Raw genomic sequence first — 56,515 nt, 5'->3', positions numbered from 1 at the left:
CGCCGATCCGGATGGCGATCTGGAGCTGGGCGGGTCGGGTTTCTGAAGCAGAGCGTCGGGCTTAAGGTGCTGACTCAGCGCCCTTTCTTTTTACGCCCCGGCTGAACGAAGCGCTTACGTGCAGCGGCGTTGGCCGCCGGTTTTTCCGGACTTTTTGCACCACTGCTGGCCGGTTTTTTCGCGGCCGCAGGCTTCGGCTTTGGCTTCGATTTCGCTTTCTTCTCCGCCGCATCTTCAGAGGAGGAGTTCTCAATCAGCCTGAAGAGTTCAATCAGTTCCTCGTCAGTGAAATCGCGCCATTCACCGATCGGCAACCCTTTCAGACTGACGTTCATGATGCGCGTGCGTTCAAGCCGGGTCACTTCATAGCCAAAGTGCTTACACATGCGGCGGATCTGGCGGTTCAGACCCTGCACCAGCGTGATGCGGAAAACAAAGGGTGCCTCTTTCTTTACTTTGCATTTTTTGGTCACAGTGCCCAGCATCGGCACACCCGCGCCCATACCCGCAATAAACTCGTCGGTGACCAGCTTATTCACTGTCACCACATACTCTTTCTCGTGGTCGTTCCCGGCACGCAGGATCTTGTTGACCAGATCGCCGTGGTTGGTCAGAAAAATCAGACCCTGCGACTCTTTATCCAGGCGACCAATGGGGAAGACGCGTTTACTGTGGTTCACATAATTGACGATGTTATCGCGCTCGCCCTCCTCGGTGGTGCTGATAATACCCACCGGCTTGTTCAGGGCGATCAGCACTAAATCTTCTTCATTACGGGGTTCAATAAGCTGACCGTTAACTTTCACCACATCCCCGGCAAATACCTGATCGCCCACCGCAGCCCGCTTGCCGTTGATAAAAACGTTTCCCTGTTCGATGTAGCGATCGGCATCACGACGGGAGCAGATACCGCTCTCGCCAATGTATTTGTTAAGACGAATGGATGAGTTATTCAGCATGGTTCCTCCGTAAAAAAACGGACTATACCTTACCTGAAGATGGTTGCGAACAGCCGGGGCGCACATAGCCCCATTTTCTGGGGCTGTCTCGCATAAGGCTAAGCGTCAGGCCAGGAGACGACTGACCAGAGTTGTGCGTGGATAAGCAAAAAAGATCACTGTGCGACCTGACCCGCCTGCATCGTCTGCTGAACGTTTTTATCGCCCGCAGTGGCGGAGAGCGTACCCTTTACCGTGGGTTTTAACGGCGCACCGGCAGCCAGGTTTCCCTGAATATTCAGCTGAAGCTCGCCTTCACCCTCCAGCGGCAGCGTTGGCCATCCCCATTCATGCAGGAGGTTAACCGGAACCTGCCGCCCGTTCATCGTCAACGAGAGCGCGCGCTGCGGCTGTTGAGACAGCGTTGCCAGGCTCTCTACCATACCGTTTTTCGTAAAGGCGCTCATTTCAGTGACGTTGATCCTGCTGCTGTCAGCGTTCAGCGCAATCGACGGATGGCGCAGATCAACACGGTTGAAGGTTGCCTCTGCGGCATTGAGGTTCAGGCTGCCAGACCAGATACCCCACTGATGATCCCGCGCCATCAACAGATTGCTGCCGTTACCATCCAGGGAGGTCATCTGGAAGGGGAAGGAGGGGTTAATATCAATAATCAGGTTACGGTTAGCGGCAAATTTGGTGATTTCCACGCTCTCCAGCCAGCCTGGCAGCTTTGCCATCCAGTGTTCGCGCCAGTTTTGCGGCAGGGTATATTCCAGGCCAGCCACCGCCAGTTCATCAAGCGTCAGCTTTTTATCACTGCGCGTCCAGTGACCGGCTGTACGGATCAGGCCATTGACCCAACGGGAACTGAACTGCGAGAGCGCCACACCCTCAGGGGAAAAGGTCATATTGACGATAGGATCGTTCAGCTCCAGGCTGCCGTTAACAAAAGTGGTGGCATTCATGGACAGCGAGCCGTCTTCACTCTGCCACCCCCCGTCGCGCAGGGTAATATTCTTCAGCGCCATATCGAGATCGGTCACTGCCCAGTCTGTGCCCTCCAGACGGGCATCCGTTATGTCGATACGATCAAAATGCACAGAGGGCAGCGCGAACAGCGGATTAAGAAAATCGCTAAGCGTTTTGTCCGTTTGCAGGCGAATGCTGTTCAGCCGCAAGCTGGGAACCTGCCAGTTCCCCTGCGCATCGCGCTGGGCGCTGGCCGTGATGGAACCCAGTGCGGCATCGGCACCGATATTATTCATCACCAGTTGATGTTGGCTGATGCGGCCCTGGATCAGGACGTTGGTGGCGGGGATGCCGTTAATTTCCAGCGAACCTGCACTCATCTGGAAGCTGGCATCGCTGCCGATGAGATCGCCAGCCTGCGGTTTCCACGGCACAATCCCGCCATCCACCCGCTTTGCAGAGACCGCTATGCCGCTGTCAGGGCTGTTTACCGCCATCTGATTAAGCTGCAAACGATCTGCCTGAACCGGCAGTGAAGCCCCCTGGTTTGCGAGATCCAGCCTACCTTTCTCCACCGTAATGCTGGCGAAATGAAGCGGCTGGGTAAACTGGGCGCTACTCAGGTTCAGACCCACTCGCTGCGCTGTCAGCAGGGCAGGCTGCGTTTTCCGGCCAAAGGAGACATTGTCCAGAAGCAGAAGATCGGGGTTGGAAAAATTATGCTCAAGTTTGCTTAACGTCAGCTGGTAACCGGTGTTCTCACTGACGGTGCGGCTTATCCAGCCGGCTCCCCACTGGGTTTGCAACACCACATACAGCGCCACTACGGCCAGCAGCAGTATAAGCAAAATGGTCAGCAGAATTTTTCCGATTACTTTCATGGCATCTGTCCCTGTGAACATCGGGTAAAAGGTTGTTATGCCTGATTTATCATCGAAGCTCAACTTTCACAACAGCAGAGGGCCAGAAGACCCTCTGCGAATCACCACAGGATGACACAAGAGGGGATTACTTTTCCTGAGGAAAGAGCAGATTCAGAATGATGGCAGTGATCCCGCCCGCGGCAATACCGGAAGAGAGTAAGGTTTTCAGCCAGTCAGGAGCGAATTGCAGGATCAAAGGCTGTTGCGAAACGCCCAGACCCACCGCGAGCGACAGCGCCATAATCATGATGGCACGGCGATTCAGCGGTTCACGAGAAACAATACGAACGCCCGATGCGGCTATTGTACCAAACATCACCAGGGTGGCACCGCCCAGCACTGGCTCTGGAATATGCTGCACAAAGCCGCTTACCGCCGGGAACAAGCCCAGCACTATCAGCATCAGGGCCACGACAAAGCCTACGTAGCGACTGGCGACACCCGTCAGCTGGATCACGCCGTTGTTCTGGCCAAAGCAGGAGTTAGGGAAGGTGTTAAAGAGGGCAGAGACAAAGGAATTCAGCCCGTTTGCCAGCACGCCGCCTTTCAGTCGCTTCATATACAACGGCCCGCTGACAGGCTGCTCTGAGACATCTGAGGTCGCCGTGATATCCCCAATGGTTTCCAGAGAGGTCACCATAAAGACCAGCATCAGCGGGATCAGCAGGTTCCAGTCAATACCCAGCCCGTAATAGAAGGGCGTTGGCAGCGTAATCATCGCCTGATTAACCGGCGTGGTATTCTCCGGCAGCATGCCCAGCGCCCAGGCCAGCAGATAACCCACCGCCATTGCAATCACCAGTGAGGCGACGCGCAGATAGGGGTTACGCTGACGATTTAACAGCACAATCACCAGCAGCACCGCGCCCGCCAGCATCAGGTTTTTGGGGGCGCCAAAGGTGTGGTTGCTCATCGCCGCGAAGCCGCCGCCAATAGAGGTTAATCCAACCTGAATCAGCGACAGCCCGATAATCATTACCACAATGCCAGAGACCAGCGGGGTAATGACCCGGCGAGCCAGATGCAGGAAGCGGGAGAGGATCATCTCGGTGCAGGAGGCCAGCATCAGCGTGCCAAACAGCGTTGCCATCATCACCGGCACATCCGCTCCGCCATTTTTCAGTGCCATGCCGCCCATAATCAGCGGTGTTACAAAGTTAAAACTGGTTCCCTGAATTGACAGCAAGCCGGATCCGACCGGCCCCCAGGTTTTGATCTGTAGCAGTGAAGCCACACCTGAAGCAAACAGCGACATACTGATGATGTGCTGCGTATCCTGAGCGGGAAGGCCCAGAGCTTGCGAAATGAGTAAGGCAGGGGTGATCACCGCCACAAACATCGCCAGCAGATGCTGACAGGCGGCAAAAAGCGTCTGGGGGAGCGGCGGGCGGTCCTCCAGTCGGTAAATCAGCTCACTGTTGGCTGCATGGGAAGTGCTACGGCTGGCTTCAGGGATATTGGCAGACATCTTCTGGGTTCTCTGACGAACAAAGTGGCGATTTTAATCGTAAGCGGGTCAAAAGCAAACGTTTGCTGGCGAGAAAATAGAAGGATCAACGGCGTAAGCCAGCGAAACGCTGAGCTTTTCACTAAGCTATACCCTCACAGGAATATTTGGTGGGAGAGAGTGAGATGCAGGTATTTATTATTGGTGCAACGGGAGGCGTGGGCAGCCATTTAAGAAAGCGTCTGGTTCAGGCGGGCCATCAGGTAAAGGGAAGCTGTCGACGTGACGCGCAGGCTGATGAACTCAGGGCAGATGGCGTAACGCCCGTTAATCTTGACCTGATGACCACCAGCAGCGAAAAGCTGGCCGAGGCGATGAGGGGCTGCGACACCGTCGTGTTCACCGCAGGCGCTGCCGGAGCAGGCATCGAATTAACCGACGGCATTGATGGGCGGGGCTGCAAATTTGCTGCTGAAGCGGCCAGGCTGGCAGGCATCAAACGCTTCCTGTTGGTCTCTGCGTTTCCGGAAGCGGGGCGCGCTAAAAAGATCTCCCCCACCTTTGAGCACTATATGCAGGTGAAAAAGCAGGCCGATGTGATGTTGGCGGCTACCGCGCTGGAGTGGGTTATCCTGCGTCCGGGCACGCTGGTGAACGAGCCGGGCACCGGTAAAGTGCGGATCGGGCTGGCTATTCCTTATGGCACAGTGCCAAGAGAGGACGTTGCTGCTGTATTACACAGCCTGGTGGAGCAGCCTGAAGTAAAACGGGTCATTCTTGAGCTGACTACGGGCGAGCAGCCGGTGAATGACGCTGTTGGTGAGATAAAGAGATATAGCGGTCAGTAAATAAAGCGGCGCAGCGGCTGTAATGGCCGCTCTACCCGGAGATAATAACAAATGCCCGGAGCGGCAGATAACGCGCTATCAGGCGTTAGTGTAGCGCTGAGTCTCTGGTAGCCAGCGCTCGATCAGGGCCTGAGCCTGTTCGGGGTAATGCTGGTGGATATGCCGCGCCACCCGCTGTACTTCCGGGATCATCGCGCCATCACGCAGCAGATCCGCCACTTTGAACTCCGCATTACCGGTCTGTCGGGTGCCCAACAGTTCGCCCGGCCCGCGGATCTCCAAATCACATTGCGCAATGACAAAACCGTCGTTGCTGTCGCGCAAAACCTGCAACCGCTTTTGCGCCGTTTTGCTCAGCGGCGCCTTATACAACAGCACACAGTGAGAAGCCACCGACCCACGGCCCACGCGTCCGCGAAGCTGGTGCAGCTGCGCCAGACCCAGCCGTTCCGGATTTTCGATAATCATCAGGCTGGCATTGGGGACATCTACCCCGACTTCAATCACCGTGGTGGCAATCAGCAGATGAATATCGCCCTGCTTAAACGCCTGCATTACCGCCTGCTTCTCTGAAGGCTTCATCCGGCCATGCACCAGACCCACCTGTAGCTCCGGCAGTGCCAGCTTCAGCTCTTCCCACGTTGCTTCTGCCGCCTGCGCTTCCAGCTGCTCAGACTCCTCAATCAGGGTACAAACCCAGTAAGCCTGGCGTCCTTCATCGCTGCAAGCGCTTTTCACCCTGGCAATAATATCCGGCCTGCGGGTATCTGGAATCGCTACGGTGGTCACCGGCGTTCGGCCTGGCGGCAACTCGTCAATAGTCGACGTATCAAGATCGGCATAGGCGGTCATCGCCAGCGTTCGGGGGATTGGCGTTGCCGTCATAATCAGCTGATGCGGATGGAAGCCCTGCTCTTCGCCCTTTTCCCAGAGTGCCAGACGCTGATGAACGCCAAACCGGTGCTGTTCATCGATAATCACCAGCGCTAAGCCGTTGAACTGCACCTGCTCCTGGAAAATAGCGTGGGTCCCTACGATCATCGAGACCTGGCCGCTGGCAATCGCCTCCTGTTGCGCCAGGCGTGCCTTCCCCTTCTGCTTACCGGCCAGCCAGCCTACCTCAATGTCGAGCGGCGCAAACCACTGGCGGAAGTTGTTGGCATGCTGCTCAGCAAGCAGCTCGGTAGGGGCCATCAGGGCAACCTGTTTGCCATACGCAATGACATTCAACGCGGTGAGCGCGGCCACCAGCGTTTTTCCTGACCCGACGTCACCCTGTACCAGACGCATCATCGGGTAGTCATGGGCCAGATCCTCTTCAATTTCCCGCACCACCCGCACCTGCGCAGCCGTGGGTTTGAAGGGCAGAGCAGCCAACAGTTTGTCGCTCAGCGCATGTCTGGCAGGCATTGGCAGGGCATGGTAACGCTGAGCGCCAGCGCGAACGGCCAGCATGCTGAGGTTATGCGCCAGCAGCTCTTCCATAATCAGACGCCGCTGTGCCGGATGTCTGCCGCTCTCCAGATCGGCCAGCGCCATATCCGGCGGCGGACGATGCAGCGTGCGCAGTGCCTCTTTCAGCGTAATCATGCCCTGACTCAGTTCAGGGGGCAGTAACTCGGCAATGGCGCAGGTATCCAGCAGCGTCAGCGCCTGATCGGTGAGGTTACGCAGCGTGGCCTGGCGAATACCTTCGGTGGTGGAGTAAACTGGCGTCAGCGTCTCCTGTAGCTCTACGCCGCCGCTTTCGCCCTGTACGCGGTATTCCGGATGAATAATTTCGGCCCCGCGCTGGCCGCGTTTTATCTCGCCATAAGCGGTCACGCGGCGGCCTGGTGCCAGGCTGTTTTTCATACCGGCAGTGAAATTAAAGAAGCGCAGGGTAAGGATGCCGGTGCCATCGCTGATCTGACAGGTGAGCATACGACGCCGGCCAAAGCTGATGTCGCTATGCAGCACTTCACCTTCTACAGTGGCATAAATGGCGGGAAGCAGATCGTTAATGGCGTAGAGCTGGGTACGGTCTTCATAGCGTAGCGGCAGATGAAGGAGTAAATCCTGCACGGTGACCAGCCCCAGCTTCGCCAGCTTACCTGCCTGGCTGGCGCCAACGCCGGTAAGCGAGTTTAGCGGGACGGCATCCAGCAGTCGGCCGCTCATTTTTTGCGTACCGAAGCTTGCATGGTTGCCCACCAGTCGGGATCGGCAACTACTTCGCCCACCTCATTAATTTCCGGATAGGGCAGGCCTTTGTGCTTTGCCACTCTTGCCAGCACCGGATAACCCCCCTCAAACAGTAGACGCTGCTGTTCGTGGTACGCCAGCGTGCTCTGCTGCCGTTGATACATTCCGGCGTTTTGCCGTTGCCGTTGTGCTTCATAAAGGATCAGGGCGGAGGCAACCGAAACGTTGAGCGACTGCACCATACCGATCATCGGAATAATAATATCCCGATCGGCAAGAGCCAGCGCTTCCTGAGTGATGCCTGTCTTTTCCTGGCCCATCAGAATGCAGGTGGGGCGGGTGTAATCAACTTCGCGAAAATCGACGGCTTTATCTGAAAGGTGTGTGGCAAGGATCTGCATGCCCTGGCCTTTGAGGTGGCCAACGGCTTCAGCGATGGTGCGGTGAGTTTTCACCTGCACCCAGCTGTTACTGCCCGCAGCGGAGGAGACCATGGTACGCATGCGGCTGCCAGGCCAGACGGCATGGACTTCATGCACGCCAACCGCGTCCGCCGTGCGGATCACGGCAGAAACGTTATGGGGCTTATGGACCTGCTCCATACAGACGGTCAGGTCGTGCTGACGGGCGGCCAGCATCTCCAGGATGCGGGCATAGCGTTGAGCATTCATGCATTAATTTCGGTTACGATGAACTTTAATCACGTCCGGCATTACGCGAATTTTACGCATAATATTCGCCAGGTGGACGCGATCGCGTGCCGTCAGACGGATAAAGGCGCTGTAGACGCGGCCATCTTTTTCTTCCGTATTCAGGCTCTGAATATTGGAGCCGGCGGTGTTAATTGCCGCCGTCAGGTTCGCCAGCGCACCCTGATGGTTAAACATATCCACCTTGATTTCCGCCACAAACTCATGCTCGGTAACCGTATCCCACTCCACGGCCATATATTTCTCTGGCTCTTTCTGATAGCCACGAATATTACGGCAGGATTCATGGTGCACGACCAGACCTTTGCCAGGGCTGACGTGGGCGACAATCGGGTCACCTGGGATCGGACGGCAGCATTTGGCAAAGGTAATCAGGACGCCATCGGCACCTTTGATTGGCAGCTTGCTGCGCGAAGGCGTGGTCGGCGTCTGCGAAGCCGCAGCAGAGTGTTCGCTATGTTGCAGGTTTTTCGCTACCACCACGCTCATGGCATTGCCCAGGCCAATTTCAGCCAGCAGGTCATCCAGCGTGGCCAGCTTCATTCTTTCCAGCTCGTGCTGAATATTCTCTGGCGGGATTTCGGCCAGCTTACGGCTTCCCCCCAGCGCGTGGTTCAGCAGACGGCGCCCAAGGCTGACAGAGTCGTCGCGCTTGAGGTTTTTCAGCAGCTGGCGAATCTTCGCACGGGCTTTGGAACTCACCACAAAGTTAAGCCAGGCTGCGTTCGGACGCGCGCCAGGTGCAGTGATGATCTCCACGGTTTGCCCGCTGGTCAGCGGCTGAGAAAGGGGATAAGGCTGGCGATCGACGCGCGCGCCCACGCAGGCATGACCGATATCGGTGTGCACGGCATAGGCGAAGTCGACAGGTGTCGCGCCGGCAGGAAGTTCGACGATGCGTCCTTCCGGGGTAAAAACGTAAATCTCATCCGGGAACAGATCGGATTTGACGCTTTCGATAAATTCAAAGGAGCTACCGGCACTCTGCTGCAACTCAAGCAGGCTCTGTAGCCAGCGCTGGGCGCGAATTTGTGCGGTCGTGCCGCTTTCGCCCTGCTCTTTATAAGCCCAGTGCGCGGCCACGCCCATCTCTGCCATCTGATCCATATCTTCGGTACGGATCTGCACTTCAACCGGCACACCGTGCGGGCCGATCATTGAGGTATGCAGGGATTGATAGCCGTTAGCTTTGGGAATGGCGATATAGTCTTTCACCCGTCCCGGACGAGGTTTGTAGAGGCTGTGCATCTGCCCCAGAACCCGGTAACAGGTATCGAAGTCACTGACAATCACCCGGAAAGCGTAGATATCCATGATGGAATGGAAACGCTGCTCTTTCAGGTGCATTTTGCAGTAAATCGAATAGAGGTGCTTTTCCCGACCACTGACCCGGCAGGGGATGCCCGCTTCCTGCAAACGACCGTCAATTTCAGAGAGGATTTTCTGGATCATCTCTTTACGGTTGCCGCGGGCCGCCTTGACCACTTCTTTGATCACGCGGTAGCGGTTTGGGTAGAGCGCTTCAAACCCCAACTCTTCCAGTTCAGTTTTCAGGTGATGAATACCGAGCCGGTGGGCGAGAGGGCTGTAAATTTCCAGCGTTTCTAACGCAATACGTCGCTTTTTGTCCGGACGAAGTGCACCCAGCGTTCGCATGTTGTGTGTGCGGTCAGCCAGTTTGATCAGAATGACGCGGATATCCTGCACCATCGCCATGATCATTTTGCGGAAGTTTTCCGCCTGCGCTTCTTTTTTATCGCGGAACTTCAGCTTATCAAGCTTAGAAACCCCTTCTACCAGTTCAGCCACGGTCCGGCCAAAAAGCTGTTCCATGTCCTGGTAGGTGGCGGGGGTATCTTCGATTACGTCGTGCAAAAGCGCGGCCATGAGAGTTTCATGGTCGAGCTTCATTTCAGCCAGGATGCAGGCAACGGCAACGGGGTGGGTGATATAAGGCTCACCGCTGGAGCGCGTCTGTCCCTCGTGAGCATCACGTGCGACAAGGTAAGCTTGCTTGAGGCGTTTGATTTGCTCCTCAGGCAAGTATTTTTCAATCAGCTGATTGAGACTTTCGAACAGATACAAGGGCAACCTGCAGGCTGGTGATTAACGACGACCTTCAGCGATAGCGGTAACGGCCTGCAATTCAGCGGCTTCCTGCTCATGCTGTTCCTGGCGATCACGCACGTCCAGAATCTGGTTGGTGATCAAACCTTCTTCAATTTCGCGCAGGGCGATCACGGTAGATTTGTCGTTCTCTTCCGGAACCAGCGGATCTTTACCGCCTACCTGCATCTGACGAGCGCGACGAGCCGCGACCAGCACCAGGTCAAAACGGTTACCAATTTTTTCTACTGCGTCCTGTACGGTTACGCGTGCCATAAGTGTGATACTCCACGGGTGACGAAATGACTGGGCATCATACTGAGTTGTCCTCAGTCTGCCAATAGTTTGCTGATTAATGCATCATGACGGGATTTTTGACGCCCCATACGCAGACGCTCAGCGCGAATGATGGTTTTTAAATCTGACAGCGCCAGGTCAAAATCATCATTCACAATCAGGTAATCATACTCTGCAAAGTGGCTCATCTCGGCGACGGCCTGAGCCATACGTCGGGCAATCACCTCTTCGCTGTCCTGGCCGCGGCCACGCAGGCGGCGATCCAGTTCATCTTTCGATGGCGGCAGCACAAAAATACTGCGCGCGTGCGGCATCTTCTGCCGAATCTGTTGTGCGCCCTGCCAGTCAATATCCAGGAAGACATCTACGCCAGTCGACAGCACCTGCTCGATCGCTTTACGCGAGGTTCCATAATAGTTGCCAAATACCTCCGCGTGCTCAAGAAAAGCCTCTTCCTTAATCATGCTGCGGAATTCGTCATGAGAGACGAAAAAGTAATGTTCGCCATGGTTTTCGCCTGGGCGCATTCCCCTGGTGGTATGGGAAATGGAAACCTGAGTATCGTACAGCGGTTGCGTTTTCAGTAACGCGTGAATCAAGCTGGATTTTCCCGCCCCGCTGGGAGCAGAAACAATAAAAAGTGTGCCTTGAGCCATGATTATCTTGATATGCCAATAAAGCGGAGTCTACTTCCTGCACAGTATACACGGCTGACGCCCTCTATGCAGCGTTTCAGGCAGGAAGCGAGCTAATTTCTCAGATTTTGGAAAGTACGTCGCGGTACTTATGCATCGTTTCATGGTAGGGAAATTCATTTTTCCTTTTCTGTTCCATCTCTGATTGTTGCCTCTCGCCAGTTCTGGCGCTTCTTTTTACTCTCCCTGGCACCAGAATAAGGAGCGCAGAAATGAGGATCTTTAAAGCCATACTGATCTTGTATAGTTTCGCCGTGCAGGCTTCCTGCCCGGTCTGGACACCCGCCAGAGCGGCGCTGGAGATGGCTGCGCTGGGTAATCAGCTAAGTGACTGGGATAAGGCGTACTACGCACAGGGAGAGAGCCGGATTACGGACGAACGCTATGACGCCCTGTTAAAAAAGTACCAGGCCTGGCAGCGCTGTTTCAGACCTGAAAGCGCGCTTCGCCAGCCTGAACTGGCGCAAAGCGGCAAAGTGCTTCACCCCATTGCCCATGTCGGTGTGGCAAAAATGGCGAGCAAACAGGCCCTGGCAAACTGGATGGCGGGAAAAACCGATCTCTGGGTGCAGCCTAAAGTGGACGGCGTAGCCGTGACGCTGCATTACCAGCAGGGAAAACTACACAGCGTTATTAGCCGCGGCAATGGCGTGCAGGGTGAAGACTGGACGGAGAAAGCGCGTTCAATCCCTGCGATTCCGCAGTCGGTTCCCGATCGGTCCGGTTCACTTACTCTACAGGGAGAGCTTTATCTGAAGATGAACGATCATCAGCAGGCTGCTCAGGGAGGAATGAACGCCCGCGCTGTGGTGGCCGGTGCAATGCGCAAGCTTAAGGCCACCGCAACGTTGAAAAATTTCGGCATCTTCATCTGGGCCTGGCCGGATGGACCCCGCTCTTTCTCACAGCGATTAGCCTGGCTTGGCAAAGCGGGCTTTCCCGTTATGGCCAGGTGGAGTAAACAGGTTAACAATGCGGACGAGGTAGAGGGCTGGCGAGAGCGTTGGTTCACCCAGCCGTTACCTTTTGTCACGGATGGGGTGGTCATACACAGTAATCCCATTAAAGGCGAGTACTGGCAACCAGGGGATAATACCTGGTCTGTCGCCTGGAAGTATCCCCCAGCTACCGTGACCACCGAAGTCCGTTCTGTGGAATTCCCCATTGGACGAACAGGGAAAATAAGCGCTGTGCTTAATCTTGTTCCCGTAAGACTGGATGATAAGCAGGTCAGCCGCGTTAACGTCGGATCGTTAAGCCGCTGGCAGAAGGCGGATATAGTCGCCGGAGATCAGGTGGCAATCAGCCTGGCGGGCCAGGGCATCCCCCGGCTGGATGAGGTGATTTGGCGGGTAGCAGAGCGAACAACACCTGCCATCCCTGATACTACAGCTTTTCATACACTGAGCTGTCTGGCCTGGACGCCTGCGTGCCGTGAACAGTTTCTCGCACGCCTTGTCTGGCTAAGCGGTAAATCAGGGCTGAATATGAGCGGCGTAAACAGAAGCAGCTGGCTGCGGCTGATGCTGTCAGGCCAGCTTTCACACCTTTTCTCATGGCTGACGCTGACTCAGGAACAGCTTGCTCAGGTGGCGGGAATGACCCCACAGCGAGCCGCTCAGCTTTATCACCAGTTTTCACTCAGCCGCCAGCAACCTTTTAAGCGCTGGGTGAGGGCGTTGGGTCTCCCTCTGCCTGAAAAGGCGCTTAACACCATTCAGGATGATAACTGGCAAAAACTGCTTTCACGCAGCCTGACAGAGTGGCAGCAGTTACCGGATATGGGCATGCGGCGTGCCGATCGACTGGTAAAGTTTCTTCATCACCCTGACACAGAGGCTTTAATCGCCTTCTTGCGGGAGAGAGGAATTTGCCCTTAATGCTCTGCATGTGGGTAATTGAAAATGGGCAGCCCCAGCTTGAAGCGCAGCGCCAGCAGACGGGCAATAAACCCAAACAGCAGCGTGGCAGTGATGACGAATTCATGGGAAAGCGGGGTTTTTAACAGCAGGATATATATCCAGCCGGAGGCAAAAGCGATACCCGCATACAGCTCTTTCTGGAAAACCAGCGGGATGCGATTGCAGAACATATCCCGCAGCACACCGCCAAAAACGCCAGTGATCACGGCGCAGATAGCGGCAATGAGCGGGGCATGGCCCATATCCAGCGCTACTTTGGTCCCGATAATAGAAAATACCACCAGACCCAGGGCGTCCAGCACCAGAAAAACTTTACGCAGGTGCGGCATCAGGTGGGCCAGCTGGGTGGTAAGCACGGCGGCAGCGGCCACAATCATGATGTATTCGGGATGCTGAACCCAGCCAAGCGGATAGTGGCCCAGCAGCATGTCGCGCACCGAACCGCCGCCAATAGCAGTCACTGAGGCGATAATGATAACGCCAAACATATCCATTTTACGGCGTCCCGCCGCCAGGGCGCCGGTCATCGCTTCCGCCGTAATACCGATGATATAGAGAACAGTGAGTAACATAGCCAGCTCCAGAATAATCGGCGGCAAGCCTGAAGGATTAACGGCAAGTTGACGATTGAATTTTTTTAAGGTGCGCCTGTAGAATTAGTTTATTTAATCCGATTTAAAAGATGACAGCCAGTGTTCTGTTTCAACTACATGAATAATATGTTTTTAAAATTTATCTCAGCTGAGAATGGATTAGGGAGAAGAGTTCTTTAGCCGTAAAAATCATCATGCAGGTGCGGTGACTACTTTACGTCAGTTCTCCTGGTCCGGCGATGAAAAAGGAGAAAGGAAAATGATGGCAGGAGAGATTTTTAAACAGCTGGCAAGAGGGCTTCATCCTGAAACTGGTGAGCTGTTGCCGCCAGAGTCGGTAGTTCATGCCCCGGCAGCCATCAGGCTGCTCTATGAGCTGGCGGAGGAGTTCTCTCACGAGCGGTTTTCTGGGATAAAGCGAAAGGAAAAGGTCAAGTTGACGCCAGAACAACGGCGTGAGAAAAACCGCGCGGAAGGTAAGCCGGCCAATGCTTATCTGCCCTGGAGCGAAGAGGAGAAAATCCGCCTGGGCGAACTTTTTCAGCGTGGTGATGACATTACCGCTTTGAGTAAGCAGTTTGAGCGCTCAACCCGTTCTGTTGCGCTTATGCTTGAAAAAATGGCGTTGATTACTGCCGAAGAAGCAGCAGCCTACGATTGATGTTACCGGCCCGCCAGCTTTAGCGGCGGGCCGGGGAACTGCAAAAGGGGGGCAAAAGGGGATCAGTTCTTTTTCACAAACTCAGACTTCAGCTTCATTGGACCAAAGCCGTCAATTTTGCAGTCGATATTGTGATCACCTTCAACCAGGCGAATGCTCTTAACCTTTGTGCCAATTTTCAGCGGCGTTGAGCTGCCTTTCACTTTCAGGTCTTTGATGACGGTGACGCTGTCGCCATCGGCCAGCAGATTGCCGTTGGCATCTTTCACCACCAGCGAATCATCTGCCGTGGCATCAGCGCCTTCAGCCCAGACGTGACCACACTCAGGGCAATTGAAGAGCGCACCATCCTGCCAGGTATATTCAGAGTGGCACTTCGGGCACGGAGGAAGGGTTTGCATAGTAAGCCTCATTAAAACCATAAAAAAACAGGGGGCATTCTAGCCTGACACCTCCGGGATGCCTACAATAAAAAACCCGCCAGAGGGCGGGTTATGCATGCAGGAGCGAGAATGTCGTTGCCTGTGAAGTTACTCGATGTGGCGCTATTCATTGAGTGTTGGTAGCTAAGTCTTGTGGTTATTGAGTTTCTTATAATTCGAATTATGATTTTGTTCACGGGAAAACCGAAAGCTTACCGGTTTTGTGTATTTTTTATGCCTGCTAAACTCTCGCCATTTTTATGTACAGGTTATGTAACCCTGTCGCTTATGTCTTCTTGCGTGAGGAAAAGCTAAACGAATTTTTCCACTTTTCACTAAAGGAACGAGTTGTTTTTCTCGTAAATTTTGTGGGGTTCGCGACATAAGTTTAGAAATGATACTAAGGGGCATGTAATGACCGGTGCATAGAGTAAGGATAATTTCATCCATAGCGTCATTTGACAGGCGTTTTTTTTCCCTTGCTAAGGATGATGTAGCTTCAAGTTGCTGCCTTAATGCTGGGGAAAGGCAATCAAGGTTGTCGATGTAAGGATAAGGTAGTTTTGCAGTAATAAAGCGTCCTAATACGTCTCGTTCTTGTTCGTTATCGGTGGCCAGTTCGTCGTTATCCGTGATCAAATCGCCGTTATCCGTGATCAAATCGCTGTTATCCGTGATGATTTGGTTTTTATGAGGGGAAGGAACATCTGTTGATAACGGATTTACGCCAAAAACCTCTTCCGGAGATGGGAGTTCTTGTCCTGGTAATGTATATGATTTATTCCTTTTTTCTCCATGTGGAATCAAGAAACCACTACTGACAAGGCGAGGAAGTGCAAGAGTAACCTCACGTGAATGCAAGCTGGTTAATTGGCAGGCTCTTTCATGGTCTATCCATTTTTCTACGGCAGCGGTGATGACGATACTGCGTTCAAGTTCGCTGAGATGATCAACCTTATCTCCAAATTTAGAATGAAGAAGGTCGGCAATTTCTTCTGATACAAGATTACCAATCGAAAGTTCAAGTAGTGTTTGCTCCGGCTCCGTCTTTTCATACAGCCGAGGAATACGCCAGTTAGCCCACTGCCAACCGCTAAATATTTTTGGAATACCTGAACCTGAGCGTTCACCAGCGCCGATAATCAAAAACATTTGATGCATAAGACGATTACGGCAATCACTTTCATAACCTTTTATCGCTTGCTCTGGAGGGACTCGCATGAGTCCTGGGTTGCGAAAACCAAATAAATCAGGCCGTTTCACGACCATTATAGAAATGCGTCCCGTATAGTCCGCATGTACCAACGTGTTAACCAGTGCCTCACGTAAAGCTGTATGTATTTGAGTATCATCCTGCCTAATACCTTCTTTGAGTTCAAAAGGTACTTTTAGGTCAGCTATTAATTTTCGGTACGTTCGCCTGTAGAAATCAAATACGTTACCCGACCAGGTGCCATCGGGGCACAGGCGGTCGACCCAGCGTCTTTCTGTCCTGGCTTCGGGGCGTTCCTGATAGTCTACGAAATAGTTCGGAGCCACGTCTTGTATGGCTTCCCATGTTCCAAACATGAGAATGCCTGCCAAGGTCATACCTTCTATACCTGTTTGGCGATCTTTTCTATACCCGCCAACACTGCGTAAAAAAGCAAAATTATCTAGTTCTAAAGCTGGATGTACAGGGTTCGAGGCAAATAAGAGATTGCGGTAGGCCAGAAGGCTTTCCAGGTTGATATCGTTCATGTCGAAGTTCTGAACAATGCGGTTATCACGGCTCTCCTCAACCTGTTCTGCCATCATTCTGCGAACTTGTTCCTCCGAACAACGATGATCGCCATCATGTATTCTGAACCATGTCTCCGCCATTGGTTGGTTGTTTAAATAAACTGGCTTTTGTTCGCGCCTTGCAACCGGTATCTCAATGACAAGAATATCCTTGTTTTCTAACCTGATTGTTTGAACTGAACGCTCAGTAAGAAGGTTAACATTTACCTTTTTCTTACTGCTGACAAGGTCGAAAAGCTGTTTTTTGACAGTATTGATATCCGATATACCCGCAACAGTGAACTCACCTTTTTTCTCCCGAATGCCTAAAACAACATACCCACCACGACAATTTGCCATGGAACTATACGTTGGCCAGAAGTCATCAGGTAACTTACCCTTCCCATCTTTCCCTTGAGCTAACTTGAACTCTAACTCTGAGGTTTCAGATAGCGTACGTAGGTCTGTTAGATCAGAAATCTGGAACACTGTGCCTCCATGGGAATTCTGTGGGTATAAATATGCCATATCTTACCCTCATTTAAGTGATAAGAAAGCGCAAGGAAGAGCGTTAAGACTCTAACTAGCCATATAACTGTATGTTCAATCAGGTATTTAATGAGTTGATAAGCGAAAATATTGAGGGGGGTTAGTTGTAATCCGTTATGAAGTGAACCTTATCCGTTATCAACGATTTCTATCCGTTATGAAGCTGGTGTTTAGCACTGAAAAGCCAACTTCATAGCCGTAGTTTCTATTCAGACCTAACAGGAGAACACTGCGCTACCGGTCGCCAACTGATACGGCTGAACATTAAAATCTGCATACATTCAGGCTGCGTCAAAGATCGCAACTCCACCAGCAGCAAAATCTTATCAAACGTTAACATTTTTCAAATGGTTAGGGGAGGGGCACCTGAATCTTACTATCTGAGCGCCTGGTGGCTTCGTTCGCCCTGCTTCACTGCGTTCGTGTTGCCAGTGGGGCACGTCCAACCCCCTAACTGTTATAAAGCGTTAAAGTTCGTCAGGTTGACACTTTCTGCGCAAAAAGCGGATCATTTGGGATCTGGATTTGCGCGGCTTTTGTCCCGGATTTTTCCTCTCATGCTTTGCCGTGTCTGGCTTTTTGCGGCGTCAGGAGTAAATTGCGCAGTTTTTTTGCGAATTCACAGCGGGTAGTTCACAGATTATTGGCGTGTCCTGATGCGAACCTACTGGATGTCTGAAACTGCCGGCACGCACGCAGGGAGGCTGTGTTGCTGCATACTTCAATACGTACCCATTCAGCCAGGTTTTCAACAAACCTCAACAGGATGTCGGGTTTTTCTGTTGCTCATTCACTGTGCATATAATCGCCATCGCTTGATGCCGGTCAATTCTGACAGTCCACTGACGTGTACATTTAAAAGGTTTATTCACCGGAAAGGGAGTTCAGGTTATGGCGATACCCGTTTATCTGTGGCTTTACGATGAAGAAGATAAGTTGGTCAGGGGTGGCGTAGACGTTAAAGGGCGTGAGGGCAGCATTGAGCTGGTGGGCATGCAGCATGATGTGTTTATACCCACTGACGATTTGATGGGGGCAGCGACCGCAACGCGCCAGCATGAGGCATATACATTCGAAAAGGAGATTGACCGCTCATCGCCTCTGCTTTACCACGCACTGACAACCGGCAGAACACTGACAAAAGCCATCTTCAGGTATTACCGCATTAACCATAACGGTATGGAAGATGAATATTTCAATGCCGCGCTGGAGAACGTGAAAATATGCCACATTGTGCCAATCATGTTTGATATGAAGGATATGGACTTCGAAAAACACGGACATATTGAGCACGTTGGCATGCGCTACGAAAAAATTACATGGAGCTATGTTGACGGCAACATCCAGCACACCGACAGCTGGAAAGAGCGCAAAACTGCATAAGGAAATCACTATGGCACACTGGACATATAAGCAAAGCACTGGCGAACTTTTCAGAGACGGCAAATTTATCGAGAAGGGGTATTCCGGCATTTTAACCAACAAAAATAATCCCGATCGGGAACAGGTCAGAGGAATGGGTCCTATTCCTCGTGGAACGTGGAGAATTGGCAGCACCGGAACGAGCAAAGGGCCACTGACCATCACCCTGAACCATGTAAGCGGTAATGCCTACAAGCGTGATATGACCACATTTCGAATGCATGGGGAAAAAGTCCATGGTGTCCCGGGCTTCGCATCGGAAGGGTGCATAATCATGTACCCCCATACACGCCTGATGGTGAGTAAGGACCGCGGGGCGTTGCTGGAAGTCATCCGATGAGGAGATTACTTGCAGTTACGCTAATTATGCCTGCTGTCGTGTTTGCAGCAGTTACGCCTGAATCAGCGACCAGGGAACCTCTTTCCGCTTCTGATTGGAATTACATTGCCCAAAAAGTAGCATCTGGGCAAAAAGACTGGCTGTCTGTAGTACCCTCTCTGGCACCAAAGGCTGATCAAGAGCAAGCTGATCAACTTGAAGATGCTTTAGCGACTGCGCTCCCTACCAATACGAAAAACGTATTATCCGTATTGCATGAGATTGATCATACGAAGAATTCCAAAGTGGGTGGTACTGATATTGTTTGCGTGATGAAGGTGGTGAAATCCGGCAAGGAAGCTGATGTATATTATGCTGATACCCGACTCGCATTGCTGGATGATCCCAATGGGGCAAAATGTCTCTGGAATCTTGAAGGCGTATGGGAAGAGGCAAAACAATATCAAAATAAATCTAAATAGGTTGATGACCGTGGCGACTTAATTTGTTTTCCTACGGAGCCAATTGTGAAAGCCCGTTGCGACCAGCGGGCTATTTTCTTCGGCAGCTCATTTTCCCTTTTTAACGCCAAATTGCCTGAATGCGTCACCCTCTGGCCGGGCAATCCCCATTCTACGCTGAGCGGCTTCAGCGGCCTTTCTGACTTCGTGGATTTCAATGGAAGGTTATGCTCATTAGTGGAATTTTAAACCATTAAAAAAGCCCATTTAACATGGGCTTGTGGGTGTCATTGGCGAGGAGTGGAGATTACTCGATATTCTGGATCTGCTCGCGCATCTGCTCAATCAGCACTTTCAGCTCAATCGCAGAGGTGGTCACTTCGGCATTGATCGATTTTGAAGCCAGGGTGTTCGACTCGCGATTGAACTCCTGCATCATAAAGTCGAGACGGCGGCCAACGGCTTCCTTCTTCTTCAGGATGTTATAGGTCTCTTTCACGTGCGCTTCCAGACGGTCCAGCTCTTCGGCCACATCCACGCGCTGAGCCAGCATAATCAGCTCCTGCTCTACGCGGTTACTGTCCAGCTGCACCTGTGCATCTTCCAGCTTGCTTACCAGCCGCTCACGCTGCCATTTCAGCACGTCCGGCATTTGCGCCCGGACTTTCACCACTTCATTTGTCACGCCTTCCAGACGCTGCTCAATCAGCGCCTTCAGAGCGGTACCTTCCGTTTCACGGGAGGTGATAAAGTCATCCAGCGCCAGATCCAACGATTTCAGCAGCTCAGCAGAGATAGCATCCAGATCCTGTTCTTCTGCGGACATCACACCAGGCCAGCGCAGGATATCAACCGGATTGATCTCCCCTTCATCGCTCTGCATTTTGACCCAGTTCGCGGCCTGCACCAGCTGGACAGCCAGCTTCTCATTCAGCACCAGCGAGCTTTGCGCACGTGGGTCAGCGTCAAAGCGCAGGTTACATTCAATTTTGCCGCGCGTCAGACGATTACGAATACGCTCACGGATAACAGGCTCAAGGCCACGAAACTGCTCCGGCAGGCGGATATAGGTTTCTAAATAGCGCTGGTTGACGGAACGAAGCTCCCAGGCTGCGCTGCCCCATTCGCCTTTGGTTTCGCGCCGGGCGTAGGCGGTCATACTGCGGATCATGTTCTGTACCCATTTTCAGAGAAAGATGAACGGATTATAGCGGTGCAGAGAGAGGCTTAACAGGCATTCAGTCAAACTCCGTTAAATCAGCGGCTACCTCTGGCGTTTTGCCGACGTCAGCTTAAGATGCAGAACAACCCTGAAACCTGAAAGGAGCTTTATGAAGACGATTTCACTGGCCGCGCTGGCGCTGGCTGCTCTGCTAAGCGGGTGTTCGGCACCGGCCCCTCATTCCGCCTTCAGCCCTACTGCTTGTCCCTCAGGCGAGGCCATGACGCAAACCTCGCTCTATTTTGGTCTGAGCAGGCCTCAGGGAGCGGATATAACTTCTGTAGAGTGGCATTCATTCGTTGATAAAGAGGTTACGCCACGTTTTAAAGAGGGGCTGACGGTGTTTGATGCCAGAGGGCAATGGCTGGAAGGAAGTGGCAAGATAGCACGTGAGAACAGCAAAGTTTTAATGCTGATCCATCCAGGAGGAGAGCCAGCTGAGCAGAATATAGAAGCGTTACGTACGCGCTATAAACAGCAGTTTCAGCAGGAGTCGGTGATGCGGACAGACTCGACCGTTTGCGTCGCGTTCTGAATAAGCCCGGCGTTGCGCCGGGCTGTCAGGTTATAACACCAGTCCGGCAAACGCAGCGGAAAGCAGGCTGACCAGCGTGGAACCGTAGACCAGCTTCAGGCCATACCGTGAAACCACATTGCCCTGCTGTTCGTTCAGACCCTTGATCGCGCCCGCCACAATCCCGATTGAGGCGAAGTTGGCGAAGGAGACCAGGAACACAGAGAGGATCCCTAACCCACGGGGAGTCAGGTCGGCAGCGATTTTCTTCAGCTCAATCATGGCGACAAACTCATTAGCCACCAGTTTGGTTGCCATGATGCTGGCGGCGCGCAGCGCATCCGGGGCGGGAATACCAATCAGCCAGGCAAACGGCCAGAAGAGATAGCCAAGGATCTGCTGAAAACTGATGCCAAACAGGCTGGAGAAGATAGCGTTAACGGCGGCAATCAGGGCGATAAAGCCAATCAGCATCGCCATAATAATCATCGCAACCTTAAAGCCTGCCAGAATATATTCCCCCAGCATTTCAAAGAAGCTCTGATCTTCATGCAGCTTTTCCAGCCTGATCTCCGGTTCATCGCCCGGCACGGTGGGATTAATAATCGACAGGATAATAAAGGTGCTGAACATATTCAGCAGCAGCGCAGCGACAACATAGCGTGGCTCAATCATCGACATATAGGCACCCACAATCGACAGCGAAACCGTAGACATCGCCGCCGCAGCCATGGAGTAGAGGCGGCGCGGAGAGATATCAGCAAGGATACCTTTATAGGCGATAAAGTTTTCGGACTGGCCCAGGATAAGCGTGCTGACGGCATTAAAGGATTCAAGTTTCCCCATGCCGTTTACCTTAGAGAGAAGGGTGCCAACCAGGCGGATAAGCAGGGGCAAAATGCGCAAATGCTGCAAAATGCCGATCAGCGCCGAAATAAAGATGATCGGGCAAAGTACGCCCAGGAAGATAAACGCCAGCCCCTGGCCCGCCATGCCGCCAAACACAAATTCCGATCCCTGCCCGGCAAACTTCAACAGTGTTTCAAAGAAGCCAGACACCGCCGTAACCACGGAGAGGCCGCTGGTTGCATGCAGAAAGAAATAAGCCAGGAGCGCTTCAATCACTACCAGCTGAAAAATGACCCGAGGGCGGATTTTTTTACGATCGTTGCTAAACAGCAACGCCAGGCAAAAGATGACCACAAGGGCCAGAATAAAATGAAGTACGTCAGGCATATCAGCGATGTCCGGCAGAGCAGAGAAAGAAGGCTGCATTTAGCCACAACTCAGGGTTCATTTCATCCTGCCTTGCGCTATCTTGCTGATTTCCTCGCTACATTGCTGACAGCGGCATAAGAAACGCTGGCAGCCGCAGCCGGGCATAGGCATTCGGCGGTGAAATCCGTATAATGCGCAGCCAATCAAGTTTTGCAAGCCGGAGAGAAACCATGCGTCCAGCAGGCCGTAGCGCTCAACAAGTGCGTCCCGTCACCCTGACCCGTCACTACACCAAACATGCTGAAGGCTCAGTTCTGGTTGAATTCGGTGATACTAAGGTTCTTTGCACCGCCACCATTGAAGAGGGCGTACCGCGTTTTCTGAAGGGCCAGGGCCAGGGCTGGGTAACCGCTGAATATGGTATGTTGCCGCGTGCAACCCACAGCCGTAACGCCCGCGAAGCCGCGAAAGGCAAGCAGGGTGGCCGCACGCTGGAAATTCAGCGCCTGATTGCACGCTCGCTGCGTGCCGCGCTGGATTTAAAAGCGCTGGGTGAATTTACCATCACTCTGGACTGCGATGTGTTGCAGGCAGATGGCGGAACCCGTACCGCTTCTATCACCGGTGCCTGCGTGGCGCTGGCCGATGCGCTGAACCATCTGGTGGCGATTGGCAAACTGAAAGCAAACCCGATGAAGGGAATGGTCGCGGCGATTTCCGTTGGTATCGTCAACGGTGAAGCACTCTGCGATCTGGAGTATGTTGAAGACTCAGCTGCTGAGACCGACATGAATGTGGTAATGACCGAAGATGGACGCATGATTGAAGTGCAGGGCACGGCGGAAGGCGAGCCGTTCAGCCACGATGAACTGCTTCAACTGCTGGCGCTGGCACGGGGAGGGATAGACTCCCTGATCCTGGCGCAGAAAGCAGCGTTGAAAGAGTAAATATTTCCAGGCGACCGCAGAGTCGCCTTTTTTATGACAAGCAGAGGATCAAGAGATGAAAGCCTGGCAGCGCCAATTTATCGAATTCGCCATCAACAAGCAGGTGCTGAAGTTTGGTGAGTTCACGCTGAAATCAGGGCGCACCAGCCCTTATTTCTTCAATGCCGGCCTGTTTAATACCGGCCGCGATCTGGCGTTACTGGGGCGTTTTTATGCCCAGGCGCTGGTAGATTCAGGTATCGATTTCGATTTAATCTTCGGCCCGGCCTATAAAGGCATTCCCATTGCGACCACCACCGCCGTGGCGCTGGCCGATCATCATGACCGCGATGTGCCTTACTGTTTCAACCGCAAGGAAGCGAAAGAGCACGGTGAAGGCGGAACCCTGGTCGGCAGCCCGCTACAGGGGCGCATCATGCTGGTGGATGATGTGATCACCGCAGGCACGGCCATCCGCGAGTCGATGGAGATTATTTCTGCGAATAATGCCACGCTGGCTGGCGTGCTGATCTCACTTGACCGTCAGGAGCGTGGGCGTGGTCAGGAGTCTGCGATTCAGGAAGTTGAGCGTGATTATGGCTGTAAGGTGATTTCGATTATCACCCTGAACGATCTGGTAACCTGGCTGGAAGAGAAGCCTGAACTGGCCGATCGTCTGATCACCGTGCAGGCGTACCGCAAAGAGTATGGCATTTAAGCTTGCTGCGGGTCACTCTCTGACCCGCGTTTTACTACACCAGTTGTGAAGCCAGCAACGGCCAGCGAGTCTCAAAATCTACAGTGGGGCGGTAGCGGAATCCTGAGCGCACAAAGCGTGAGAGAAGGCCTTCACAAAAGGCGAGGAGCTGGCTCGCTAAAAGCGCCTCATCAATGCTGAACCCTTCACCTTCCCGCATTTTCTGTTCGCGCAATACCTGGCGAAGCTGCACCTCAATGCGCTCAAACAGCTGATTAATTCTGCCCTGTAAACGATCCTGCTCAAACATCAGGGCATGACCGGTCAGAATGCGCGTTAAACCCGGATTACGCTCACCAAAGCCCAGAATTAACTGGATGATCAGACGCAGACGCGGCAGCGTCTCTTTTTCGTCTTTCAAAATCAGATTGATGCGCGTAATCAGGCTATCTTCAATAAACTCAATCAGGCTGTCGAACATCCTGGTTTTGCTGGGAAAGTGCCGGTAAAGCGCGGCTTCTGATACCCCTACGTTTGCGGCCAGCTTAGCCGTGGTAATGCGCTGACTGCCATCGCTTGATTCCAGCATCTGCGCCAGAGCCTGCAATATTTCTTCGCGACGATTCCTTTTCGCACTCTTTTTCTCTGCCATGTCCTGAAAGACCCCTGAAATATCACCTTGAACGGGCAGATGCCCACGCAACGTCCGCGAACAATGCGTTCGCGGAGGAAAATAAGGATAGGTAAAACGCTATTTATCGGTAAGGTAGCCGTTACTGACGGCCCGAATGACCAAAGCCGCCTTCTCCGCGATCGCTGGTGTCAAACTCTTCAACAAGATTGAATTCAGCCTGAACGACCGGCACAAAGACCATCTGAGCAATACGCTCGCCTGGCTCAATATTGAAGGCTTGCTGGCTGCGGTTCCAGACAGAAACCATTAATTGACCCTGATAGTCAGAATCGATCAAACCCACCAGATTGCCCAGCACCACGCCATGCTTATGGCCAAGACCAGAGCGGGGAAGGAGCACGGCGGCCAGCTGCGGATCGCCAATATGGATGGCCAGGCCGGTAGGAACCAGCGTGGTAGCATTGGGTGCCAGAAGCAGGGCTTCATCCAGGCATGCACGCAGGTCAAGGCCCGCCGATCCTGAGGTGGCATAGGTCGGTAAGGGGAATGCTTTACCGACACGCGCATCCAGAATCTTAACGTCGATTTTTTTCATCATAACGGCTGACTATCTCGTCTAGTAACTGTTGGCCAAGGAGTGACTTATCGCTAAGCGGTAAGGCTTTTTCTCCTTCCTGCCAAAAAAGGTGCAGAGCATTGTTATCGCTGTTGAAACCCTGCCCGGCTTTCGAAACATCGTTAGCGCAGATTAAATCCAGGTTTTTACGTACCCGTTTTTGTTGTGCGTATTCTTCCACATTCTGGGTTTCTGCCGCAAATCCCACCACGTAGGGCCGATTTTCAACAAGGTGACCCACCCCGGCGACAATATCGGGGTTTTTTACCATTTTGAGGGTGACTTCATCACCCTGTTTTTTTATTTTTTCAACGGCAATGTCAGCAGAACGGTAATCCGCAACGGCTGCGGCTGCGATAAAAATATGTTGCTTAGCAATAGCGTTCATCACTGCCTGCTGCATCTCTAACCCGGTGGTCACGTCAATACGTTTCACCCAGGCAGGGGTTGCTAACGTTACCGGCCCGCTGACCAGCGTGACGTTAGCGCCTCGTTTTGCCGCCGCTGCGGCAATGGCGTAACCCATCTTACCTGAGCTGTGGTTGGTAATGAACCGCACGGGGTCAAGCGCCTCGCGGGTTGGGCCAGCCGTGATCATAATATTGAGATGTTTCAGATCGTTGATGGGTGAAGCCCAGGCGACTGCTGCATCTACAATTGCCAGCGGATCTAACATTCTGCCAGGGCCGATATCACCACACGCCTGACTACCGCTGTCGGGTCCCCACAGCATCACGCCTCGTTCCGAGAGCAGCCTTAAATTATGTTGAGTAGGCGCAGCCCGGTACATCTGCTGATTCATCGCGGGCACCACGGCGATGGGCGCAGGCGTTGCCAGACAAATCGTGGTGACCAGATCGTTTGCCATACCCGCCGTCACCCGCGCAATGAGATCGGCGGTAGCTGGCGCCAGGAGCACCAGATCGGCCCATTTTCCTAACTCGATATGGCCCATTGCGGCTTCGGCCGCCGGGTCAAGAAGGTCATCCGAGACGGGATAACCGGACACAGCTTGCAGGCTGAGAGGCGTTATAAAAGCTTTTGCCGCCTCGGTCATGACCACGCGGACTTCCGCCCCGCGGTCACGCAGCCGCCTGACCAGCTCCGGTGCTTTGTAAGCCGCAATGCCTCCGCTGACGCCCAGAACAATGTGTTTGCCGGTTAATCCCATCATGATATTCGCCTTCTCAAAGTCAGACTGGCTATTCGCCGCCACTATGGCGCTATTTTATCATACTCATCCGCTGGTACCTGTCAGCACCACCCTTTCTTTGTGAAACAACTCGCGGAGTCAGGTTGAAGGGGGAGATTAGTACTGTATATAATGCCATGCTTTTGGGGGCGGAGAAAGGAGAGATGCAAATGGAAGCGCATTGGAAAGATGCACCACCCAGAGAAAAATTACTGGCAAGGGGCGCTGCGGATTTGAGCGATGCTGAACTGCTGGCCCTTTTTTTACGCACCGGGTCGGGCGGGTTACATGTGATGGCGCTGGCCCAGCAGCTGCTGGACCATTTCGGTTCGCTCTATCAGTTAATGACGGCAGAAAGGGCAGCGTTTAACGACATCAAAGGCATTGGTCATGCCAAATATGCGCAGCTGAACGCCATAGTCGAGTTAGCCCGGCGCTTTTTTACCTGCACCCATGCGCAGGAAAACCCGGTAGCGGCAAGCACCACTGAGATGCTTTACTATTTTCACAGCCAGCTGGCGCACCGTGAGCGTGAAATTTTTATGGTGGTGTTTTTAAATAACCAGCACCGTATTATTCACTCCTGCGAGATGTTTGCCGGAACGGTGAACTGTGTAGAGGTCCATCCCAGAGAAATTGTGAAGGCAGCATTAAAGCATAACGCCGCCGCGCTTGTTCTGGCACACAACCATCCTTCCGGCAAGGCAAAGCCCAGCAAAGCCGACCATGCGGTAACGCAGCAAATCGTCGCCGCCTGCCAGTTAGTGAATGTTCAGGTGCTGGACCATATCGTTATCGGGCGCGGGGAATCGGTTTCTTTTGCCGAAAGAGGGTGGATATAGCCCACCAGGATTGGCTTTTTGCGACTTTTTACCCCCTCGGGAACGTAATAAATTGTTCAAATGAAGCAATTTTGCACGATCCAAAGGGATCTTTATCTGTTCGGGACTTGAGCACTGGCGGCTCAGGGCGTATACTACGCCACCTTTGAGAATCTCGGGTTTGGCGTATGGGCCTGCTCAGCGGGTTCACATAGAACTCGCCTGGATGGGCTAAGAGCCTGACGAGGCGGCCAAAACCTTATTTTTAAAGCTCGAGCTGATTTGATTTTTGGAGAATAGACATGTCACGAGTCTGCCAAGTAACTGGCAAGCGTCCGGTAACGGGTAACAACCGTTCCCACGCAATGAACGCGACGAAACGCCGTTTCCTGCCGAACCTGCACTCTCACCGTTTTTGGGTTGAGAGCGAAAAGCGCTTCGTTACACTGCGCGTCACTGCCAAAGGCATGCGCGTAATTGATAAAAAGGGTATTGAGACGGTTCTGGCCGATCTGCGTACCCGCGGTGAGAAGTACTAAGGTAAGGAACTGAAACATGGCTAAAGGTATTCGTGAGAAGATCAAGCTGGTTTCTTCTGCTGGTACAGGTCACTTCTATACCACCACGAAGAACAAACGTACTAAGCCGGAAAAACTGGAACTGAAGAAATTCGATCCAGTTGTCCGCCAGCACGTGATCTATAAAGAAGCTAAAATCAAGTAATTGATTTCAGTGGATGAAAAACCCGGCTCCGGCCGGGTTTTTTGTTTTTACAGGAAAAGGTTTTTTAACGGGAGACGAGAAGATGCCGGAATTACCTGAAGTTGAAACCAGCCGCCGTGGCATTGAGCCTCATCTGGTGGGCGCGACTATTCTTCATGCTATCGTCCGAAATGATCGCCTGCGTTGGCCGGTCTCCCATGAAATTCACAGCCTCAGCGATCAACCCGTGCTTAGCGTACAGCGCCGGGCAAAGTATCTGCTGATTGAACTGCCTCACGGCTGGATAATTATCCATCTCGGTATGTCAGGAAGCCTGCGGGTGCTGCCGGAAGAGCTGCCTCCAGCGAAACATGACCACGTTGATCTGGTGATGAGTAACGGCAAGATATTACGTTACACCGACCCCAGACGTTTCGGTGCCTGGCTGTGGAGCACGGATCTCGCGGCCAGTAATGTACTGGCGCATCTCGGGCCTGAACCGCTCAGCGAGGCCTTCTCGGCAGAGTATCTTTTTGAGAAGTCGCGCAACAAGCGGACACCGGTAAAGCCCTGGCTGATGGATAACAAACTGGTGGTTGGTGTTGGCAATATCTATGCCAGCGAATCCCTGTTTGCCGCCGGGATCCTGCCCGATCGTCCGGCCATGGCCTTAACGCAGGCGGAAGCGGAACTGCTGGTAAATACCATCAAGGCGGTATTGTTACGCTCTATTGAGCAGGGCGGGACAACGCTACGTGACTTCCTGCAAACCGACGGGAAACCCGGCTATTTTGCGCAAGAGCTACAGGTCTATGGACGAGCAGGCGAACCCTGCCGGGTCTGTTCAACGCCGGTTAAAAGCGCCAGACATGCCCAGCGCAGCACCTTTTACTGTCCGGTCTGCCAGAAATAGCTCTCTGCTGGCGTTAAAGCTTCGCCAGTAAGGCTGTATGTACCACCTGTGGCAGGAAGGCGCTGACATCACCCTGATGGCGCGCCACTTCCTTCACCAGTGAAGAGGAGATAAACGAATATTTTCCGGAAGGCATCAGGAAGACGCTTTCAAGCTCTGGCAGTAAATGGCGGTTCATCTGAGCCAGCTGCATCTCATATTCAAAGTCAGAGACGGCTCTTAGCCCCCGAATCAGCACGTTGGCCTGCCTGTCGCGGGCAAAATTGGCCATCAGATCGCTGAAACCCAGCACCTCAACATTGGGAATGTGGGCAACCACCTCTTTCGCCAGCGCTACGCGCTCTTCAAGGGAGAACATCGGTTTTTTGCTGGGGCTGGCAGCCACAGCCAGAACGATGTGATCGAACATCAATGCTGCACGCGTGACGATATCCAGATGGCCGTTAGTCATCGGGTCGAAGGTGCCGGGATAGATCGCTTTGGTGTTCATAGGCCGCCTTTACCGGAAGCATGAGAGTGGTTCAGCGCCCAGAGCGCTGCATACTTATTAAAGGTGTACTGCGCATTGACCACCGCCAGAAGCCAGCCCTGCTTACCGTCAAGAAAGCCTGCCCTCAGCACCAGCGTTTTGAAAAACGCGCCCAATGTATGCGCGAAAATAGAGAATATGCCACAACGTTTTCCCTGATGATGGCGCTGTTTAGCCCAGGCCTCAGCATAGGCAAACTGTTTCCACTGAAAAGCGGAAAAGTCGCGGCAGGTCAGATGAAGAAGGTCTCCTTTCAGCGGCGTAACCGTCGCGCCTCCGGTTTCCAGCGATTCATGAACCTGATGGTCGTTGTACTGATAGCTGGAGGGATAAAGGCGGGTGACGCGGTCAGGATACCAGCCGCTGTGGCGCATAAAACGGCCGAGGAAGAGATTGCGCCGCCCCAGGCTGTATACAGTGGCTGAAGCAGGACGCGCCAGAACGGCCTCAACAGAGGCACGCAGTTGGGGCGTCACACGCTCATCGGTATCGATCATCAAAATCATGGAATGAGTGGCGTAACTTTGCGCCAGCTGACGCTGTCTGCCGTAGCCATGCCACTCGGTAGAGTGGAAGACCTTAGCGCCGTGCCGTGCTGCGACCTGCGGCGTGCCGTCACTGCTGCCTGAGTCCAGCAGGATAATTTCATCGGCCCAGCTTACGGACTCCAGGCACTCTGGCAAAAGGTCGGCCGCGTTTTTGGCGATCAGCACCACCGATAAGGGCTGAGAAGACATTAGTGATTCCGCTGTGGCAGATGAGGTTCGAGTAACTGTAGCAGACGTTGCAGCGCCCCCTGATTCTGATGAAGCACTTCTACAGCATGACGGCCGTAATAGAGACGGTAATCTTCGTCAGTCAGCAGGGTGCCAATCTCTTTATCCAGCGAGTCGGCATCCGTAACGGTAATTAATCCGTCCGCCTGCGACAGCTTGGCACAGATATCTTTGAAGTTGAACGTATGCGGCCCCATCAGGACAGGGATGGCATGCGCGGCAGCTTCCAGAGGATTATGCCCCCCTCGCTCAACCAGGCTGCCTCCCACAAAGGCCAGATCGGCAATCCCGTACAGTAACATCAGTTCGCCCATCGTATCGCCAATCACCACCTGCGTGCTGCCGGAAGGGATCTCGCCGGTGCTGCGCAGGGTGTAACTCAACCCCGCTTTCTGCGTCATTTCACGGGCTGTAGAGAACCGTTCCGGGTGACGAGGTACCAGAATAAGCAGCAGACTTGGGAAGCGAGCCAGCAGTTTACGGTGCGCTTCCAGAATAATGCTCTCTTCACCCTCATGCGTGCTGGTGGCAATCCATACGGGACGGCGGGGCGCCCACTGACGGCGCAGCGTGATAGCGCGGGCGGCCAGCTCAGGTGTAACAGAGATATCGAACTTCAGGCTACCGGTTACGGTGAGCTGGGAACGCTTCAGGCCAAGGCTGATAAAGCGCTCACCATCTTCCTGATTTTGGGCTGCAATAAGCGTAATGCGTTGCAGCAACTGCTGCATAAACTTCCCAAGCTTTTTGTAGCCTTTGGCCGAACGCGCCGACAAACGGGCATTGGCAATCACCAGCGGGATTTTCCGCTGATGCAGCAGCGCAATCATATTCGGCCAAAGCTCGGTTTCCATAATGATCACCAGACGCGGGTTCACATTATCCAGAAAACGGTTCATTGAGCCTGGCAGATCGTAGGGCAGATAAACATGGTGCACATCTTTGCCAAAGGCCGAAGCGGCACGCTCTGATCCTGTCGGCGTCATGGTCGTGACGGTGATAGGCATAGCCGGATAACGATGGCGTAACGCTCTTACCAGCGGCACCGCAGCCAGCGTCTCGCCCACGGAAACAGAGTGCAGCAAAATACCGTCTGGTTTGACTTTGCCTGCACAATAGCCATAGCGCTCTGCCCAGCGTTTGCGGTAGGCGGGAGCCTTCCGGCCGCGGAGCCAGAGTCTGAGCCAAATCAGAGGCTGAATGAGATAGAGCAGAACGGTATAAAGTGTTGTCATCACAATGTTTATTAAGTGCGGAGACTTGCGCCAAAAATGCCGAAACAATAGGGCATGTTAGCAGATAAGTCCTCCGCGCTCACACTTCTTATCGGGGCTGCTGTAACACTTGTTGATACAGCGCATGAAGTTGGCTGGCAAGCTGCTGGGGCGTACAGGGCAGAACGCGTTGACGGGCAAGGTCGCCCATTCTGCTGTCCATGGTGCGGAGCGGAATGGCATCTGCCGCCGCCGTCAGCGCGGGAATATCCAGCGCGTCACAGACAAATCCCTGTTCCCCCTGCACAATGAATTCCGCGCCGCCACAGGTGAAGCTGGTGATCACCGGCAGGCCGCAGGCCATCGCTTCCAGAATCACGTTCGGGAAAGGATCGTACAACGTCGGCAACAGCAGGCCATCCGCCGCATGATAAAAGGGGATAACGTTGTTCTGTACGCCAACAAAGTGTATGCGGCTTTCGCATCCCAGGCTTCGCGCCAGCTCAGCATAGTGCGACTGTTGCTTATCCTGACCCACCACCAACAGGTGAGCATCGGTAGCGGCAACGGCAGTAATACTGGCTTTCAGCCCCTTACGTTCAAAACCAGAGCCGACATAAATCATTACCCTGGCGTTAGTGGGAAGATTGAGTTTTTCTCGGGATTGCTGACGCTCTGCGGCCGTTGCGGGCTGAAAGCGTTGTGCATCAATGGCGTTATAGATAACCGCGAATTTCTCTTCCGGTACCTGAAAGCAGCGCATGATGTCATTTTTCACCATCAGCGAATTACAGATAATTTTCTTCAGTGAGTCAGAGCGGAACATCTCCTCTTCTGCCGCCATCACATAGCGATGATAACCGCTGAAATGGGTAAGCAGGCGCTGAAAAGAAGGAACAATGCGTGCACGCTGCTCCAGCCAGACGCGATGAACACCATCGCCTGCCCGGAAAATATCGCATCCCGCAATGCGCTCATGGCTTTGAACAATATCAAAATTCTCGCGCTGCCAGCAGGCGCGAGCCGCCTCCGCGAAGCCACGTTCACGGGAAATTCGCCCCCATTTTTTGGGGTTACAGATGTGCAGATGCCAGTCTGGTTTTGGCTCACCCTGCCAGCTACGGGTGATGATGTTCAGTTCCAGCCGCTCATCATCCAGCGCTTCAAGCGCGCGTGAGATAAACCGCTCGGCGCCACCGTCGGGGCGATATTTCTGGCGCACAATAGCCAGTCGTATCTTACTCATCCAGATAGCTCCTTGCGGCTTTTACCACCTCTTCCAGTGGGATAGCGGAGAGATAACGCGTCGTTGTTTTGGTATCAATACTGTCCGGTGAAGGCAGCGGCGCATAGTCTCCGGCCCAGATCACCTTGTTATTTTCGCCCCAGGGACGCCACTGTTTGAGCTTGGTCGGGCCGAATAACGCAATACAGGGCGTATTCAGTGCCGCAGCCATATGCATCGGGGCCGAATCCACGCCGATAAACAGGCGGGCATGGTCTATCAGGGCAGCCAGCTGTGTCAGCGTCAGCTGACCCGCCAGAGAGATAACCCGACGGTTTTGGCATAATGAGAGAATGTGATCGATCATCGCCTGCTCTTTTTTATCGGGCGCGGCGGTCAGCACAATATCATGCTCATCTGAGGCGAGACGGTCTGTCAGCGCGGCCATTTTGTCATCTTCCCAACACTTGAAGATCCAGCGTGAGGTAGGTTGCACGACAATATAGGGTCTGGGTAAAGTTTGGCACTCTGCAAGCTTTGCCTGGGTGATATGCCAGTCATTCTCGCTGTAATGCATGGCAGCCGGAATACCCTCAATGGGGATATTCAGCGGCTTGAGCGCCGTAAGATTCTGCTCCGCCGTATGCAGGCTTCCATGCTGTGCCGTTGAGACGCGATGGGGATGCGCCAGCCGCCAGAGAATATTTTTGCGCTTGTTAAAATCAAACCCAATTCGCACGTTGGCACCGGAAAGCAGGGTAAGGATGGCGCTTCGCCATTGATCGGCAAGGTTAATGACCAGATCGTAATGGCAGCGGCGCACGGCTTTTACCAGCGCTACTTCATGCCGGATGTGTGGCCACACGCCCTCTTTTTTCCAGCCCCGGTCAATAAAATGAATATGACGAACGTCGGGGTGAGCCTCCAGCATTGGTCGGGTTTCTTTATACAAAAGAACATCGATGCTGGCCTGCGGATAGTGCTGACGAAGAGCATGTATCACCGGCGTGGTGAGCAGCATGTCGCCGTGATGGCGCAGCTTTATCAGCAGTATGTTCTTAGGCGTAAACACAGAAGGCGTTTGAAGAGTAGCCATACTCAGAAGGTCTCGAAGTAAAGTGGACCGATTGTAAGGGAAACCCTGGTAAGGGGAAAGTGAGTAAGCTCAACCATTAAGCTTTCCGCCAGCGATAAATACGACCCAGCCAAAGCAGTAGCTGATACCACTGACGGACGCCACGCGCGTTGCGCATCATTCTGCGCGGCGTTTTGCTGTTAATCAGATCGGCGATCATCGCCTGCCGCGCGTCAGCATCAGGTTCACGGCGGATGGAATGGCACACCGTCAGCGCTTCTTTCGTCACCTGCCGGTAGATGGAGGGAGCAATCTTCACTCTGTTTTTGTAGCGAAGGTTAATCTCGTCCAGCATCCGGGCAATTTTAAGGTAATGACGCTGATACTCAACGTTACGCATGCCGGTGCGTTTCTGATTGCTGATCGATTGATCGTGAACATAATAGCGGTACATCACCTCGTCGGTATAACGTACCCGCCGGGCGTTCAGCATCAGCTCAGTTGTCCAGGGGATATCCTGATGATGCAGGCCAGGCTCAAACAGTAGGTTGAGTTCTTCAATCAGTGCCCGCCGGTAGATGCCCAGCCAGACCACATGCAGATAACGATTTGTGGCCAGCGCTTTGCCCAGCCATTCGGCGCCGCTCAGCACCGGCGTGGATTGCAGACGGTCGGTAGGGATTAACGGTTTTGCATTATCACCGCCCCAGAATACGCGCTCGGCGTTGCACTGTGCCACATCCAGATCGTCCGTCCGGGCCATGGCCATCAGCTTGCTGTAGATCTCCGGATAGAGCTTGTCGTCGGCATCGGGGAAGGTGACATACTGGCCTTTAGCGACCGCCAGACCAGCATTACGGGCACGGGATACGCCGCCATTCTGCTGGTCGATGACCTGAATATGGGCATGCTCAGCGGCATAACGATGCGCCATCGCGGCAGACTCATCCGTTGAGCCATCATTAACAATGATGATTTCCAGAGATTGCAGCGTCTGTGACAGTAACGAGGCCATAAATGGCTCGAAGCTTGTCCCGGCGTTGTACATGGGAATAATCACGCTCAGCTCAGGGGCTGAGGCTTCAGGATGCTGCATCATACTCAGGGTAAAGTCTCTTGAACCAATTGAGGCTTACGCGTACAGATAAAATTATAAATATCATCCAGCTTGCGATCATCCAGCTCAAAAAGCTGTTCAGCGGAATGATGAAATTTGTACAGCGCATGAAAAACAAAAGAGGTGGGCGCAATATGATTAGGGCCGATCAGTAACACATCGCCCAGTGGACGCTGTTCTTCCACGCAGCAAGGGCCATAGATCAAAATAACCGGCACATTCTGCGAGTCGGCTATGTAAACATTGCCGGAATCTGACGCCACATAAAAATCCATCTGGCTGATGGCATAAGGTAATCCCTCCAGGGAGACCTTGCCGATCAGGTTGACCAGATTATCGCGCTCACCTGTCACCTTATTGAGCTCATTTAAGCGGGTAAGTTCATTCGGCGCGCCAAAAACATAGAACTGGCAAGGGAGTTCGCTCAGGCGGTCAAACAATCTTTTCCAGATAACAGGCGGAATGGTCTTGGCCTGATTGCCGGCGGAGATACTGATGCCGATTTTGATTTTATCGGTTATGAATAGCTCTTCCGGCGTATCAGCAGGCTTCAGCAGAGGCTGCGTGGCGTGCTTAGGGTAACTCTCCTTAGTCAGCGAACGGTCCGCCAGCTTCAGATAGTTCTCCAGCGTTAAGGTCGTTTTCTCATGTTCGACGATGCCGGTGGCAGTCAGATAAAACAGACCCTGATACCACTTGCGGCGATACATAGACAAAAACTGTTTATTGGTAGCATTACAGCAGGCGGCATAAAAAAGATTGGTATTGTTAGGGTGCAGCAGATAAACATTGTCATAGCGGTTCATTAATCTGAACGCTAATTTCAGTTTGTTCAATGTGCTGGTTTTGTGATCCTCGACGTAGAAGATCTCCTCAATAAAGGCGTCATTGCGGGCCAGCGGCGCTACAGCACGGCTTAGCAAAGCGTCACTCTGCTTAAGGTGATGAAGAAGCGGCGTGATATTGACGAAATCGCCAATTTTAGCTGTCTGAATAACTAAGTTACGCGTGCCTTTCCGGTGCATAAGCTTCATCAGAAGCTTGATGGGCAAGATCAGCAAAAATAACAACACATAATTCACGCTCTCTTCTCCCTGAGCTGGCGTTTCGCTGCGCGGTTTCCCGGCAGAAACAGCGGGATCGGGCATGATGATTCGTTTATCAAAGAGCTCAGATATCCGTTCCTGTAGGTGAGCGTTATCATGGGCTAAAAACCTTAGGCATTAAGTAAAAAAATGGGTTCGGGCTGTCAGTTTCACTGACAGACGGCTTATTCTACCCCTGTAATAGCTGGTTATGCAGACGACCTGTGTTAATTAACTTTAATTAAATCAAGGTACTGTTTGCATATTGCTTCAATACTGTAAGCGTTAACATCGGGTGTGCACATCTCTGGTGGATGCAGATACACCTCTTTCATTGCGGCTGCCAGCGAATCTTCATTCAGTTCTGCCAGCCCGCGGGAAAGCTCGCCGGTGAGAATAGTGACCGGGCCACCAGGGCACCTGGTGCTGACCACTGGCGTATGGCAAATCAGCGCTTCTACTAACACATTGCCAAACCCTTCACTGTCTGAGCTGACAACCAAAAGTTTGGCGTGCCGGATATAGGGGTAAGGGTTGTCAACGAAGCCTTTAAAGATCACCTTGTCGCTGATATTTAATTCCGTCGCCAGCCTCTTTATCGCTGTGGTTACCTCTGGTCTGCCCTGGCCTATCAGCACCAGGGGCACTTCCAGCCCGCTTTTAGCATAAGCGCGAAGCAGCCTGTCATGGCGTTTAGTTGGATGAAAACGGCCCACATGGATAACGTACTCCTGGCCCTCCAGGCTGCAAGGCTCCAGGGATAAAGATTCGATGGCTGCAAAATCGAAGGGATTATAAATGACCTTTTCACGCTTTGGCTTCACATTAAAGGCTTGCTTAAGATCCTTTATCACATAGTGCGAGACGCCAATAATGTTCCGCTGCTGATAAATATTGCGCGTTTTGACTTTTTTCAGCCAGAGCGAAAACCCTGTGCGTCGGGCCAGATAGGAGGCGGAGAAAACGCCGTGCAGACAGTACCAGGTCCGCTCCGGGTTAAGGTGAGGGCAGCGGCGGACAATTCTGTCGGTTTTGTGCAAATGTGAGACGATCAGGTCATAAGGCCCACCGCTCTGTTCGGCAAGGGTAATGTGCTTATCCAACTGGACAGCCCGACGGTGTAGTTCGGTCAGTTTCCGCCAGGGTTTTTTGCACTTATCCTGTATCACATGATAATCGAGACCGGCCGGAAGCGGGTATTCGCACACGGCCCGTAATGAGAATAACGAAACCCGATGTCCGCGCTCAATCAGCCCTTTGGCAAGCGTCAATACCACTTTCTCTGCTCCGCCACCAGGCAAGCCATCAATGATCATCAAAATGCGCTTGGACAATTTTTTACCCTTAAACAGAAAACGTGCGTCGGGCGCTATGCCGCCTCGGGTCGCGTAAAATCAACTCACCTGCGAAAATCAGGGCGCTGAAATGCGCTAACTTATTGTGCTGTTTCTATTAGCTGCGGTTATCTTAGAAAATTAACTGCAAGAGTGCCATAGCTGAATCAGCCTCTGCCCCCTGCGGTAAATCTCTTTGCGTCTCACAGGCCTGCTGCGTAACATAGCCCCGAGCCTATCAGGAGCCTGCACCCGGCATGAACAAACCAGCATTCTTAATCACCATTGATACGGAAGGTGACAACCTTTGGCGTAATCGTACCGGAAAGGTTACGACTAAAAATGCGGATTTTCTCGCGCGATTCCAGCAACTTTGCGAAAAATATGCCTTTAAGCCCACCTGGCTGACCAATTATGAGATGGCTGTTGATCCGGTCTATCAGGCATTTGCCCGCGACGTGATTGCTCGTCGTCAGGGAGAGGTGGGCATGCATCTTCATGCCTGGTACAGCCCGCCGGACTATCAACTCACCGACGATGACTGGCAGTTTCAACCCTATCTGATCGAATACCCGGTTGAGGAGATGCGCAGGAAGATTGCGTATATGACGCAGCTGCTGGAAGAGACGTTCCAGACCAAAATGGTGAGTCACCGCGCCGGCCGCTGGGCCTTTAATGAGCACTACGCTAAGTTGCTGATTGAATTCGGCTACAAAGTGGACTGCTCCGTCACGCCGCGCGTGAACTGGCAGTTTTCACCGGGCGCCCCTCAAGGCAAAGGCGGAACAAATTATACCCATTTCCCTGACCACGCCTATTTCCTTAATACGGAGGATATTTCCCGTGAAGGAGATTCGCCGCTGCTCGAAGTCCCTATGACCATCCAGTACAAGCACTCGGGCTTGATGAACAGCCTGAAACAGGGCTATGACCGGCTCAGGGGCAAGCAGCGGTCGCCTTCAGTTCACTGGCTTCGTCCGGTTGGAGGCAACGTGCAGCAAATGATCGGGGTGGCGGAAAAAACGCTGGCAGGCGGAGCGGACTATGTTGAATTTATGCTTCACTCTTCCGAATTTATGCCTGACGGCAGCCCGACGTTTAAAAATGAAGCGGATATCGATCGCCTCTACAGCGATCTTGAGCAGCTGTTTAGCTGGTTGCAGAGCCGCACGATCGGCATGACGCTGGCAGACTATGCGGCACACGTTAAGGGAGTACGATAAAAGTGCAATTTTTTAAGTTAGTGACCCGAAAAAAAAACGAAATGCTACGAGCATTAAAACTCAAAATTTTACTCTCAAGCTATATTTTAAAATCGGAGGAAAGGAATCTCATAAAAGAAAGGGTAAAGCACGTTCTTATTCTTAGATTAGATGATAAGGTCGGGGATATGATTGTAGCGACAGGTCTAATCAAGGCGTTCCATGAGAATAATATAAAGGTTTCTGTACTGACTGGTTCGGTCTGTCATGAGTTGCTATCTTCGTCTCCACTGATTCATAAATGTTATCTTTATAAACGTCGAGGTAAGTTAATTGAACTTGATGAGGAGGGAATTGATTTAGTTATCGATTTTGATGACGTTGTTACCTTTGAAAGATGTAAATTAATTAGTCGATTTAGTTATGCTCATGTCATTGGATTCAATAAAGATAATTTCCCAATGTATCATACCTCTTTGACTCAGCTTGATGAAAATAGCCATATTACTGAGAGGCATAAACTGGTTATCAGGACTCTCCAGTTGACATCAGAAAAATATACTTATTTTCTGCCTGAATGTCTTGATGCAAAAGAAAAGGTTTCCAATGTATTGCATGGTTCAACTTATTCTCGTTTTATTGCTATAAACCCTTTAACTGGTTCTGATGATAAAGATTTTTCAATTGAACAAACTCAGTTTATCGTAAATCATATAAAAAAATATGATGAGAAAATTTTATTAATATTGGTAGGTCAGCCCTCGAAATTATTTTCTATGGGGATAAAAAATGTAGTGATGATACCTGATAGTACCATAAGCGTCGCAGTAGAAATTATACGTCGTTGCGATGCTGTTATTTCTCCAGATACCTCAATAATTCATATGGCCAATGCTTTCAATAAACCACTATTGGCAATATACAATAAAAGAAAGCTGAAAGACACGGGCCTTGTCGGATATAATTTGTGGTCGCCAAATTACCCTAATGCAAATCAAGTTGTTTTCGAAGAGAGAAATATTAATGAGGTCCCAATATCTAGTATCATTTCTCTGATCGATAAAATTCTGGAACCTCATACTTCGGTCAAAAATGATATTGAACCAATTTTAACCTTATCTTAAATTGTTGCTTGCCGTTTCCCTACCAGGCCAAATGCTAAAGGAAACCAGAATAGATACCAATATTCCGTTGGGTTACTGATAACAAACAAGCCCTGGGATAGGTAAAATATCATCATGAAAAGGAATAAGCAAAGTTCAAGTCTCATTCCTTCTTTTGCTGCTCTCATCAAAGAGTTTAGGCCATGAGCTAACATCAATAGAAGTAATAATAATCCTACAGCACCTCCCTTGAGCAAAGCTCCAAAATATACGCTATGAGTCGTTCTTATATGTTCACCTGAATAGTTTGTAAACTCCAGATGATAATCAAAACCATGTCCGAAGATTGGCATATTATAAACTAACCCTAGAGTGTGAGACCAGATACTTAATCGCAAGAAAATTTGAGTTGAAAGTTCTCCAAACCGGTGAATAATTTTCCCCCCAAGTGCTGAGTATAATAATCCTGCAATTAGCATAATTATAATAGCGACTGATAAAAATGCATGCTTCCGGGTCATTTTCCTGAAAGGGATAGTTATAAGAAGGGGAACAAGCAAAGCAATAACAGGTCCACGACTTTGTGATATGATCAGAACCGTTAAAAATACCGGTATGGATAGCAATACTATTTTATTTGCCTTATCCCTAAAGGCTATTAAACTTAGCAAAATACCTATAGCTGCATAACCTGAAATGTCGATAACGTTTTCTGGCCCAGGAAAATTATGAGATACTCTTCTCATTTGAGAAATCGAGTGGTATTCAAAAACCAGGCAATAAAGGGAAAGGCAGAACAGACCAGCTAAGCATGCATAGATAAGTATCATGCGATTACCGCTTTCCAAAACTGACACCATCATTCCTAAAAACATAATAATATAAAAAGAATGTGTTAATGAAGATTCTATATTTATTGGGTTTGAGCCCCATAGATTGCTTACTGCGAAGTAAAGCAGAAATATAGCAACAAAAATAAAACCTCTTTTCCTGTTATTATTAATGTAAAAAATACGTCTGGTTTCAGGGGCTATAATAAGAGTTATAATAAAAAGTATTATAGATGCATGAAGTAAATTATTTACTTTGGTGTAGCCGCAAAATATAGCGCTAAAAAATAAAAATGAAGTAAATAAAACAAACCTGAGCTTTTCTACTTTATAAGTATTTTTAATGAATTTCATTATGGCTTACCTTTTTAAATATATCGTCTTCAATAGCACTGGACATAGAGAGGTTAAATACATTGACATTCCTGTTCTTCATTACCTGACTGGCATGACGAAATGAGGGGATGATAATATCATTTAGCTTTTGCGAGAGCATACTAGGGAGCTTTTCTGATGACGTTTCATAAAATCTTGGCTGATCAAAATTATTCATATCAAGCCCAATGATATAAATTCTTTCAAACCCAAGGAAAAGCAGCATCTGAAGTGCCCAATAAACCACAGTACCGGCATCAAAAATTCCATATCTGATATCGGTATTAAACCCTCTACTTTTCCCATCAAAAAAAATAGCGTCATTACTCGAATGAATAGTGCAAAGCTTGCTATCTTCAATCTTAGGTTCATATATTTTACAAGAAATATCTTCAATAATTGAAAGTCGACATTTTATATTATTTAGGGAAAACTTTTCGATAATACGTACGATGCCGTGAGCTGTAGTAAATAAAATTAATTTTTCATTTTTTATTATTTCGTGGATGATATTGGTGCGATTATCGATAAATCCCATATCAACAATAAGATAGAAAGAGAATTTTACTTTTCCATTTAAAACGTAGGCACCATTTACGCCAATGGTTGGCATCTCCGGCAAAGTTTCAAAAGGAACATCATTGACGGATGGGCCGGTCGCTGCCAACAAAATTTTACCAGTAAAGGAATTTTTTAGCTCTGATAAGGGTACCAACGTAACTCGTTTATTCTTATAACTGAAATGGCTGATTTCTCCCGTTGGGGCTCTGGATATTTTCACATACGGCCATAAATTTTCGTTATGGCGAAAAGCTCGAGGGTGAGTATAACGATATATCTGCTTAAATAACGTGCTCATTTTTTTATGAAATTTCCTTCAGCAACTTCATGACTTGTCCAGGAGTGATATCCGCCATATTATTCCCCTGTTCAGGGCGCAGCACGCTCTGGTTTTTGCCGTAACCGCCTATCAGCCCTGGGTCAGTTGGGCCATAAAGCGTAATATTTGGGCGGTCCAGCGCGGCGGTGAGATGGCTCAGGCCGGTATCCACCGATACCACGGCTGTTGCGCCTGCCAGCGTCCGGGCCACCTGCTCCAGGCTCAGCTTGGGCAGCACCTCAACAAAATCGAAGCCCTCTGCCAGCCTGATGGCTCGCTGGTGCTCATGTTCAGCACCCCAGGGCAGCTTGATCTTCACTCCACTCTCTGCCAGCAGGCCAGCCAGCTCACGCCAGTGGCTTTCCGGCCAGTGCTTGGCATCGCGGGTAGTGGCATGCAGAAAAACAAGATATCTGCCTGCGTCCGCTGGCGGTTCGCTCTGGAAATGTTGCGCAATAGCGTAGTCACCTTCGCTTTCGGGCAGAGGGTATCCCAGGCTTTTTGCAAAGAGTTCGCGCGTACGCTGCACAGCATGCTGCTTTTTGCTGATGTCATGACGTTTATCGTACCACCAGCTGGCAAAAGGCTCTCTGGCGCTGCGGCTGTCCTGCCCGTGCTTTTCGCCTTTGGCGATGCGGGTAACCAGCGCGGCGCTTTTGATCAGGCCCTGAGCATCGATCACCAGATCATACTGGGTCGACTGCACTTCGCGTTTAAACAGAAAACGCTCCTCCCGGACTTCACTGCCAAACCAGTGCTTACGCCAGCGGCGGATAGCGACAGGAATAACCTTTGCCACTGCGGGATGCCAGGCGGGGATCTGTGCAAATCCCTCTTCAACTACCCAGTCGAAACGGATGCCGGGAATAGCCTTCATCGCATCGGTCAGCGCAGGCAGCGTGTGTAGCACATCACCCATTGATGACGTTTTAACAATCAGGACGTGCATGGTTTCTCCTGGCCTTCACCCAGCAGGGTGTTCAGCTCGGCAATCACGCGCTCAGGTTTAATATCAATCAGGCTCTGATGGTAGCCCTCTTCTGCCTCACCTTTACGCACCTTGTGATAACCGGTAATCAGGCGGATAACGCGCGCTTTGTCCGACAGCGGTGGCGTAAAGTCGGGGCTGCTGGGGCCATACAGCGCCACAAGCGGGCGGTTCAGCGCCGCAGCGATATGCATCAGGCCAGAATCATTACTGACCACGGCGCGGCAGTGCGCCAGCAGGATAACAGCCTGCTCCAGCTGCGTTTCCCCCGCCAGATTACGACACTGTGCGCGTGACTCTGGGTGCAGACTTTGCAGGATCTGTTCGCCCGTCTCTTTGTCCTTAGCTGAACCGAACAGGGCAATCTGATAGCCATTGTCGATCAGCTGTTGCGCCAGAGCGGCATAGTGATAATGCGGCCAGCGTTTTGCGGGGCCGAATTCTGCTCCGGGACAGAAACCGATAACGGGCCGTTGATCGGACAAACCGAACGTTTCCGCGACGGTCAGCTTCTCTTCTTCTGTAACCTGTAATTTTGGCCACAGCAGTGGCTGAGGAAGCTCTGCTGCGCGGGTAAAACGCTGCTTGTCATAAGCGAGCGCCACATAGCGCTCCACCATCAGCGGCCAGGCGGCTTTATCCAGCACACGCACGTCGTTCAGCAGGCCGTAGCGCATCTCGCCCCGCCAGCCCGTGCGCGTTTTGATATCGGCAAAAAAGGGCACCAGCGCAGACTTAAAGGAGTTCGGCAGAACATAAGCCCTGTCGTACCCTTTACTGCGCAGCGCCTTGCCCAAACGCCGCCGTTCGCCCAACTGTAGCGCGCCGTGCCCAAGCGGCATCGCCAGCGCCTCATTGACTTCAGGCATACGTGACAGCAGGGGACGGCACCACGCGGGCGCCATCACATCAATCACGGCGTCAGGTTCTGCGGCCTTCAGCGTGCGATAGAGACTTTGCGACATCATCATATCGCCAACCCAGGAGGGGCCGATTACCAGAATTTTCATTGCCGTGTCCCGTTACGCGTTACGGTTCAGCCATGCCATATATTCCGCTACGCCTTCTGCTACCGTTTTGAACGGTTTGTCATAGCCGGCGGCACGGAGTTTGGTCTGATCGGCCAGGGTATAAGCCTGATAACGGCCTTTGAGTTTCTCCGGGAAAGGAATGTATTCAATTTCCCCTTTCTGGTGGAAGTTGAGGGCGGCATCAGCCACTTCCTGGAAGGATTCCGCACGACCTGTACCGCAGTTAAAGATGCCGGAAACGTTGTTTTCCCAGAACCACAGGTTAACGGCGGCGACATCCTCAACGTAGATAAAGTCGCGCTTGAAGTTGTCGCTGCCTTCAAACAGCTTCGGGTTCTCGCCGTTATTCAACTGGGTGTTGAGATGGAAAGCCACGCTCGCCATGCTGCCTTTATGCCCTTCACGGGGGCCATAGACGTTGAAGTAACGGAAACCACATACCTGCGAACCCGCCTCGGGCAGGATCTGACGCACATAGTGGTCAAACAGCATTTTGGAGTAGCCGTAAACGTTCAGCGGCTCTTCATACTGACGCTCTTCGATAAAATTGTCGTTACGGCCGCCGTAGGTGGCAGCAGAAGAGGCGTACAGGAACGGGATTTCGTGTTCCAGGCAGTAGTGCAGCAGCTCTTTGGAGTACTGATAGTTGTTATCCATCATGTACTTGCCATCCCACTCGGTGGTGGATGAACAGGCGCCTTCGTGGAAGACAGCTTCAACGTCGCCGAAATCCTCATCCGCCAGGATGCTGATCAGGAAATCTTCTTTGTCCATGTAATCGGCGATATCTAAATCCACCAGATTGGCAAATTTGGTGCCGTCTTTCAAGTTGTCGACCACCAGTATGTCGGTATGGCCTTTGTCATTCAGCGCTTTGATGATGTTGCTGCCGATAAATCCTGCGCCGCCGGTGACGATAATCATGAGCATTAACCTTTAAAGATGAGGGTGAAACGGGAGGTTCCACACGCTAATGCCTCTTATCATAACATCTCATCTGGTAGCAGGCAGCCAGATGACTCCGTAACGGAATGTAATTCGCAAAAAAGCGCGTTAATTATGCTGCGATAATCACACTACACGATCTGTATCCTCGTCCCTTTCCGTTCCCTTCAGTAAGATATTCCGCTATTCAGCCTGTCCCGGAGTATGAAAATGTCATTGCCATTTTATCAGCAGCTTACGCAACAACTGCGCGAGGTTGAAGAGGAAGGATTGTTCAAGACAGAGCGCCTGATTACTTCTGCTCAGCAGGCCGATATTGCCCTTCAGGGCGGAGGCCATGCGATCAATTTCTGCGCCAATAACTACCTTGGCCTGGCTAACCACCCGGCGCTGATCGCCGCCGCAAAAGAGGGCATGGAGAGCCACGGTTTTGGTATGGCGTCGGTACGGTTTATCTGCGGTACGCAGGATAGCCACAAGCTGCTGGAACAGAAGCTGGCAGAGTTTCTTCATATGGAAGATGCCATTCTCTATTCTTCCTGCTTTGATGCCAACGGCGGCCTGTTCGAAACGCTGCTGGGCGCGGAGGATGCTGTGATTTCCGATGCGCTGAATCATGCCTCGATTATTGATGGCGTCAGGCTTTGCAAAGCAAAGCGCTATCGCTATGCCAACAACGATATGGCTGAGCTTGAGGCAAAACTGCAAGAGGCCAGAGCGGCGGGCGCAAGGCACATCATGATCGCTACCGATGGTGTGTTCTCGATGGATGGCGTCATTGCCAATCTCAGAGGGATTTGCGATCTGGCGGACCGCTATGAAGCGCTGGTGATGGTGGATGATTCGCATGCCGTGGGATTTGTCGGCGCGGGTGGTCGCGGCACTCATGAGTATTGTGAAGTGATGGGGCGGGTCGACATCATCACCGGTACGCTGGGTAAAGCGCTTGGCGGTGCATCCGGCGGCTACACGGCAGGAAAAAAGGAGGTGATTGAATGGCTTCGTCAGCGGTCGCGGCCCTATCTTTTCTCCAACTCGCTGGCACCGGCTATCGTCGCGGCGTCGCTGCGCGTTTTAGATATGCTGACTGAGGGAGACGGCCTGCGTCAGCGGCTGTGGGAAAACGTGACCTTCTTCCGCACTGAGATGAGCAAAGCGGGCTTTACCCTGGCCGGAGCCGATCACGCCATTATCCCGGTGATGCTGGGTGATGCGCGGGTCGCACAGGAATTTTCCCGCCTGCTCCAGCAGGAAGGCATATTTGTGACGGGTTTCTTCTATCCGGTGGTGCCAAAAAATCAGGCGCGTATCCGCACACAGATTTCTGCGGGCCACAGCCACGAACAGCTGGTGCATGCGATCGATGCGTTCACCCGAATCGGTAAACAACTTGGCGTGATCGCCTGACAGGAGCTGTAATGAAAGCGTTAGCAAAATTGCGGGCGGAAGAGGGGATTTGGCTGATCCATGATGCGCCGATCCCGGAACCGGGTCATAACGATCTGCTGATTAAAATCCGTAAAACGGCTATCTGTGGCACAGACGTGCATATTTACAACTGGGATGAGTGGTCGCAGAAAACCATTCCCGTACCGATGATCACCGGGCATGAATATGTCGGTGAGGTCGTGGGTATTGGCCAGGAAGTAAAAGGGTTTTCGCTGGGGGATCGCGTATCGGGAGAGGGGCATATCACCTGCGGACATTGCCGGAACTGCCGTGCGGGAAGGACACATCTTTGCCGCAACAGCGTGGGCGTTGGCGTCAATCGTCAGGGATGCTTTGCGGAGTACCTGGTGATCCCGGCGTTTAATGCATTCCGCATCCCGGACAATATTTCCGATGAGCTGGCGGCGATATTTGATCCCTTTGGCAACGCCGTCCACACCGCTTTATCTTTCGATTTAGTGGGCGAGGATGTACTTATCTCCGGTGCCGGGCCGATTGGGATTATGGCCGCAGCCATCTGCCGTCACGTGGGGGCCAGGCATGTGGTGATTACCGACATTAACGATTATCGCCTCGATCTGGCCCGTAAGGCGGGGGTGACGCGGGCAGTGAACGTCAGCCGTGAGGATCTGGATGGGGTCATACGGGAGCTGGGGATGACGGAAGGGTTCGACGTTGGGCTGGAGATGTCGGGCGCGCCAGCCGCCTTTCGCAGCCTGCTCAGCGTAATGAATCACGGTGGACGAATTGCGCTGCTGGGGATTCCGCCTTCAGAGATGTCTATTGACTGGAATCAGGTCATCTTCAAGGGGCTGTTTATCAAGGGTATTTATGGCCGGGAAATGTTCGAAACCTGGTATAAAATGGCGGCGCTGATCCAGTCAGGGTTGGATATCACGCCAATCATTACCCATCGTTACGGGATTGATGATTTTCAGGCTGGCTTTGACAGGATGCGTTCAGGGCAGTCGGGTAAGGTTATCCTCGACTGGACCTAGAGCGTCAGAGCCGGTGTGAAAACCGACCCTGCACAGCTGATAACAGGGCCAGCATGGAGGCCAGCCCTGGTGCATTTACTGCTGCTTTTCAGCATCCGTCAGATAACGGACTTTACGGGTATAGTCCTGGCCCTTAAAGGTCAAGGGTGCTTCAGCCGATTCCAGGTATTTCTGCCATTCAGAGAGGGGGAAGCCGCCATGAGCGCCAACCACTTCTTTGGGTATTGCAGCCGTACTGCCGCCTATCTTTTTCGAGACTGGCCAGTTCATCCAGTCGCCAAGATTGACCGTTTTTAAATCCAGCATATCCAGCAGCGCCGCCAGCGGTAGCTGATCGGTTGGAGGCTGTGAATCATCCATCAGTTCCCAGGTATCCTGGAAAAGCGTCAGCCACAGCGGACAGATGCGTTTCCACGTTTTTCGCGTTGCGGCCAGAAAGGCACCGTTGACGTGATCGACAATGTAGGGCCGGACGCTGTTGCGGTAATAAGCAGGCCGATTCTGTTCCGGCGCTTTTGCCAGCTTGGCTATCATCTTGCCCTGCCGGAAGCTGGAATAAATATGCCCATCATGCATATTAATTTCAGGCATTTGCAGCAGATTGAGATCGGAATCGATCATCAAAATCCCCTCCGTGCGGGCCTGCAACGGAGCCTGAAGCTTGATTAAACGGCTACGATAAATCTGCTTATAGCGGTAGCTCTCTTCGCGCAGCGGCACATCCAGCGTGACCACGCGGGTTCTGGCCGGAAGCTCACCGAACTGCGCTGCACGCTGGTCGGAAACAATCACAATCTCTTCAGCCAGCGGGGCAAACCGGGAAGCAAAAAACGCGCTGAGCCTGGCCTCCTCAACAAAATCTGCCCCCGTGCAGGGGATCACCACCGAGGTGACGGGAATGTTGCCCTGCACCTCTTTCTGTTGATAAGAGAGATTGTGGCGGGAGCGAATATAACGAAATTGAGGTTTTAAAAATTCAAACATGCGATGAGTTTCCATGGGACGCATTTTGCAAAATAGTTTCCACGCCAGCGACATAATGTTCAATAGCATAGTGCGCTTTCACGTTGGCGTTGGCCTGCTGCAACAGCGACGTGCGTTTACCGGCATCAAGATAGAGCGTTTTCATCTGCTCAAACAGCGCCTGGGTGTCGCCATACTTAAAGAGTAACCCCGTTTTTTCGTGCGAGATAAGCTCAGCCGTGCCGGTGACGTCAGAGCCAATCACTGCGGTATTCAACAGCATCGCTTCCAGTACCACACGCGGCAGACCTTCACTTTTAGAGGCCAGGATAAACACATCAAACGCGGCAAGATAGTCGAGGGCGTTGGAACGAAAACCGGTAAACATTATGCGGTCGGCAATGCCTGCCTGCGCAGCCTGCCGCCTGAGCGCCGCCTCTTCCGGGCCTTCACCCAGCATCACCATACGCCAGTCAGCCTGCGGAAACTCAGCGGCGAACTTCTCCAGAGCCTGCAAAATGTGATGGTTAGATTTACGTGGGATCAGGGAGCCAATACTGCCGAACACAAAACACTCTTCGCTGACCTGTAGTAATTGCTGACGCATTTCGGCGCGCGCTGGCAGAGGTTGCCAGATATCAATAGCATTCAACACGGTGAAGCATTTTTCAGGCTTCACCCCGTTAGCTAGCAGTACGTTACGCACACCCTCAGACACGGCGATAATGGCATCTGCCCGCTGATTCACCATAGCAACCAGATCGCGGTTCAGAACCGGCTCAATGCGGCAATGCTGCACTACCGTCACAGGTAAACCGGCTGCGGCCAGGTAACCTTCCGCATTAGAGCCGGGCTGATTATTCATATAGAGCAGATCGCTGTCGACAAGAGCCTGACGAATTTGCCTGGCATTCGGCTGGATCCGCCAGCGCATATCGACCCAGCGGGTGGTTTTCTGGCGCAGGGGACGGCTGAAAAACACCAGCGATCTCAACAGCTCTTTAGCAACTTTGGCCCAGCGTGGCTGTTTGCGCTGATTGATAAAAATGACCGGGAAGCCCAGCGATTCCAGCACCTCACCAATAGAGTCGCCTTTGCCGCGCCGGTAGTTATGATAAAAGCAGCAGCGGATGTCGAACCGGGTGCGGTCGATACGCTTGAGCAGCTCCAACATACTGTTGGTGCCGCCCCCCCATTCATTGCCGGTATCCAGCAACAGAATTTTTTTACGCTGATCTGCCATGCGGCTGCGACTCAAGTGGTGACGCCCCCAACGGAGTCAGGGGCGATGCAAAAAAATTAAGGTTGAGAGCCGATACTCAGCTTCAACCCGCTGAAGTTTGTCTGGATATAACGCATTCCGGCGCTGTCGCCAATGCTTTCTGCCACCACGCCTAACGCGCGGGTTGCCGGAACGGGTTGCAGCGTAACCGGACAGCTCTTCACGCCCCGGAACGGATTGCGCGGCTTAGCTGCGGGTAACGGTTTCTCAGCAGGCAGCGGTCTGTGATTGCTGCTTTGCGGCTCGTTCAGCAGCTGGCTGGGACGTACCAGCGTGATATCCGCCGGGAGCGTTGGCAGCATCTGCTGTAAAACCCGCACCGTGGTGGGATGAGGGTGGCCAATGGCGATGGCTGAACCGTCCCGCTGCGCCAGGCGCACGGCACGAGTAAACTGTTTGCGGATATCGGCTTCATTCTGCGTGTCGTCCAGGAAGACACGGCGTTTGATCACCCTGACGCTGGTGCCGTCAGCCGCACGAGTGGACTGGCTGTTGCCAATGGTCATACTGTCCAGGAAGTAGAAATTATAGTGATTCAGCACCTGCATCACTTTTTGCATCCCGGAGAGGCTGGAGGTCATGGCGCTGCCCATATGGTTATTCAGACCAACTGCATAGGGTACATCCGCTACTGCCTCCCGGATTATGCGCTCAATTTCCGCGCTGGACATATCCGGACGCAGCGTGTCCTTCTCCAGCGGCTGTTTGCTGAGCGGTGCCATAGGGAGATGGATAAGCACTTCATGGCCGCGCTGATGCGCTTTGGTGGCCATTTCACGCGCGTGGGGCGCATTAGGGAGCACGGCGACAGAAATCGTTGCCGGCATCTGCAACACCTGGTTTTCCTGCGTGGGTCGATAGCCAAAATCATCAATGACGATAGAGAGTTTGCCTGCATGTGCTGAACAGGCCATCAGCAGGCCTGCCAGCACGCCGCTGATTTTGCGAAGCTGTAACAAAAGTTATTTTCCCAACCACGGTAGTGGATTGACGGCCTGTCCCTGGCGTCGGATTTCGAAATAGAGTGAAGGCGTGCCCCGGCCGCCGCTGGTCCCCACCAGGGCGATTGGCTCTCCTGCCTTAACCTGGCTTCCCACGCTCACCAGTGCACTTTGGTTGTAGCCGTAAAGGCTCATATCCCCTTTACCGTGCTCCACCACTACCACCAGTCCGTAACCCTGTAGCCAGTCGGCCATCAGAACCCGGCCATCGGCAATGGCTTTCACTTCGGTGCCTTCAGGCGCGTCAATCACCAGGCCTTTCCAGCGTAGCTCGCCCTGCAACTGTTCACCAAAGCGATGTTCAATACTGCCCCTTACCGGCCATCGTGCCTGCCCGGCAGGACGTCCCAGACCACCTGTACGCGCCATTAACGAGCGTTCGCCCTCGGTCGGTTTATAGGTGGTGCCTTTACTTTTCGCCTGTGCCTGACGCTGGCGGACGCGTTCCGCTTCGCGGGCCTCTTTTTCGGCCCTGGCCCGCGCTTCACGTTCCGCTTTGGCAATTTTGTTGCGCAGGCGGCTCTCGTTCTCGCGCATTTCTGCCAGCTGCGCCTGATCTTTTTCCAGAGAGGATTCCAGGGAAGTCAGCGTTTTCTTACGCGCTACACGTGCCCCTTCCAGCTTTTGCTGCTGCGCCTGTTGCTGATCAAGCAGCGATTTCTGCTGAGCCTGTTTCTCCACCAGAGAGGCTTTCTGCGCGGAGAGATCGCTGCGGGTCTTTTTCAGGTCGTCTATGGATTTCTGGCGGGCATCATTAAGGTAGCCGAAGTAGGCCAGAATGCGCTCGCTGCGCTGGCTCTCTTCGCTGCTCAGGATCAGCTGGACGCCGCTGTGTTGCCCCTGGCGGAACGCCGCATCAAGCTGCTCTGCCAGCAACTTCTCCTGGCTCTGCTGCTGAGCCTGTAGTTTAGCGATAGAAGCCGTCAGGGCTGCGATCTCTTTATTCAGCCCGGTCAGTACAATCTGCGTTTCCCGCAGCTGACGGCTGGCCTGAGCAATGATTTTTTCCTGACTGGTAAGCTGTGTAAGCAGGGCGCTGCGCTGCTGCTTTTGCTGCAAAACGCGTTTCTCTTTCGCGGCAATATCCTGCTGAAGGCTGGAAAGCTGGGATTTATTATCGTCTGCGGCGGAGCTGGCAAAAGGCGACAGCAAAAGGCCAGCGCAAAGCACGCTGGCAGACAAGGTGAACGCGCGGGATCGCAACAGAACGCCTGTGGCCGATCCGTTACCCTGGGTTCGTAAATATGAAACTGTCGCTTTTTCCCTCATAGGAGGCAGATTATTCCACGATGAACAGCAGCTTACCAGCGATCTGTCCGGGGTTTTCCATTTCCAGTGGTGACAGCCAGGCCCGTAACGCCTCATCGCAGAGCGAGATCGGCAGGCAAAAAAAGGGTGGATCTGCACAACAAATGACCGCTCAGGATTAAAGCAGCGGCATGCTGACACGGGCTTTTACACTTAAGGCAATTTTTTTTTGGAATCTGCCTCAGAAAACGCAACTCTGGCCGCTTCACGACTGTACATGGCAGCACTGGCAGGTATACTCAGAAGCCTTGTTTTCGCTTATTAACCCTTTCGGGAGTTGTTACCCCTCATGCAAGATATTATGCAGTTCGCAGGCAGCCATACCATTCTTAGTCTGGCGTGGGTTGTCCTGTTGGTTTTAGTGATCGTGACCACCGTTAAGGGCATGTTCTCAAAAGTAAAAACAATCAGCCGTGGTGAAGCAACCCGTCTGATTAATAAAGAAGAAGCCGTGGTGGTTGATGTGCGTGGGCGTGATGACTACCGTAAAGGCCATATCTCTAATGCTATTAACGTTCTGGCAGCGGATATCAAGAAAGGCAGCTTTGGCGAATTAGAGAAACATAAAGCGCAGCCAATCATTGTGGTTTGCGCCAACGGCACCTCCGCAGCAGAGCCGGCAGGCCAGCTTAACGCGGCGGGTTTTGAAAACGTGTACGTACTGAAAGATGGCGTGTCAGGCTGGAGTGGTGAAAACCTGCCGCTGGTGCGTGGTAAATAAACGTGGAGATGGGTATGGCAAACGTTGAGATCTACACCAAAGCAACCTGTTCTTTCTGCCATCGGGCGAAAGCGCTGCTGGACCAGAAAGGCATTACTTATCAGGAGATCGCTATCGATGGCGATGCTGATAAACGCGACGAAATGATCACACGTAGCGGTCGTACCACCGTTCCCCAGATTTTTATTGATTCGCAGCACATAGGTGGCTGTGACGACCTGTTCGCGCTCGATGGCCGACAAGGCCTCGACCCGCTAGTAAAATAAGACGGGCGAGTGGCGCAATAACGGATTATTAACCCATAGGATTACGTACATGTCAGAGCAAAATAACACCGAGATGGCTTTCCAGATCCAGCGTATTTATACCAAGGACATCTCTTTTGAAGCCCCTAACGCACCTCAGGTTTTCCAGAAAGAGTGGGAACCGGAAGTGAAACTGGATCTGGATACCGCTTCCAGCCAGCTGGCAGACGATGTTTACGAAGTGGTGCTGCGCGTAACCGTGACGGCAACCGTTGGCGAAGAGACCGCTTTCCTGTGTGAAGTTCAGCAGGCCGGTATCTTCTCTGTCACTGGTATCGACGGCAACCAGATGGCGCATTGCCTGGGTGCATACTGCCCGAACATCCTGTTCCCGTATGCTCGCGAGTGCATCACCAGCCTGGTTTCACGCGGTACCTTCCCGCAGCTTAACCTGGCTCCGGTGAACTTTGACGCGCTGTTCATGAACTATCTTCAGCAGTCAAACGAAGGCGCCGCTCCTCAGCAGGATGCATAATGCCTCACGTTAACGCTTCAATGAGCGTCCTCGGTGCCGGATCTTACGGCACCGCCTTAGCCATCACGCTGGCCCGTAACGGGCACAACGTGGTGCTGTGGGGGCATAACCCACACCATCAGGCACAGCTTCAGGCTGACCGCTGTAATGCGGCTTTCCTGCCCGATGTTCCTTTTCCTGCTTCGCTGAGCCTTGAAACCGATCTGGCTACGGCAATTGCCGCCAGTCGCGACCTGCTGGTGGTGGTTCCCAGCCACGTGTTTGGCGATGTTTTACAGCAAATTAAACCCCACCTTCGCGCTGACTCCCGTATCGTCTGGGCCACTAAAGGTCTGGAAAAAGAAACGGGGCGGCTGCTACAGGATGTGGCGCGCGAGATCCTGGGGCCAGATATCCCTCTTGCGGTGATCTCTGGCCCTACGTTTGCTAAAGAGCTGGCTGCCGGTCTGCCGACAGCCATTGCGCTGGCAGCCACCGAGACGGAGTTCGCCAACGATCTGCAAACCTTGCTGCACTGCGGCAAAAGTTTCCGCGTTTACAACAACCCGGACTTTATAGGTGTGCAGCTGGGCGGGGCGGTGAAAAACGTCATCGCTATTGGTGCCGGCATTTCAGATGGAATCGGCTTTGGCGCCAACGCCCGTACGGCATTGATTACCCGTGGCCTGGCGGAGATGAGCCGCCTGGGTTCCGCTCTTGGCGCTGACCCAACCACCTTTATGGGAATGGCGGGTTTAGGGGATCTGGTGCTGACCTGTACCGATAACCAGTCACGCAATCGCCGTTTCGGCATGATGCTGGGGCAGGGGATTGATGTGGAAACCGCGCAAAATACCATTGGTCAGGTAGTGGAAGGTTTCCGAAATACCAAAGAGGTGAAGGCGCTGGCGGCGCGCTGCGGCGTAGAGATGCCGATAACCGAGCAAATATATCAGGTTCTGTATTGCGAAAAAAATGCGCGAGAGGCAGCATTGAGCTTGCTTGGGCGTACAAGGAAAGACGAAAACAGCATCGGCTGAGAAAGGGAAGCGCAGTGATATAGCGCGTGGATGCCCGCGCGTTATTTTTTTGATGGGGAGAGAGCAATGCCGTGTGTAGAACCTGAACTGGTCTGGGATTATATCAAAGCTGAAGCGCGGGCGCTGGCTGACTGCGAACCGATGCTGGCCAGTTTTTATCACGCGACGCTGCTGAAGCATGACGATCTGGGAAGCGCGCTGAGCTATATGCTTGCCAATAAGCTGGCCAATCCAATCATGCCCGCTATCGCCATCCGTGAAATCGTGCAGGAAGCCTATAACCAGGATCCATCGATGATTCAGTCTGCGGCCTGCGATATCCAGGCCGTGCGACAGCGTGACCCGGCCATTGATAAATACTCCACTCCGCTGCTCTATCTCAAAGGCTTCCATGCCTTGCAGGCTTACCGCATCGGCCACTGGCTGTGGAACCAGGGCCGTCGGGCGCTGGCCGTTTACCTGCAAAACGAAGTCTCCGTCTCTTTCGCCGTCGATATCCATCCCGCCGCCAAAATTGGCCGCGGCATCATGTTGGACCACGCCACCGGGATTGTGGTGGGTGAAACGGCAGTGATCGAAGATGATGTCTCTATTCTTCAGTCGGTCACGCTGGGCGGAACCGGCAAAACCAGCGGCGATCGTCATCCGAAAATTCGGGAAGGGGTGATGATTGGTGCCGGGGCGAAAATCCTCGGCAACATCGAAGTGGGTCGCGGGGCGAAGATTGGCGCAGGCTCGGTTGTGCTACAGCCCGTGCCGCCGCACACCACCGCTGCTGGCGTACCCGCACGCATTGTGGGCAAACCCAACAGCGATAAGCCCTCAATGGAGATGGATCAACACTTCAACGGAATGGTGCCAGGCTTCGAGTTTGGCGACGGTATCTGATCTTTACGCCTTCACCACTGCGCCAGCATAGCCCAGCTGGCGCCAGGCTTCGTACACCACCACCGAAACCGCGTTAGAGAGATTCATGCTGCGGCTGTCGGGCTGCATCGGAATACGGATCTTTTGATCGGTGGGTAACGCATTCAGGATCTCCGCTGGCAAGCCGCGGGTCTCGGGTCCAAACACCAGATAATCACCTTTCTGATAGCTCACCGCGCTGTGCGCAGGTGTGCCTTTTGTCGTGAGCGCAAACAGGCGCTGCGGCGCTTCTGCCGCCAGAAAGGCGGCGTAATCATCATGGTGCCTGAGTGCCGCAAATTCGTGGTAGTCCAGCCCGGCCCGGCGCAGGCGCTTATCGTCCCAGGTAAAGCCCAGCGGGTGGATCAGATGGAGCTGGAAGCCCGTATTGGCGCAAAGACGGATAATATTTCCGGTATTTGGGGGAATTTCAGGTTCAAACAGAACGATATTCAGCATCGACAACGGCCCTCATTAGCGAGGGCCGAAGCATAGCAAATAATTACGCTTTGCTGGAATAGAGCGGTAGCCAGATTGTCAGGCGCAGGCCGCCCAGTGGACTGTCATCCGCCTTAACCCAGCCACGATGTTGCTGAATAGCCGTTTCCACAATGGCCAGACCAAGACCCGTTCCCCCCGATTCGCGATCGCGAGCTTCATCCGTACGATAGAAAGGCCGGAAAATTTGCTCGCGATCCTCAGCGCTTACACCAGGACCATCATCATCCACATGAATGGTAATCCCCTGTTTATCCACTGAAAAACTCACGGCAATTTTAGAGTAAGAGTAGCGTAGCGCGTTGCGCACGATATTCTCCAGGGCGCTGTCCAGCGCGCTGGGGTTACCGTAAAGCGGCCAGGGGCCAGGAGGATAGGGAACCTCCAGCGTTTTACCCATCTGCTCAGCTTCAAACTTCGCATCATCAAGCACGCCTGACCAGAGCTGGTTGGCCTTCATGGCTTCACTGACCAGAGCATTTTTATGCTGCGTGCGTGAAAGCACCAGCAGGTCGTTGATCATGCCATCCAGCCGTTGCGCTTCCATCTCAATGCGCTGTAGCTCTTTGCCCTCACCCTGACGACGACGCATCAGCGCAGTGGCCAGTTGCAGGCGCGTCAGTGGCGTTCGCAGCTCATGGGAGATATCAGAGAGCAGACGCTGCTGACCGGTCATCATTCTCTCCAGAGCGCTGACCATCTGGTTGAAGCTGGCCCCGGCAGCCAGAAACTCCTGCGGCCCCGCTTCCAGTTCCGGACGCTGGCGCAGATTACCGGCAGCGACATCATCAGCGGCATGCTTGAGTTTACGCGCTGGCTTCGCCAGGCTCCATGCCAGCCAGAGCAGCAGCGGAGAGCTGATGAGCATGGTGACAATCAGCAGCAGCAGCGGACGGTCAAAGAGCAGATTGATAAAGTCCAGCTGCGAACTGCCCGCCGGGCGAATCAGGTAGAGCTGATAGTTATCTTCCCCGTCACGAACGGAGAAGGGGCCGACCATCTCGACACGGCCATATTTCTTCTTCTGCGGATGATCGGCATTATCGGACTGGCCGATAAAGTTCCTGATCACCTGCATTTCGTTATGCTGCGCGCCAATGACGCGCCCCTCACTGGTCACCAGCAAAAGCCGCTGGCCGGGAGGAGCCCACTTGTCGATAGCGCGGAACAACCTGCGCCACCACATCAGGTCATTG

At 52.7% G+C, this 56,515-nt stretch carries 58 protein-coding genes (2 of these 58 only partly in view); 23 read left to right on the top strand and 35 right to left on the bottom strand.

What is annotated here, in order from left to right:
* Positions 1-46 carry the final stretch of a fatty acid biosynthesis protein FabY gene (fabY, locus tag AAH450_RS19930; protein ID WP_342911758.1) on the top strand. 893 nt of this gene lie to the left of the window's left edge, so 46 of the gene's 939 nt are visible here — the last part of the coding sequence; its start codon lies off the left edge, out of view; the stop codon is at positions 44-46.
* Between the two features lie 28 nt (positions 47-74).
* Here the strand turns inward: fabY and rluF are convergent, their stop codons facing one another.
* The 3 genes from rluF to AAH450_RS19915 form a co-directional block, all read right to left on the bottom strand.
* Positions 75-959: a 23S rRNA pseudouridine(2604) synthase RluF gene (gene rluF / locus AAH450_RS19925; protein WP_342911757.1), complete on the bottom strand. Its 885-nt coding sequence runs from the start codon at positions 957-959 to the stop codon at positions 75-77.
* A gap of 155 nt (positions 960-1,114) precedes the next feature.
* The gene (locus tag AAH450_RS19920) at positions 1,115-2,791 is read right to left on the bottom strand and encodes an AsmA family protein (RefSeq protein ID WP_342911756.1); all 1,677 of its coding nucleotides are present in this window, start codon (positions 2,789-2,791) and stop codon (positions 1,115-1,117) included.
* Between the two features lie 127 nt (positions 2,792-2,918).
* Positions 2,919-4,301 carry a nucleobase:cation symporter-2 family protein gene (locus AAH450_RS19915; RefSeq protein ID WP_342911755.1) on the bottom strand — a complete coding sequence of 461 codons (1,383 nt, stop codon included), beginning with the start codon at positions 4,299-4,301 and terminating at the stop codon, positions 2,919-2,921.
* Between the two features lie 164 nt (positions 4,302-4,465).
* Here AAH450_RS19915 and AAH450_RS19910 point away from each other — a divergent pair, with 164 nt between their 5' ends.
* Complete coding sequence (locus AAH450_RS19910; protein WP_342911754.1) at positions 4,466-5,128, top strand: SDR family oxidoreductase; 663 nt, start codon at positions 4,466-4,468, stop codon at positions 5,126-5,128.
* A gap of 78 nt (positions 5,129-5,206) precedes the next feature.
* Here the strand turns inward: AAH450_RS19910 and recG are convergent, their stop codons facing one another.
* Genes recG through gmk form a run of 5 tightly spaced genes read right to left on the bottom strand, consistent with a single transcriptional unit; the run spans position 5,207 to position 11,081 of the window.
* On the bottom strand, positions 5,207-7,288 hold the full coding sequence (recG, locus tag AAH450_RS19905) for an ATP-dependent DNA helicase RecG (RefSeq protein WP_342911753.1): 2,082 nt from the start codon (positions 7,286-7,288) through the stop codon (positions 5,207-5,209).
* Positions 7,285-7,983, bottom strand: a complete 699-nt coding sequence (gene trmH, locus AAH450_RS19900) for a tRNA (guanosine(18)-2'-O)-methyltransferase TrmH (RefSeq protein ID WP_342911752.1) — start codon at positions 7,981-7,983, stop codon at positions 7,285-7,287. The genes recG and trmH overlap by 4 nt, the downstream gene beginning before the upstream one ends.
* Before the next feature lie 3 nt (positions 7,984-7,986).
* Positions 7,987-10,107 (bottom strand): bifunctional GTP diphosphokinase/guanosine-3',5'-bis pyrophosphate 3'-pyrophosphohydrolase, encoded by a 2,121-nt coding sequence (spoT, locus tag AAH450_RS19895; protein WP_342911751.1) that lies wholly within the window; start codon positions 10,105-10,107, stop codon positions 7,987-7,989.
* Positions 10,108-10,128: 21 nt separating this feature from the next.
* Positions 10,129-10,404, bottom strand: coding sequence for a DNA-directed RNA polymerase subunit omega (rpoZ, locus tag AAH450_RS19890; RefSeq protein WP_004154766.1), 276 nt, complete (start codon positions 10,402-10,404; stop codon positions 10,129-10,131).
* Between the two features lie 53 nt (positions 10,405-10,457).
* Positions 10,458-11,081, bottom strand: coding sequence for a guanylate kinase (gene gmk / locus AAH450_RS19885; RefSeq protein WP_342911750.1), 624 nt, complete (start codon positions 11,079-11,081; stop codon positions 10,458-10,460).
* Positions 11,082-11,332: 251 nt separating this feature from the next.
* Between gmk and ligB the strand changes: the two genes are divergently transcribed.
* Positions 11,333-13,000, top strand: coding sequence for an NAD-dependent DNA ligase LigB (gene ligB / locus AAH450_RS19880; RefSeq protein ID WP_342911749.1), 1,668 nt, complete (start codon positions 11,333-11,335; stop codon positions 12,998-13,000).
* Here ligB and AAH450_RS19875 read toward each other — a convergent pair.
* Complete coding sequence (locus AAH450_RS19875; RefSeq protein WP_318791804.1) at positions 12,997-13,614, bottom strand: trimeric intracellular cation channel family protein; 618 nt, start codon at positions 13,612-13,614, stop codon at positions 12,997-12,999. The two genes, ligB and AAH450_RS19875, sit on opposite strands and share 4 nt — an antisense overlap.
* A gap of 226 nt (positions 13,615-13,840) precedes the next feature.
* On the opposite strand from AAH450_RS19875, the gene AAH450_RS19870 reads away from it, so the two are divergent.
* Entirely contained in the window at positions 13,841-14,296 is a 456-nt protein-coding gene (locus tag AAH450_RS19870) for a hypothetical protein (RefSeq protein WP_342911748.1), read from the top strand.
* 62 nt (positions 14,297-14,358) lie between these two features.
* On the opposite strand, the gene AAH450_RS19865 is transcribed toward AAH450_RS19870, so the two are convergent.
* Together AAH450_RS19865 and AAH450_RS19860 are read right to left on the bottom strand one after the other, a co-directional pair.
* A complete protein-coding gene (locus AAH450_RS19865; protein WP_342911747.1) occupies positions 14,359-14,697 on the bottom strand; it encodes a zinc ribbon domain-containing protein YjdM in 339 nt (112 codons plus the stop codon).
* Positions 14,698-14,976: 279 nt separating this feature from the next.
* Positions 14,977-16,968: an RNA-binding domain-containing protein gene (locus AAH450_RS19860; protein ID WP_342911746.1), complete on the bottom strand. Its 1,992-nt coding sequence runs from the start codon at positions 16,966-16,968 to the stop codon at positions 14,977-14,979.
* Positions 16,969-17,919: 951 nt separating this feature from the next.
* Here AAH450_RS19860 and AAH450_RS19855 point away from each other — a divergent pair.
* Genes AAH450_RS19855 through AAH450_RS19845 form a run of 3 tightly spaced genes read left to right on the top strand, consistent with a single transcriptional unit; the run spans position 17,920 to position 19,251 of the window.
* Positions 17,920-18,411, top strand: a complete 492-nt coding sequence (locus AAH450_RS19855; RefSeq protein WP_342911745.1) for an Hcp family type VI secretion system effector — start codon at positions 17,920-17,922, stop codon at positions 18,409-18,411.
* Between the two features lie 10 nt (positions 18,412-18,421).
* Positions 18,422-18,790 (top strand): DUF2778 domain-containing protein, encoded by a 369-nt coding sequence (locus AAH450_RS19850; RefSeq protein WP_342911744.1) that lies wholly within the window; start codon positions 18,422-18,424, stop codon positions 18,788-18,790.
* On the top strand, positions 18,787-19,251 hold the full coding sequence (locus AAH450_RS19845) for a hypothetical protein (RefSeq protein WP_342911743.1): 465 nt from the start codon (positions 18,787-18,789) through the stop codon (positions 19,249-19,251). Before AAH450_RS19850 ends, AAH450_RS19845 begins: the two co-directional genes overlap by 4 nt.
* A gap of 286 nt (positions 19,252-19,537) precedes the next feature.
* Here AAH450_RS19845 and AAH450_RS19840 read toward each other — a convergent pair whose 3' ends face one another.
* On the bottom strand, positions 19,538-20,401 hold the full coding sequence (locus AAH450_RS19840; RefSeq protein ID WP_342911742.1) for a YicC/YloC family endoribonuclease: 864 nt from the start codon (positions 20,399-20,401) through the stop codon (positions 19,538-19,540).
* 160 nt (positions 20,402-20,561) lie between these two features.
* Between AAH450_RS19840 and AAH450_RS19835 the strand changes: the two genes are divergently transcribed.
* Positions 20,562-20,987, top strand: coding sequence for a DUF3574 domain-containing protein (locus AAH450_RS19835; RefSeq protein ID WP_342911741.1), 426 nt, complete (start codon positions 20,562-20,564; stop codon positions 20,985-20,987).
* A 30-nt stretch (positions 20,988-21,017) separates the two neighbouring features.
* On the opposite strand, the gene AAH450_RS19830 is transcribed toward AAH450_RS19835, so the two are convergent.
* Complete coding sequence (locus AAH450_RS19830; RefSeq protein ID WP_342911740.1) at positions 21,018-22,202, bottom strand: NupC/NupG family nucleoside CNT transporter; 1,185 nt, start codon at positions 22,200-22,202, stop codon at positions 21,018-21,020.
* A 212-nt stretch (positions 22,203-22,414) separates the two neighbouring features.
* Between AAH450_RS19830 and rph the strand changes: the two genes are divergently transcribed.
* Positions 22,415-23,131 carry a ribonuclease PH gene (gene rph, locus AAH450_RS19825; protein WP_306209133.1) on the top strand — a complete coding sequence of 239 codons (717 nt, stop codon included), beginning with the start codon at positions 22,415-22,417 and terminating at the stop codon, positions 23,129-23,131.
* 55 nt (positions 23,132-23,186) lie between these two features.
* Complete coding sequence (pyrE, locus tag AAH450_RS19820) at positions 23,187-23,828, top strand: orotate phosphoribosyltransferase (protein ID WP_342911739.1); 642 nt, start codon at positions 23,187-23,189, stop codon at positions 23,826-23,828.
* A 34-nt stretch (positions 23,829-23,862) separates the two neighbouring features.
* On the opposite strand, the gene slmA is transcribed toward pyrE, so the two are convergent.
* The 3 genes from slmA to coaBC all read right to left on the bottom strand — a co-directional run bounded on the left by slmA (position 23,863) and on the right by coaBC (position 26,228).
* Entirely contained in the window at positions 23,863-24,459 is a 597-nt protein-coding gene (gene slmA / locus AAH450_RS19815; RefSeq protein WP_318791824.1) for a nucleoid occlusion factor SlmA, read from the bottom strand.
* A gap of 121 nt (positions 24,460-24,580) precedes the next feature.
* Positions 24,581-25,039, bottom strand: a complete 459-nt coding sequence (dut, locus tag AAH450_RS19810; protein ID WP_342911738.1) for a dUTP diphosphatase — start codon at positions 25,037-25,039, stop codon at positions 24,581-24,583.
* A complete protein-coding gene (gene coaBC, locus AAH450_RS19805) occupies positions 25,017-26,228 on the bottom strand; it encodes a bifunctional phosphopantothenoylcysteine decarboxylase/phosphopantothenate--cysteine ligase CoaBC (protein ID WP_342911773.1) in 1,212 nt (403 codons plus the stop codon). The genes dut and coaBC overlap by 23 nt, the downstream gene beginning before the upstream one ends.
* Positions 26,229-26,419: 191 nt before the next feature.
* On the opposite strand from coaBC, the gene radC reads away from it, so the two are divergent.
* The 4 genes from radC (at position 26,420) to mutM (ending at position 28,685) form a co-directional block, all read left to right on the top strand.
* A complete protein-coding gene (gene radC / locus AAH450_RS19800; RefSeq protein WP_342911737.1) occupies positions 26,420-27,091 on the top strand; it encodes a RadC family protein in 672 nt (223 codons plus the stop codon).
* 281 nt (positions 27,092-27,372) lie between these two features.
* Positions 27,373-27,609 carry a 50S ribosomal protein L28 gene (rpmB, locus tag AAH450_RS19795; RefSeq protein WP_034888493.1) on the top strand — a complete coding sequence of 79 codons (237 nt, stop codon included), beginning with the start codon at positions 27,373-27,375 and terminating at the stop codon, positions 27,607-27,609.
* A gap of 16 nt (positions 27,610-27,625) precedes the next feature.
* Positions 27,626-27,793 carry a 50S ribosomal protein L33 gene (gene rpmG, locus AAH450_RS19790; protein WP_001051798.1) on the top strand — a complete coding sequence of 56 codons (168 nt, stop codon included), beginning with the start codon at positions 27,626-27,628 and terminating at the stop codon, positions 27,791-27,793.
* Positions 27,794-27,875: 82 nt separating this feature from the next.
* A complete protein-coding gene (mutM, locus tag AAH450_RS19785) occupies positions 27,876-28,685 on the top strand; it encodes a bifunctional DNA-formamidopyrimidine glycosylase/DNA-(apurinic or apyrimidinic site) lyase (protein WP_342911736.1) in 810 nt (269 codons plus the stop codon).
* Between the two features lie 13 nt (positions 28,686-28,698).
* Here the strand turns inward: mutM and coaD are convergent, their stop codons facing one another.
* From coaD to AAH450_RS19745, 8 genes are all read right to left on the bottom strand, one after another.
* A complete protein-coding gene (gene coaD, locus AAH450_RS19780) occupies positions 28,699-29,175 on the bottom strand; it encodes a pantetheine-phosphate adenylyltransferase (protein WP_342911735.1) in 477 nt (158 codons plus the stop codon).
* A complete protein-coding gene (locus AAH450_RS19775) occupies positions 29,172-29,951 on the bottom strand; it encodes a glycosyltransferase family 2 protein (protein WP_342911734.1) in 780 nt (259 codons plus the stop codon). The genes coaD and AAH450_RS19775 overlap by 4 nt, the downstream gene beginning before the upstream one ends.
* Positions 29,951-31,225 (bottom strand): lipid IV(A) 3-deoxy-D-manno-octulosonic acid transferase, encoded by a 1,275-nt coding sequence (gene waaA / locus AAH450_RS19770; RefSeq protein WP_342911733.1) that lies wholly within the window; start codon positions 31,223-31,225, stop codon positions 29,951-29,953. Before waaA ends, AAH450_RS19775 begins: the two co-directional genes overlap by 1 nt.
* An 88-nt stretch (positions 31,226-31,313) precedes the next feature.
* Positions 31,314-32,450, bottom strand: a complete 1,137-nt coding sequence (locus AAH450_RS19765) for a glycosyltransferase family 4 protein (RefSeq protein ID WP_342911732.1) — start codon at positions 32,448-32,450, stop codon at positions 31,314-31,316.
* Positions 32,443-33,525 carry a putative lipopolysaccharide heptosyltransferase III gene (gene rfaQ, locus AAH450_RS19760; protein WP_342911731.1) on the bottom strand — a complete coding sequence of 361 codons (1,083 nt, stop codon included), beginning with the start codon at positions 33,523-33,525 and terminating at the stop codon, positions 32,443-32,445. The genes AAH450_RS19765 and rfaQ overlap by 8 nt, the downstream gene beginning before the upstream one ends.
* Positions 33,526-33,601: 76 nt before the next feature.
* Positions 33,602-34,603, bottom strand: coding sequence for a glycosyltransferase (locus tag AAH450_RS19755; protein WP_463322749.1), 1,002 nt, complete (start codon positions 34,601-34,603; stop codon positions 33,602-33,604).
* 2 nt (positions 34,604-34,605) lie between these two features.
* On the bottom strand, positions 34,606-35,703 hold the full coding sequence (locus AAH450_RS19750; RefSeq protein WP_342911771.1) for a glycosyltransferase family 9 protein: 1,098 nt from the start codon (positions 35,701-35,703) through the stop codon (positions 34,606-34,608).
* Positions 35,704-35,933: 230 nt separating this feature from the next.
* Positions 35,934-37,040, bottom strand: a complete 1,107-nt coding sequence (locus AAH450_RS19745; RefSeq protein ID WP_342911730.1) for a glycosyltransferase — start codon at positions 37,038-37,040, stop codon at positions 35,934-35,936.
* Between the two features lie 257 nt (positions 37,041-37,297).
* Here AAH450_RS19745 and AAH450_RS19740 point away from each other — a divergent pair, with 257 nt between their 5' ends.
* Together AAH450_RS19740 and AAH450_RS19735 are read left to right on the top strand one after the other, a co-directional pair.
* Positions 37,298-38,263: a polysaccharide deacetylase family protein gene (locus tag AAH450_RS19740; RefSeq protein ID WP_342911729.1), complete on the top strand. Its 966-nt coding sequence runs from the start codon at positions 37,298-37,300 to the stop codon at positions 38,261-38,263.
* Between the two features lie 2 nt (positions 38,264-38,265).
* On the top strand, positions 38,266-39,366 hold the full coding sequence (locus AAH450_RS19735; protein ID WP_342911728.1) for a glycosyltransferase family 9 protein: 1,101 nt from the start codon (positions 38,266-38,268) through the stop codon (positions 39,364-39,366).
* Here the strand turns inward: AAH450_RS19735 and AAH450_RS19730 are convergent.
* From AAH450_RS19730 to rfaD, 5 genes are read right to left on the bottom strand one after another with little or no spacing between them, the layout of a single operon-like run.
* Positions 39,363-40,529: an O-antigen ligase family protein gene (locus tag AAH450_RS19730; protein WP_342911727.1), complete on the bottom strand. Its 1,167-nt coding sequence runs from the start codon at positions 40,527-40,529 to the stop codon at positions 39,363-39,365. The genes AAH450_RS19735 and AAH450_RS19730 overlap by 4 nt on opposite strands.
* Positions 40,516-41,409, bottom strand: a complete 894-nt coding sequence (locus AAH450_RS19725) for a sugar glycosyltransferase (protein ID WP_342911726.1) — start codon at positions 41,407-41,409, stop codon at positions 40,516-40,518. Before AAH450_RS19725 ends, AAH450_RS19730 begins: the two co-directional genes overlap by 14 nt.
* 4 nt (positions 41,410-41,413) lie before the next feature.
* Positions 41,414-42,379, bottom strand: a complete 966-nt coding sequence (gene rfaC, locus AAH450_RS19720; RefSeq protein WP_342911725.1) for a lipopolysaccharide heptosyltransferase RfaC — start codon at positions 42,377-42,379, stop codon at positions 41,414-41,416.
* Positions 42,367-43,428 (bottom strand): ADP-heptose--LPS heptosyltransferase RfaF, encoded by a 1,062-nt coding sequence (gene rfaF / locus AAH450_RS19715; protein WP_342911724.1) that lies wholly within the window; start codon positions 43,426-43,428, stop codon positions 42,367-42,369. The genes rfaC and rfaF overlap by 13 nt, the downstream gene beginning before the upstream one ends.
* A 12-nt stretch (positions 43,429-43,440) precedes the next feature.
* Positions 43,441-44,373 carry an ADP-glyceromanno-heptose 6-epimerase gene (gene rfaD, locus AAH450_RS19710; protein WP_342911723.1) on the bottom strand — a complete coding sequence of 311 codons (933 nt, stop codon included), beginning with the start codon at positions 44,371-44,373 and terminating at the stop codon, positions 43,441-43,443.
* Between the two features lie 231 nt (positions 44,374-44,604).
* On the opposite strand from rfaD, the gene AAH450_RS19705 reads away from it, so the two are divergent.
* Together AAH450_RS19705 and tdh are read left to right on the top strand one after the other, a co-directional pair.
* Positions 44,605-45,801, top strand: a complete 1,197-nt coding sequence (locus AAH450_RS19705; protein WP_342911722.1) for a glycine C-acetyltransferase — start codon at positions 44,605-44,607, stop codon at positions 45,799-45,801.
* Positions 45,802-45,812: 11 nt separating this feature from the next.
* A complete protein-coding gene (tdh, locus tag AAH450_RS19700) occupies positions 45,813-46,841 on the top strand; it encodes an L-threonine 3-dehydrogenase (RefSeq protein WP_342911721.1) in 1,029 nt (342 codons plus the stop codon).
* Positions 46,842-46,916: 75 nt separating this feature from the next.
* On the opposite strand, the gene AAH450_RS19695 is transcribed toward tdh, so the two are convergent.
* From AAH450_RS19695 to envC, 4 genes are read right to left on the bottom strand one after another with little or no spacing between them, the layout of a single operon-like run.
* Positions 46,917-47,825: a hypothetical protein gene (locus AAH450_RS19695; protein ID WP_342911720.1), complete on the bottom strand. Its 909-nt coding sequence runs from the start codon at positions 47,823-47,825 to the stop codon at positions 46,917-46,919.
* A complete protein-coding gene (locus tag AAH450_RS19690; RefSeq protein ID WP_342911719.1) occupies positions 47,818-49,047 on the bottom strand; it encodes a glycosyltransferase in 1,230 nt (409 codons plus the stop codon). The genes AAH450_RS19695 and AAH450_RS19690 overlap by 8 nt, the downstream gene beginning before the upstream one ends.
* A gap of 56 nt (positions 49,048-49,103) precedes the next feature.
* Entirely contained in the window at positions 49,104-50,045 is a 942-nt protein-coding gene (locus AAH450_RS19685) for a divergent polysaccharide deacetylase family protein (RefSeq protein ID WP_342911718.1), read from the bottom strand.
* 3 nt (positions 50,046-50,048) lie between these two features.
* Positions 50,049-51,356 (bottom strand): murein hydrolase activator EnvC, encoded by a 1,308-nt coding sequence (gene envC, locus AAH450_RS19680; protein ID WP_342911717.1) that lies wholly within the window; start codon positions 51,354-51,356, stop codon positions 50,049-50,051.
* 328 nt (positions 51,357-51,684) lie between these two features.
* Between envC and AAH450_RS19675 the strand changes: the two genes are divergently transcribed.
* From AAH450_RS19675 to cysE, 5 genes are all read left to right on the top strand, one after another.
* Positions 51,685-52,116, top strand: a complete 432-nt coding sequence (locus tag AAH450_RS19675; RefSeq protein ID WP_318791847.1) for a rhodanese-like domain-containing protein — start codon at positions 51,685-51,687, stop codon at positions 52,114-52,116.
* 14 nt (positions 52,117-52,130) lie between these two features.
* On the top strand, positions 52,131-52,382 hold the full coding sequence (grxC, locus tag AAH450_RS19670) for a glutaredoxin 3 (RefSeq protein WP_342911716.1): 252 nt from the start codon (positions 52,131-52,133) through the stop codon (positions 52,380-52,382).
* Between the two features lie 49 nt (positions 52,383-52,431).
* Entirely contained in the window at positions 52,432-52,896 is a 465-nt protein-coding gene (secB, locus tag AAH450_RS19665; protein ID WP_342911715.1) for a protein-export chaperone SecB, read from the top strand.
* Positions 52,896-53,915, top strand: coding sequence for an NAD(P)H-dependent glycerol-3-phosphate dehydrogenase (gene gpsA, locus AAH450_RS19660; RefSeq protein WP_342911714.1), 1,020 nt, complete (start codon positions 52,896-52,898; stop codon positions 53,913-53,915). The genes secB and gpsA overlap by 1 nt, the downstream gene beginning before the upstream one ends.
* 66 nt (positions 53,916-53,981) lie before the next feature.
* Entirely contained in the window at positions 53,982-54,803 is an 822-nt protein-coding gene (gene cysE / locus AAH450_RS19655) for a serine O-acetyltransferase (protein ID WP_318791851.1), read from the top strand.
* Between the two features lie 3 nt (positions 54,804-54,806).
* Here cysE and trmL read toward each other — a convergent pair whose 3' ends face one another.
* Positions 54,807-55,280: a tRNA (uridine(34)/cytosine(34)/5-carboxymethylaminomethyluridine(34)-2'-O)-methyltransferase TrmL gene (gene trmL / locus AAH450_RS19650; RefSeq protein ID WP_342911713.1), complete on the bottom strand. Its 474-nt coding sequence runs from the start codon at positions 55,278-55,280 to the stop codon at positions 54,807-54,809.
* Between the two features lie 43 nt (positions 55,281-55,323).
* Positions 55,324-56,515, bottom strand: partial view of an envelope stress sensor histidine kinase CpxA gene (gene cpxA / locus AAH450_RS19645; protein WP_318791853.1) — the 3' portion only. It continues 185 nt past the right edge of the window; only the last 1,192 of its 1,377 coding nucleotides appear in the window; its start codon lies beyond the right edge, outside the window; its stop codon occupies positions 55,324-55,326.

Origin of the sequence: Erwinia magellanica (assembly GCF_039023495.1) — a bacterium.
Taxonomy (GTDB): domain Bacteria; phylum Pseudomonadota; class Gammaproteobacteria; order Enterobacterales; family Enterobacteriaceae; genus Erwinia.
Note: the sequence above shows the minus strand (reverse complement) of the source record. Positions and strands in the feature narration are given on the sequence as shown.

Bases quoted from the DNA above. Each gene is read 5' to 3' on its own strand.
- rluF (WP_342911757.1), bottom strand. From the start codon at position 959: ATGCTGAATAACTCATCCATTCGTCTTAACAAATACATTGGCGAGAGC.
- AAH450_RS19920 (WP_342911756.1), bottom strand. From the start codon at position 2,791: ATGAAAGTAATCGGAAAAATTCTGCTGACCATTTTGCTTATACTGCTG.
- AAH450_RS19915 (WP_342911755.1), bottom strand. From the start codon at position 4,301: ATGTCTGCCAATATCCCTGAAGCCAGCCGTAGCACTTCCCATGCAGCC.
- AAH450_RS19910 (WP_342911754.1), top strand. From the start codon at position 4,466: ATGCAGGTATTTATTATTGGTGCAACGGGAGGCGTGGGCAGCCATTTA.
- recG (WP_342911753.1), bottom strand. From the start codon at position 7,288: ATGAGCGGCCGACTGCTGGATGCCGTCCCGCTAAACTCGCTTACCGGC.
- trmH (WP_342911752.1), bottom strand. From the start codon at position 7,983: ATGAATGCTCAACGCTATGCCCGCATCCTGGAGATGCTGGCCGCCCGT.
- rpoZ (WP_004154766.1), bottom strand. From the start codon at position 10,404: ATGGCACGCGTAACCGTACAGGACGCAGTAGAAAAAATTGGTAACCGT.
- gmk (WP_342911750.1), bottom strand. From the start codon at position 11,081: ATGGCTCAAGGCACACTTTTTATTGTTTCTGCTCCCAGCGGGGCGGGA.
- ligB (WP_342911749.1), top strand. From the start codon at position 11,333: ATGAGGATCTTTAAAGCCATACTGATCTTGTATAGTTTCGCCGTGCAG.
- AAH450_RS19875 (WP_318791804.1), bottom strand. From the start codon at position 13,614: ATGTTACTCACTGTTCTCTATATCATCGGTATTACGGCGGAAGCGATG.
- AAH450_RS19865 (WP_342911747.1), bottom strand. From the start codon at position 14,697: ATGCAAACCCTTCCTCCGTGCCCGAAGTGCCACTCTGAATATACCTGG.
- AAH450_RS19855 (WP_342911745.1), top strand. From the start codon at position 17,920: ATGGCGATACCCGTTTATCTGTGGCTTTACGATGAAGAAGATAAGTTG.
- AAH450_RS19850 (WP_342911744.1), top strand. From the start codon at position 18,422: ATGGCACACTGGACATATAAGCAAAGCACTGGCGAACTTTTCAGAGAC.
- AAH450_RS19845 (WP_342911743.1), top strand. From the start codon at position 18,787: ATGAGGAGATTACTTGCAGTTACGCTAATTATGCCTGCTGTCGTGTTT.
- AAH450_RS19840 (WP_342911742.1), bottom strand. From the start codon at position 20,401: ATGATCCGCAGTATGACCGCCTACGCCCGGCGCGAAACCAAAGGCGAA.
- AAH450_RS19835 (WP_342911741.1), top strand. From the start codon at position 20,562: ATGAAGACGATTTCACTGGCCGCGCTGGCGCTGGCTGCTCTGCTAAGC.
- AAH450_RS19830 (WP_342911740.1), bottom strand. From the start codon at position 22,202: ATGCCTGACGTACTTCATTTTATTCTGGCCCTTGTGGTCATCTTTTGC.
- rph (WP_306209133.1), top strand. From the start codon at position 22,415: ATGCGTCCAGCAGGCCGTAGCGCTCAACAAGTGCGTCCCGTCACCCTG.
- pyrE (WP_342911739.1), top strand. From the start codon at position 23,187: ATGAAAGCCTGGCAGCGCCAATTTATCGAATTCGCCATCAACAAGCAG.
- slmA (WP_318791824.1), bottom strand. From the start codon at position 24,459: ATGGCAGAGAAAAAGAGTGCGAAAAGGAATCGTCGCGAAGAAATATTG.
- dut (WP_342911738.1), bottom strand. From the start codon at position 25,039: ATGATGAAAAAAATCGACGTTAAGATTCTGGATGCGCGTGTCGGTAAA.
- coaBC (WP_342911773.1), bottom strand. From the start codon at position 26,228: ATGGGATTAACCGGCAAACACATTGTTCTGGGCGTCAGCGGAGGCATT.
- radC (WP_342911737.1), top strand. From the start codon at position 26,420: ATGGAAGCGCATTGGAAAGATGCACCACCCAGAGAAAAATTACTGGCA.
- rpmB (WP_034888493.1), top strand. From the start codon at position 27,373: ATGTCACGAGTCTGCCAAGTAACTGGCAAGCGTCCGGTAACGGGTAAC.
- rpmG (WP_001051798.1), top strand. From the start codon at position 27,626: ATGGCTAAAGGTATTCGTGAGAAGATCAAGCTGGTTTCTTCTGCTGGT.
- mutM (WP_342911736.1), top strand. From the start codon at position 27,876: ATGCCGGAATTACCTGAAGTTGAAACCAGCCGCCGTGGCATTGAGCCT.
- coaD (WP_342911735.1), bottom strand. From the start codon at position 29,175: ATGAACACCAAAGCGATCTATCCCGGCACCTTCGACCCGATGACTAAC.
- AAH450_RS19775 (WP_342911734.1), bottom strand. From the start codon at position 29,951: ATGTCTTCTCAGCCCTTATCGGTGGTGCTGATCGCCAAAAACGCGGCC.
- waaA (WP_342911733.1), bottom strand. From the start codon at position 31,225: ATGACAACACTTTATACCGTTCTGCTCTATCTCATTCAGCCTCTGATT.
- AAH450_RS19765 (WP_342911732.1), bottom strand. From the start codon at position 32,450: ATGAGTAAGATACGACTGGCTATTGTGCGCCAGAAATATCGCCCCGAC.
- rfaQ (WP_342911731.1), bottom strand. From the start codon at position 33,525: ATGGCTACTCTTCAAACGCCTTCTGTGTTTACGCCTAAGAACATACTG.
- AAH450_RS19755 (WP_463322749.1), bottom strand. From the start codon at position 34,603: ATGATGCAGCATCCTGAAGCCTCAGCCCCTGAGCTGAGCGTGATTATT.
- AAH450_RS19740 (WP_342911729.1), top strand. From the start codon at position 37,298: ATGAACAAACCAGCATTCTTAATCACCATTGATACGGAAGGTGACAAC.
- AAH450_RS19730 (WP_342911727.1), bottom strand. From the start codon at position 40,529: ATGAAATTCATTAAAAATACTTATAAAGTAGAAAAGCTCAGGTTTGTT.
- AAH450_RS19725 (WP_342911726.1), bottom strand. From the start codon at position 41,409: ATGAGCACGTTATTTAAGCAGATATATCGTTATACTCACCCTCGAGCT.
- rfaC (WP_342911725.1), bottom strand. From the start codon at position 42,379: ATGCACGTCCTGATTGTTAAAACGTCATCAATGGGTGATGTGCTACAC.
- rfaF (WP_342911724.1), bottom strand. From the start codon at position 43,428: ATGAAAATTCTGGTAATCGGCCCCTCCTGGGTTGGCGATATGATGATG.
- rfaD (WP_342911723.1), bottom strand. From the start codon at position 44,373: ATGATTATCGTCACCGGCGGCGCAGGATTTATCGGCAGCAACATCATC.
- AAH450_RS19705 (WP_342911722.1), top strand. From the start codon at position 44,605: ATGTCATTGCCATTTTATCAGCAGCTTACGCAACAACTGCGCGAGGTT.
- tdh (WP_342911721.1), top strand. From the start codon at position 45,813: ATGAAAGCGTTAGCAAAATTGCGGGCGGAAGAGGGGATTTGGCTGATC.
- AAH450_RS19695 (WP_342911720.1), bottom strand. From the start codon at position 47,825: ATGTTTGAATTTTTAAAACCTCAATTTCGTTATATTCGCTCCCGCCAC.
- AAH450_RS19690 (WP_342911719.1), bottom strand. From the start codon at position 49,047: ATGGCAGATCAGCGTAAAAAAATTCTGTTGCTGGATACCGGCAATGAA.
- envC (WP_342911717.1), bottom strand. From the start codon at position 51,356: ATGAGGGAAAAAGCGACAGTTTCATATTTACGAACCCAGGGTAACGGA.
- AAH450_RS19675 (WP_318791847.1), top strand. From the start codon at position 51,685: ATGCAAGATATTATGCAGTTCGCAGGCAGCCATACCATTCTTAGTCTG.
- grxC (WP_342911716.1), top strand. From the start codon at position 52,131: ATGGCAAACGTTGAGATCTACACCAAAGCAACCTGTTCTTTCTGCCAT.
- secB (WP_342911715.1), top strand. From the start codon at position 52,432: ATGTCAGAGCAAAATAACACCGAGATGGCTTTCCAGATCCAGCGTATT.
- gpsA (WP_342911714.1), top strand. From the start codon at position 52,896: ATGCCTCACGTTAACGCTTCAATGAGCGTCCTCGGTGCCGGATCTTAC.
- cysE (WP_318791851.1), top strand. From the start codon at position 53,982: ATGCCGTGTGTAGAACCTGAACTGGTCTGGGATTATATCAAAGCTGAA.
- trmL (WP_342911713.1), bottom strand. From the start codon at position 55,280: ATGCTGAATATCGTTCTGTTTGAACCTGAAATTCCCCCAAATACCGGA.